This is a genomic window from Pseudomonas sp. GM55 (assembly GCF_000282395.1).
Taxonomy (GTDB): Bacteria; Pseudomonadota; Gammaproteobacteria; order Pseudomonadales; family Pseudomonadaceae; genus Aquipseudomonas; species Aquipseudomonas fluorescens_CC.
The window spans coordinates 1-57,389 of record NZ_AKJJ01000048.1 but is presented as its reverse complement, the minus strand read 5'-3'; the positions used below and the strand labels follow the sequence as shown (position 1 = coordinate 57,389).

The following is a 57,389-nucleotide window of genomic DNA, read 5'->3' as shown; positions in this document are numbered from 1 at the left end:
GCGCCAGCACAGTGTCCAGCGGCAACGAGTTGACCCAGCGATCGATGACGCCATAAATCTCGTCGCGTCGGGCATCGCGGCCATCGTTGCTGGCAAGCAGGGGGTCGTTGGCCAGGTCTTCCCGACCAATGATCAGCATGAAGCGTTTGAAAATCGCATCGCCATTGGCACCGATCTGCACGTGCTTGCCATCGGCGCTGGTGTGGATCGAGGACGGGGTGATGCCCGGCATGATATTGCCCGTGCGTTCGCGAATGAAACCGAACACATCGAACTCCGGAACCATGCTTTCCATCATCGCGAAGATGGCTTCATACAGCGCCACGTCCACCACTTGGCCCTGGCCGCCGTTGACCTCGCGATGACGCAGGGCCATCAGTGCGCCGATCACGCCCCAGAGCGCGGCAATCGAGTCGCCGATGGAAATGCCGGTGCGTACGGGTGGCCGGTCTTCGAAGCCGGTGATGTAGCGCAGGCCTCCCATGGATTCACCGACTGCGCCGAAGCCGGGCTGATCTTTCATCGGGCCGGTCTGGCCGAATCCCGACAGCCGCACCATGACCAGTTTCGGGTTCAAGGCGTGCAGGACATCCCAGCCCAGGCCGAGTTTTTCCAGGACGCCGGGACGAAAGTTCTCGATCAGAATGTCGGCTTCGCCCAGCAGCTGTTTCAGGATCGCCAGACCGTCGGGGTGCTTGAGATTGAGGGTCAGGGACTTTTTGTTGCGGGCCTGGACGAACCACCACAACGAAGTGCCTTCATACAACTTGCGCCATTTGCGCAATGGATCACCGCCGTCCGGGGATTCGATCTTGATCACATCGGCACCGAACTCAGCGCAGATGCGCGAAGCAAACGGGCCGGCAATCAAGGTGCCCAATTCGATGACTTTCAGACCGGTAAGCGGTTTGGCGGTGAGCGGCATGCGGGATCCTGTAGGGCTAGGGATGAGCGAATACAGCGTTTTTAACATAGCCGACTGTCAGACGCTTCAGGTTGATCACCTTCAATTCGTGGAATACCTTGCGCATCGGTTAGACTTGCCGCCTTTCCTCGTATCAAGAAGCCCGTTCATGGCCCAGCCGTCCACGACCTACAAGTTTGAACTGAACCTCACCGACCTCGACCGCAGCGTCTATGAAAACGTCAAGCAGACCATTGCCCGTCACCCTTCGGAAACCGAAGAGCGCATGACCGTACGCCTGTTGGCCTACGCCCTTTGGTACAACGAGCAGCTGTCGTTCGGCCGTGGTCTGTCGGAAGTGGATGAGCCTGCCTTGTGGGAAAAAAGCCTGGATGACCGCGTCCTGCACTGGATCGAAGTCGGCCAGCCGGATGCCGAGCGTCTGACCTGGTGCTCGCGCCGCACCGAGCGTACCAGTCTGTTGGCCTATGGCAGCTTGCGCGTGTGGGAAGGCAAAGTGGTACCGGCAGTGAAAAACCTGAAAAACGTCAACATCGCTGCCGTGCCTCAGGAAGTCCTGGAAACCCTGGCCAAAGACATGCCGCGCGTTATCAAGTGGGACGTGATGATCAGCGAAGGGACGATCTTCGTCACCGACGACCGTGGTCAGCACGAAGTCCAGTTGCAGTGGCTGGCCGGTGAGCGCGGCTGATTTTTTGCCGTTTTAGCGCGTCACCCGGTTTTATCCTACGTATAGAAGAGAAGTATCTTTCACCCCATGCGCATCGAACCTCGCCTGCTGCCCGACACCCTGCCATTCCTCGGTGATATTCCGCCACTGCTGACCCGTTTGTACGCAGCGCGGGGCGTGCAATCCGAGGCGGAACTGGACAAGAGCCTGGCGCGGTTGATTCCGTTCCAGCAGCTCAAGGGTATCGATGCCGCCGTGGATCTATTGGTGACGGCGCTCGAACAACGCCAGCGCATTCTGATCGTTGGCGACTTCGATGCCGACGGCGCGACGGCCAGCACTGTGGGCACGCTGGGTCTGCGTTTGCTGGGGGCGGCGCATGTCGATTATCTGGTGCCGAACCGTTTCGACTACGGCTACGGCCTGACACCGGAGATCGTCGCGGTCGCGCTTGAGCGCCAGCCCCATTTGCTGATCACCGTCGACAACGGCATCTCGAGCGTCGAAGGCGTGGCCGCGGCGCAAAAGGCCGGGCTCAAGGTGCTCGTCACCGACCACCATTTGCCCGGTGACGAGCTGCCGTTGGCCGACGCCATCGTCAATCCGAACCAGCCTGGTTGCGAGTTTCCGAGCAAGGCGCTGGCCGGTGTCGGGGTGATTTTCTACGTGCTGATGGCCCTGCGTGCGCGATTGCGTGAGCTGGGCTGGTACACCAGCAAGCCGCAGCCGAATATCGGCGAATTGCTCGACCTGGTGGCCTTGGGCAGCGTGGCCGACGTGGTGCCGCTGGATGCCAACAACCGGATTCTGGTGCATCAGGGCCTGGAGCGGATTCGCGCCGGACGTGCCCGACCGGGGATCAAGGCGATCCTCGAAGTGGCCAAGCGCGATCATGCACGCATCACCTCCACCGATCTGGGTTTCATTGTCGGCCCGCGCCTGAACGCCGCAGGGCGCCTGGATGACATGAGCCTGGGCATCGAGTGCCTGCTGACCGAAGACGCCGGTCTGGCCCGTGAGATGGCTGCTCAATTGGACGGCATGAACCAGGATCGCAAATCCATCGAGCAGGGCATGCAGCGCGAAGCGCTGGCGCAACTCAAGGATCTGCCGGTGGAGTCGATGCCGTTCGGCTTGTGCCTGTTCGATCCCGAGTGGCACCAGGGCGTCATCGGTATCCTCGCGTCACGAATGAAAGAGCGCTATTTCCGCCCGACCATCGCCTTTGCCGATGCCGGAGATGGCCTGCTCAAAGGCTCGGGGCGTTCGGTCCAGGGCTTTCACATTCGCGACGCCCTGAGCGTGGTGGCGGCGCAGCATCCGAATCTGATCACCAAGTACGGTGGCCACGCGATGGCGGCGGGCCTGACGCTGCCGGAAGCGAATTTCCCCTTGTTCGCCGAAGCCTTTGACGCTGAGGTGCGCCGGCAACTGCGCGAAGAAGACTTGACTGGCCGTCTGCTGTCGGACGGTACCCTGGCGGTGGAAGAGTTTCACCTGGAGCTGGCCCGTGCCCTGCGACATGCCGGCCCTTGGGGGCAACACTTCCCGGAGCCGTTGTTTCATGGGGTGTTCCAGTTGGTCGAGCAGCGTGTCGTTGGTGAGCGGCACCTTAAAGTCGTGCTGAAAAGTGAATGTGGTTCGGTGAAACTCGACGGCATTGCCTTCGGGATCGACCGCGACATCTGGCCGAATCCCACCATCAAGTGGGTGGAACTGGCCTACAAGCTCGACCTCAACGAGTTTCGAGGGAACGAGACGGTTCAACTGATGATTGCCCACATCGAACCGCGTTGACCCGACACCTGTAGGAGCGAGCTCGCTCGCGATGGACGACAGGACACCGCGGGGTATCAGGTCCCCAGCGCCATCGTTCACGTCCATCGCGAGCAAGCTCGCTCCTACAAGGGGCGACATCCCCCGATGTCGACTAGGCTCTAAGCACTGCTTGATTATCCTTGTGACGTCTTGTCGAATTTTTTGCCCGCGGGGGCGGGTGCTGTACCTTTTTCCTGTCACTCGTCGACTATTCAAACAGAACCTGGAGCCTGCCCACTGATACGAGAGGTGCCCCATGAGTCTGCTGCTTGAACCTTTTACCCTTCGTCAATTGACCCTGCCCAACCGCATCGCGGTATCGCCTATGTGCCAGTACTCCAGCGCCGATGGCCTGGCCAATGACTGGCATCTGGTCCACCTTGGCAGCCGCGCTATCGGCGGGGCCGGGCTGGTATTTACCGAAGCCACGGCGGTCACCGCCGATGGACGTATCACGGCTCAGGACCTCGGTCTGTGGAATGACGAGCAGATCGAACCCCTGCAACGCATCACCCGCTTCATCAACGCCCAGGGCGCCGTTGCCGGCATTCAGTTGGCCCATGCCGGGCGCAAGGCCAGCACCTATCGGCCGTGGCTCGGAAAGCATGGCAGCGTCAAACCCGATGATGGCGGCTGGACCCCGGTAGGGCCGTCACCGATTGCTTTCGACCCACAACACACTCAGCCCAAACAGCTCGACGACGGCGAAATCGCCGACATCATTCAGGCGTTTGTCGACGCGGCCAAACGCGCGCTGACGGCCGGCTTCAAGGTGGTCGAAGTGCACGCCGCCCATGGATACCTGTTGCATCAGTTCCTGTCGCCGTTGAGCAATCAGCGTCGCGACCAATATGGCGGTTCGTTCGAAAATCGCATTCGGCTGGTGCTGCAGGTCACCGAAGCGGTGCGTGCGGTGTGGCCTGAAGAATTGCCGGTGTTTGTCCGGGTCTCCGCCACCGACTGGGTGGAGGATGGCTGGAACCCCGATGAAACCGTGGAGCTCGCGCGTCGCCTCAAAGCTCTGGGGGTGGATCTGATCGACGTCTCGTCGGGCGGGACGGCGGTGAATGCCGAGATTCCCACAGGGCCGGGTTACCAGACCCGCTTCGCCGAGCGTGTGCGCAAGGAGTCGGGGATGTCGACCGGCACGGTTGGCATGATCACCGAGCCGGCGCAGGCCGAGCACATCCTGCGCACCTGTCAGGCGGACATCATCTTCCTGGCCCGGGAGTTGTTGCGCGATCCGTACTGGGCGCTGCATGCCGATGACGATCTGGGCGGGCACAAGGCCGTGTGGCCGGCGCAGTATCAGCGGGCGACTCACCGTGAGCAGCCGATTCACGAATCGGATTTGCGTGACTGACATCCATCGATACGAAAAAGCCCCTGGATCGTGAGACCCAGGGGCTTTTGTTTATACCTGCGACCGATCAGGCCGCTTCGATCTTGCTGCGGTTCTGTTCGACCTGGTTCAGATAATCCTTGAGCCTTTCCTGTTCGGCCACCGTCGTGAACAAACCGAGCTTGCTGCGCCGCCAGAGGATGTCATGGGCGCTGGTGGCCCATTCTTCGCTGCACAGATAGTCGACTTCACGGGTGTAGAGACCACCGCCGAGGTGCTCGCCCAAATCGCTGAGGTCCTGTACGCCTTCAAGCATGCGCCAGGTACGGCTGCCGTAGGTGGTGGCCCAGCGGCGAGCGATCTCGGCCGGTACCCAGTCGAATTGGTCGCGGATACGCGAGCTCAAGGCTTGCGGGGTAGTCATGTCTTCACCGCCCGGCAGCGTGGCGTTAGCGGTCCAGCTTGGCTGGATGTGCTTGAAGTACGGTGCCAGTTGCGCCAGCGCCGACTCGGCCAGTTTGCGATAGGTAGTGAGCTTGCCGCCGAACACCGACAGCAACGGCGCTTCTTCGCCAGTGCCAGACAGCGCCAGGGTGTAGTCGCGGGTCACGGCCGACGGGTTGTCGGATTCGTCGTTGCACAATGGGCGCACGCCGGAATAGCTGTGCAGGATGTCGCCGCGGCTGATTTGCTTTTTGAAATGGGCATTGACTACGTTCAACAGGTAATCGGTTTCGCCATCGGTGATCGCAACGGCTGCCGGATCGCCGGTGTACTCGCGGTCGGTGGTGCCGATCAGGGTGAACTGATTCAGGTACGGAATGGTGAACACGATGCGTTGATCTTCGTTTTGCAGGATGTGTGCGTGTTCGCCCTCGTACAGTTTCGGCACGATCAGGTGGCTGCCCTGGATCAGGCGGATGCCGTAAGGCGACTCCATCTTCAGGTCATCGCGAATGAACTTGGCGACCCATGGCCCGGCCGCATTGACCAATGCCTTGGCGCGGATCGAAAACAGGCTGCCATCGGCGCGTTCCAGGTGCAGGTGCCACAGGCCCTTGGTGCGACGTGCGCTGACGCAGCGGGTCTGGGTGTGAACGTGGGCGCCTTTTTCCCGGGCGGCCATGGCGTTCAATACCACCAGACGCGCGTCGTCGACCCAGCAATCGGAATACTCGAAGCCTTTGGTGATCTCGCTTTTCAGCGCGCTGTCGGGGCCGAACTTCAGGCTTTTCGAACCTTCGAGTTGCTCGCGCTTGCCCAGGTTGTCATAGAGGAACAGACCGGCGCGGATCATCCACGCCGGGCGCAGGTGCGGGCGGTGTGGGAGTACGAAGCGCATTTGCTTGACGATGTGGGGAGCCTTGGCCAACAGCACTTCACGCTCGGCCAGGGCTTCACGCACCAGGCGGAATTCATAATGCTCGAGGTAGCGCAGGCCGCCGTGAATCAGCTTGCTGCTGGCCGACGAGGTATGGCTGGCCAGGTCATCCTTTTCACAAAGGAACACCGAGAGACCGCGGCCGGCGGCATCCGCTGCGATCCCCACGCCATTGATCCCGCCACCGATGACGGCGATATCGTAGACCTCGGCGAGAGGGGGCGTAGGCAAGGTGGAAGTGGGCATCGGCTCGGCCTCGGAATTCTTTGATGTGCTGTATTTGAATTCGAACATTAATGTTCATTTGCGAAAATACTAGCCCATAAAGACGCCCGCAGCCAGTCAGCTTCGATTGAAAATACTCATCGAAGGGCCGTTAAAGGAAAATTTACGAACATTGAATGTGCAGGAAGAGAGTATTGCTGGGTATTTATTGTAGGAGCCGGCTTGCTGGCGATGGCGTGCTCAAGGGCGCTGTAGGAGCCGGCTTGCCGGCGAAGGCGTTCGTGATATCGCCTTCGCCGGCAAGCCGGCTCCTACAGGTTGTTCAATCGCCTTCGGCGTTAAACAACCTCCAGGCGAACCTTGTGCTGGTTCAACAGCTGCGCCAGCGCCGGGGAGGGCTGCTGATCGGTGACCAGACAATCAACCAGGCTGATCGGCCCCAGGCGGATCATGGCGTTGCGCCCGAACTTGCTGGAGTCGGCCGCAAGGATCACTTGCCGGGCATTGGCGATGATCGCCTGGGATACCCGCACTTCCTGGTAGTCGAAATCCAGCAGGCTGCCATCCTCATCGATGCCGCTGATGCCCACCAGGGCGAAATCGACCTTGAACTGGTTGATGAAGTCGACACTGGCCTGACCCACCACTCCACCGTCACGCCGTACATTGCCACCTGTCAGCAGCACGTCGAAATCGTCCTTGGCGCTGAGCATCGACGCCACATGCAGGTTATTGGTGATGATCTTCAGGTGACTGTGGTTGAGCAGTGCCCGGGCGATGGATTCGGTGGTCGTGCCGATGTTGATGAACAACGAGGCATGATCGGGAATCTGCGCGGCGATGGCTTCGCCGATACGCTGTTTTTCATCGCGCATCTGATCGGCGCGCATGGCGTAGGCGGTGTTTTCGACACTTGAGTCGTAAGCCGCGCCGCCGTGGTAGCGGCGCAACAAATTGGCTTCCGCGAGCTGATTGATGTCGCGGCGGATGGTCTGCGGGGTAACTACGAACAGCGTGGCCATTTCCTCGATGCTGACATAGCCGCGTTCGCGAACCAGTTCGAGGATTTGTTGCTGACGGGGAGGCAGATTCATGGGGCGTCCTTTGGGCTGCCGTGCAAAATTTGCCCATGATGCCGCAGGAATCCACTCCCGACCAGTTACATGCAGTTACCAGCCTGTGTCTTGGCTTATTCGGCGCCTTCGTGCGGCTCCCAGTCACGGGTACGGCTGACGGCTTTTTTCCAGCCAGCGTAGAGTTTTTCCTTCGCCGTTTCATCCAGCGTCGGCTCGAACTGGCGCTCGATTACCGCCTTGCCACGCAACTCTTCCAGGCTGCCCCAGAAGCCACAGGCCAGGCCTGCCAGGTAAGCGGCGCCGAGTGCCGTGGTCTCGCGCATTTGCGGGCGCTCGACCTGCGTGCCGAGGATGTCGGCCTGGAACTGCATGAGGAAATTGTTCGCTACTGCGCCACCGTCCACGCGCAGGGCCTTGAGGCGTTCGCCGGAGTCCTGTTGCATGGCGTCGAGCACGTCGCGGGTCTGGTAGGCAATCGATTCCAGCGCGGCACGAATGATGTGGTCCACGCGCACGCCGCGGGTCAGGCCGAACAATGCGCCACGGGCATACGGGTCCCAATACGGAGCCCCCAGACCCGTGAAGGCGGGCACCAGGTACACGCCGTTGCTGTCTTTGACCTTGTTGGCGAAGTATTCAGTGTCGTGGGCGTCGTTGATGATCTTCAGCTCGTCCCGCAGCCATTGCACGGTGGAGCCGCCGTTGAATACTGCGCCTTCCAGCGCATAGGCCACTTCGCCACGCGGGCCGCAAGCGATGGTGGTCAGCATGCCGTGTCGGGATTTCACCGCTTTGTCGCCGGTGTTCATCAGCAGGAAGCAGCCGGTGCCGTAGGTGTTTTTCGCCTGACCTGGCTCGACGCACATCTGGCCGAACAGAGCGGCTTGCTGGTCGCCGGCAATACCGCCGATGGCAATGCCGCTTTTGGTGTGACCATAAATTTCCGACGAGGATTTCACTTCCGGCAGCATTTCGCGCGGGATATCCAGCACTTCCAGCATCTTCGCATCCCACTCCAGGGTGTGGATGTTGAAAAGCATGGTGCGCGAGGCGTTGGTGTAGTCGGTGACGTGGACCTTGCCGCCGGTAAATTTCCAGATCAGCCAGCTGTCGACGGTGCCGAACAGCAGCTCGCCGTTGCGCGCGCGTTCGCGGCTGCCTTCGACGTTGTCGAGAATCCACTTGAGCTTGGTGCCGGAGAAATACGGGTCGGTGACCAGGCCGGTGGTTTCACTGATGTATTGCTCGTGACCGTCGCGTTTGAGTTGCTGGCAGATCTCGGTGCTGCGTCGGCACTGCCAGACGATTGCGTTGTAGATCGGACGGCCGGTGTTCTTGTCCCACACCACGGTGGTTTCGCGCTGGTTGGTGATGCCGATGGCTGCGACCTGATCGTGGTGCAGGCCGGCTTGTGCCAGGGCCTCGACCATCACGGCGCTTTGGGTGGCGAAGATCTCCATCGGGTCATGTTCGACCCAACCGGCTTGCGGGTAATGCTGTGCGAACTCCCGTTGGGCGGTGCACACCACGTTCGCGTCGCGGTCGAAAATGATCGCGCGGGAGCTGGTCGTACCCTGATCGAGGGCAATGATGTAGTTCTTATTCTGTGTGTCGGTCATGTCGATTGCCTTGGACGAAAAAAGGGAGTGAGGTCTGGCGCGTGATCAAAGGGCAGGGGCACGCGCCAACGGTATCAAGAAGTTCTCGGTTTGCCGTCGATGGCAGGTACTGCTTCCTTTGTAGCAGGTGTGGCGTTTGGCAGATGGCGGGCAATCAACCCGCGATAGGCCGCGGCGCCGAGGCAGGCACCGACAATCGGTGCGAAAACCGGAATCAGGAAGTACGGAATGTCGCGTCCGCCAGTGAAGGAAATTTCACCCCAGCCGGCGAAGAAAGTCATCAGTTTAGGGCCGAAGTCTCGTGCAGGGTTCATGGCAAAACCGGTCAGCGGTCCCATCGAGCTGCCGATCACCGCAATCAGCAGGCCGATCAGCAGCGGTGCCAGCGGACCTTTGGGCAGCCCGTTGTTGTCGTCAGTCAGGGACATGATCACGCCCATCAGGATGGCTGTAATGATCACCTCGACCAGAAATGCCTGGGCGGTGGTCAGTACAGGGTTCGGGAAGGTGGAGAACACGGAGGCCAGTTCAAGGCTGGCTTGAGTGCCGCGAACCATGTGCTGCGTTTGTTCGAATTCGAAGAATAGATTGCTGTAGAGCGTGTAAACCAACAGTGCTCCACAGAAGGCCCCCGCCACTTGGGCGAGTACGTAGAAAGGCAGTTTACGCTTTTCGAAGTCCGCAAAAATGCTCAGGGCAATGCTGACGGCAGGGTTCAGGTGAGCTCCGGAAACCCCGGCGGTAAGGTAGATCGCCATGCTGACGCCGACGCCCCAGATAATGCTGATTTCCCACAAGCCAAAACTGGCACCCGCGACTTTGAGCGCGGCAACACAACCTGTACCAAAAAAGATCAGCAGCGCTGTACCCAGAAACTCGGCCATGCATTGGCTCGAGAGCGACGGTTGTTGTAAAGCAGTTGTCATGGAAACCTCAATTTTTTTTGTTGTCTGGCGCTTTTTTCCATCATGGTCGGAGCGCGGTTTTCGCCGAGGCAGGATCCCCATCCTGGTCGCGGTTTACTGCTGGGTGCTGCGGTAGGACATTTTGTGCAGTTTCAGAAACGAAAAAATATAGACAAGAAACACTACTGTCAAAGGTCGAAAGTGAACCGTCGGTCATAAATAAACTATTCGTCGCATGAATGAACAAGTCATTGGGCAATGGGATGGCCAGGCGATGGCGTTATGGATGCACCGCCGTAGAGCCTTTTAACGATCAATGTCCTAGAATCCTGCGCAGTATTTTTCTTCTGCCGCCCAGTCTGGAGCTGTCATGACCCCCGCATTGGATTTGTTGAAAAAGGTTCGGGCCGAACATCGCGTACACAGTTACGAACATGACCCGAAGGCTGCCTCCTACGGGCTGGAAGCAGCGGAAAAACTCGGGCTCGATCCGGCGCAGGTATTCAAGACCCTGCTGGCGGCCAGCGAAAAAGGCGAATTGCTGGTGGCCGTGGTGCCGGTTGTCGGCAGCCTGGACTTGAAAGGGCTGGCCCACGCCGCAGGGGTGAAAAAGGTTGAAATGGCCGATCCGGCGGCAGCGCAGCGCTCCACTGGCTACCTGTTGGGCGGGATCAGTCCGCTGGGGCAGAAAAAGCGTTTGCGTACATTCATTGATAATTCAGCCCGGCCCTTCGCCAGCATTTTTGTCAGTGCGGGTCGGCGTGGACTGGAAGTCGAACTGGCACCGGCCGTGCTGGCCGAACACACCCAGGCGAAGTTTGCCGATATCGGCCGTGCGTGAGCGTTGACCTGCGCGCAGCGCTGTATGGTGAAAATCGGCCAGCTCTGTCACTGGTACCGGTTCGGCAGGCGCTGCATGCTCAGCGCTCTGACAAAGGGAGAAGGTTATGCAACTGGAGTTCCATCAGGTCGACGCGTTCAGCCATCAGCCATTCAGCGGCAACCCGGCGATGGTCTATCGGCTCGATACCTGGCTTGCCGATGAATTGATGCAAAAAATTGCCGCCGAACACAACCTCGCCGAAACGGCGTTTGTCGTGCGCGAAGGGCAAGGTTGGCACATCCGCTGGTTTACACCGACCACCGAGGTGCCATTGTGCGGTCATGCGACGCTGGCTAGCGCCCATGTGTTGTTTGAGATCTACAAGGAACCCGTCGAACGACTGGACTTTATCTGCAAATCCGGCCCGTTGAGCGTAACGCGTGAAGGTGGTCGCCTGTGGCTGGATTTCCCGTCGATCATCCCCTCGGAAATCGGCGTGACCCTGGATGTCGAGCGTGCACTCGGCGTTGAGGCTGTCGATGTGCTGGGTTCCAATGAGTTGTTTGTGGTGCTGGAGTCCGAGCAAGCGGTGCTCGACTGCAAGCCGGACATGGTGGCCCTGGCGAAACTGCCATGGCTGGGCGCCATCGTGACGGCACGAGGCAACCAACACGATTTCGTGTCCCGTTATTTCGCACCGGCGATCGGCATCAACGAAGATCCGGTAACCGGATCGACCCATTGCAGCCTGATTCCGTACTGGTCGCAGCGTTTGGGCAAGTCGAGCCTGACGGCCTGTCAGCGTTCGACGCGAGGAGGGGAGTTGTTCTGCCGGCTGGAAGGTGATCGGGTGAAGATCGGCGGGAATGCAACGCTCGTGGCGAGCGGAACACTGATGCTGGGATAACTCAAATCCATTGTAGGAGCGAGCCTGCTCGCGATGGACGACAACGATAACGCGTGCAACCGGAATGAACGCGTTATCCAAACGTTTTTCGTCGGAACGCCGCCCGGAGCAAGCTCGCTCCTACAGGTTTTTTTGTGTGTCAGTTAGCAGTGCTGTAGCGCCGGACACCTGATTCAACAGCTGGAATCTGAGCCGCCGTGCTGCCTGACGCCTGGAACAGCACCAGGTGTTCAGCCGCGACACGAATACCCACATCCGCCCCGACCTGACAATCGACATGGCTCGGGAAGATCGATTCCAGTTGTGCGCCTGTCGGCAGCTGCAAGCGATACAGGGTTGAGGCACCGAGGAAGGTCTTGCCGGCGATTCGCGCCTTCAGCGGGCTGTCCGGTGCATGGACGATATCGTCCGGGCGCAGCAGCACGTCCACAGCACCGCCTACAGGCCAGGTGTAGGCCCGGTTGCCGCGCAACTCACCCAGCTCGGTCTGCACCGATTCGGGGCTGCTCAACTGACCGCGAATGAAATAGCCCTGGCCGATGAAGCTGGCCACGAAGGGCGTCAGTGGTTCGTGGTAGAGGTTGTAGGGCGTATCCCACTGTTCCAGCCGACCTTCCTTGAACACGCCAACGTGGTCGCTGACCGCGAAGGCTTCTTCCTGGTCGTGTGTCACCAGAATCGCGCTGGTGCCACGGGCCTTGAGGATGTCACGTACTTCATGGCTGAGCTTGCGGCGCAACTCGCCATCGAGGTTGGAGAACGGCTCGTCGAGCAACAGCAGTTGCGGTTCCGGCGCCAGTGCGCGGGCCAGGGCGACACGTTGCTGCTGCCCACCGGAAAGTTCGTGGGGGAAGCGCTTGCCGAGGTTTTTCAGGTTGACCAGCTCCAGCAGCTCTTCGGTAACGCGATCCTTTTGCGGGTGCTTGCGAATGCCGAAGGCGATGTTGTCGGCCACGCTCAAATGCGGGAACAGCGCGTAGTCCTGGAACACCATGCCGATACGACGTTTCTCCGGGGCGAGGGTGAAACCGGCGCTGGAGATGGTCTCGCCAGCCAGCTGGATTTCGCCTTCGTGTACCGGTTCGAAACCGGCAATCGCCCGCAGTGTGGTGGTTTTGCCACAGCCGGAAGAGCCCAGCAGGCAACCGATGTCGCCGGCGTTCAAATGCAGGTTGAGGTTCTGCACCACTCGCTGGTCCTGGTAGCCGCAGGCGAGGTTGCGCAGATTAAGCAGTAATGGCTGGCTCATGCGTGGTGGTACGAAGGCGGAACGAGGAATTCGAGCAAGGCTTTTTGCGCGTGCAGACGGTTTTCGGCTTGATCCCAGGCCACCGAGCGCGGGTCGTCGAGCAGGTCGACGCTGATTTCCTCGCCACGGTGCGCCGGCAGGCAGTGCATGAACAGCACGTCGTCAGCGGCCAGATCGAGCAGGGCACGGTTGACCTGGTATGGTGCGAACAGCTTCAGGCGTTTGGCGGTTTCCTCTTCCTGGCCCATGGAGGTCCAGACGTCGGTACTCACCAGGTGTGCGCCACGCACGGCATCTTTCGGGTCGCGAACGATGGTGACCCGATCGCCGGCCTTGGCCACGAATTCAGGATTGGGTTCATAGCCTTCCGGACAGGCAACGCGCAACTGGAAGTCGAACTGGATGGCCGCTTCTATATAGCTGTTGCACATGTTGTTGCCGTCGCCGATCCAGGCCACGGTCTTGCCCTGGATGGAGCCGCGGTGTTCGAGGTAAGTCTGCATGTCCGCCAGCAACTGGCACGGATGCAGGTCATCGGACAGGCCGTTGATTACCGGTACACGGGAGTTGGCAGCGAACTCGGTCAGGTTGCTGTGGGCAAAGGTACGGATCATCACCGCGTCGAGCATGCTCGACATGACGATGGCGCAGTCGCCGATCGGCTCGCCACGGCCCAGTTGGGTGTCACGTGGCGACAGGAAGATCGCCTGGCCGCCGAGCTGGATCATGCCGGCCTCGAAGGAGATCCGGGTACGGGTCGAGGATTTCTCGAAAATCATCCCCAGGACGCGGTTTTTCAGAGGCTCGAACAGTACGCCGCGGTTACGCAGGTCCTTGAGCTCAACGCCTCGACGGATCACGCTGACCAGCTCTTCGGGCGTGCAATCCATCAGGGAGAGAAAGTGCCTTGCGCTCATCATTGACTACCTTTTTGCTACAAACCGCAGATGCTCAAAGCCTTGTTTGACGGAACAACGGGCGAGACCTGCGGCGTAAGCCGCACGGGGCGACGAAATAGGGGAAGGCGCGATCTTATAATTAAATGTCGCGTCTTACCAATAGGGCTACAGTTTTTAGGGGGGTTCAGAGGTGCTACGGGTTCACCGAGGTAGCGCTTTTGAAGCCTGTTTCCTGATAGCAGCGGCTCATTTGTACACCGGCCTCTCTGGGCTTGGCAATCAGGCGGGGCGGCAATGGTGTGCTGACAGTCGGTTTCTGACCTGTCATTCCTGGTCTTGGGTAGCGTGTCGCCAGCCTGAAATATTTGCTAATGCAAAGTGCCGGGTTATAGATAAATCTCGAGCGACGCAGGAAGCTTCCCGATGGAATCGAAAGAACAGTTGTTAATGGAACTACTGGGTCTCACGGCGCGCTCGCTGACTCACCTCACCGCTTCGATGACGACCAAAATGAACTGGGGCGGTCATCGGCTGGCCTGATAACCTTCGATTCACAAGATGAACGTCGCTGGCGTGGTGGCAGGTCTGGCGCCATAGTTTTGTTTCCGCGGCCATCGTTGCCCGCCCATGACAAGACAGAGACTGGCCATGACCAAGACTCTCCATCACCGTGCGTGCCATTTGTGTGAAGCCATCTGTGGCCTGACCATCGAAACCACGGAGGTCGAACGTGGTAACGTCCAGATCACGTCGATCAAGGGCGACCCTCAGGACAGGTTCAGCCGTGGGCACATCTGCCCCAAGGCCGTGGCGCTGCAAGACATTCAGAACGATCCGGATCGCCTGCATCAGCCCATGCAGCGGGTGGGCAATGAGTGGCAACCCATCGGGTGGGAAGCGGCATTCGATCTGGTTGCCGAACGCCTCGCCGCCATTCAGGCGCACCATGGGCAAAACGCGGTAGCGGTCTACCAAGGCAACCCCAGCGTGCACAATTACGGGCTGATGACCCACAGCAATTACTTCCTTGGCCTGCTGAAAACCCGCAACCGGTTTTCCGCGACGTCGGTCGATCAATTACCCCATCACCTGACCAGTCATTTGATGTACGGCCATGGTTTGCTGCTGCCAATCCCGGACATCGATCACACCGATTTCATGTTGATCCTGGGCGGCAACCCGCTGGCTTCGAACGGCAGCATCATGACCGTGCCGGATGTGGAAAAACGTTTGAAGGCGATACAGGCCCGGGGGGGTAAAGTGGTGGTGGTCGACCCGCGCCGTAGTGAAACGGCGGCCATTGCCGATCAGCATCTGTTCGTGCGCCCGGGCGGTGATGCAGCGCTGTTGTTCGGGCTGCTCAACACCTTGTTCGCTGAAGGTCTGACCTGTGACAGCCATCTGCCGGTAGACGGTCTGGAGGAGGTGCGGGAGGCCGTCGCGCCGTTCACCGCCGAGGCCATGAGTCCGTTGTGCGCCGTACCCGCCGAACAGATCCGCCAATTGGCGCGGGACTTCGCCGCGGCACCGAGTGCAGTCTGCTATGGCCGCATGGGCGTCTCGACCCAGGCTTTCGGTACGCTGTGCCACTGGGTGGTGCAGTTGATCAACCTGGTCACCGGCAACCTCGATCGCGTGGGTGGTGCCTTGTGCACCGAGCCGGCGGTGGATCTGGTGGCGACGACGTCGGGCGGGCATTTCAATCTGTGGCAGAGCCGGGTTTCCGGGCGCCCGGAGTACGCCGGAGAGTTACCGGTGTCGGCGCTGGCCGAAGAGATGCTCACCGAAGGGGAAGGGCAAGTCCGCGCGTTGATCACGGTGGCAGGCAATCCGGTGCTGTCCACGCCCAATGGCCGAAAGCTCGAGCAAGCGCTGGACGGGCTGGAGTTCATGGTCAGTATCGACCTGTACATCAATGAAACCACGCGTTATGCCGACCTGATCCTGCCGTCCACCTCGGCGCTGGAAAACGACCATTACGACACCACATTCAACCTGTTCGCGGTGCGCAACGTCAGTCGCTTCAACCGCGCCATCCTGGCCAAACCCGAAGGTGCCTTGCACGATTGGGAGATCTTCGTCGGGCTGGCCAAGGCATTTGCCGCCAGGACCGGCAAGGAGTTGAAGCCCACCATCGCTCCGGCGCAAATGATCGATCGCGGTCTGCGCATGGGGCTGTACGGCGACACTTCAGAGCACAAGCTGTCGCTGGCGACTTTGTTCGATCATCCCCATGGCGTTGATCTGGGAGCGCTCAAGCCTAACCTGGCGCCACGCCTGAAGACGGCCAATCAACGCATCCAGGCAGCGCCTGCGGTGATTCTCGCCGACCTGGCGCGCTTCGCAGCCTTGCAGGCGCCGGCTGCCGACGAGTTATTGATGATTGGACGCCGGCATGTCCGCAGCAACAACTCATGGATGCATAACTATCACCGGTTGGTGAAGGGCAAGCCTCGTCACCAGTTGCTGATGCATCCGGACGACCTGGCAAGCCGCGGGCTCAGTGACGGGCAACGTGTGCGGGTCAGTTCGCGGGTGGGCGTGATTGAAGTCGAAGTACTTGGCAGTCTGGACATGATGAAAGGCGTGGTCAGCCTGCCTCACGGCTGGGGTCATGCGCGGCCGGGCGTGCAAATGTCGATTGCCAGCAGTCAGCCGGGCTCCAGCGCCAACGACCTGACCGATGAATGCCAGATTGATGAACTGTCGGGAAATGCCGCGCTCAATGGCGTGCCGGTGACCGTGGCCGCCGCATGAATCATACTGACGGAGAGACCGAGCAGGGCGCTCGGCTTTCCGTTACAATGCGCCACCGTGCCGACCCATGAGTCGGAAAGTTCAGCCGAGGTGCTCCATGGATATCATCGAAACGATTAAAGAGCAGATTGCCAACAACACCATTCTGCTTTACATGAAAGGCTCGCCGAATGCCCCGCAGTGCGGCTTCTCCGCGAAAGCTGCACAGGCCGTGATGGCGTGTGGTGAAAAGTTTGCGTACGTGGACATCCTGCAGAACCCGGAAATCCGCGCCAACCTGCCAAAATACGCCAACTGGCCAACCTTCCCGCAGCTGTGGGTTGCCGGTGAGCTGGTCGGCGGTAGTGACATCATGACCGAAATGTCGGCTGATGGTTCGTTGCAGGCGCTGATCAAGGAAGCCGCCGCCAAGGCCGCTGCCAAGACTGAAGCCTGACTGACATCTCCTGTAGGAGCGAGCTCGCTCGCGATGGGCTCAAGAGCACCGCGGGGAACCAGACTCCCCGCGTTATCGTTGACCACCATCGCGAACAGGTTCGCTCCTACAGGAGCAGATATAAAAAAGCCCCGCCTCTTCAAAAGAGAGCGGGGCTTTTTATTGCGTAGAACTTACTCGTCTTCGCCCATCTGCGATTGCAGGTAATTCTCGATCCCGATCTTGTCGATCAGGCCCAGCTGGGTTTCCAGCCAGTCGATATGTTCTTCTTCGGACTCGAGGATATCTTCAAGCAGCTCACGGCTACCGAAGTCGCCAACTGTTTCGCAATGAGCGATAGCCACTTTGAGATCCGCGTGACCGGTGCGTTCGATACGCAGGTCGCACTCAAGCATTTCCTTGGTGTGTTCGCCGATGTGCAGCTTGCCGAGGTCCTGGACGTTCGGCAGGCCTTCAAGGAACAGAATGCGCTTGATCAGCTTGTCCGCGTGTTTCATCTCGTCGATGGATTCGTGGTACTCGTGTTTGCCGAGCTTGTTCAGGCCCCAATCTTCATACATGCGCGCATGCAGGAAATATTGATTGATCGCGACCAGCTCATTGGCAAGGATCTTGTTGAGATGCTGGATGACTGTAACGTCGCCTTTCATGATGGGGTCCTGCCCTGTATTAGCTGTCAATAGAGCAGAGTTTGAGCCGCGTATTTAATAGTGTCAAACCTAAGTTGTTGAAACTTAAATGAAAATTAATCGGAATAAGAATGTTTGTGTTCCGCGTCTAGAGCATAACTAGTTGATTTAGAGACATAAAAAAACCGGACATATGTCCGGTTCTTTGAAATTCGATATTTAAGCGGTTGTAAATTCTGCTGGATATGGAATTGCAGCCTGGGCTGTTTGCAGTTTTGTCAGGGTCTCGCGGACCACTTCCTTGGCCAGGCAGGCACATTTGCCGCATTGACTGGCAACGCCTGTGGCCACGCGGACTTCCTTGTAGCTGCAGCATCCTTCATAGATCGCATCGCGGATTTGACCGTCGGTGACGCCAGTGCAGAGGCAAACATACATAAGGAAGGACCGTCGCTGATTGTGACTCAATTGCGATGGATCTTAATGTTAACGAGAATGATTGTCAAAGTGGTTTCAGAGCACTTTCCGTCATAAATGGGTATGGCTGACGAACGGTCTGCCTGGCAAGTCTGGGGATACAAAACCGTTGAGGATTTCATCGTACAGGGAAAAAACAGCTAAGCCAGCTCAAACACGCGGTGTATGATGGCCGGTCTTTTGCGACCGGGGATCGTGTCACAGGGCTGTCGCCTCAGGGTGGCAGGCTGATGCGAACCCTGTTTCTCACGCTATTACACCAGGAGATATCCAATGAGCGTACTCGTAGGCAAACAAGCCCCTGACTTCACCGTACCGGCCGTACTCGGCAATGGCGAGATCGTTGACAGCTTCACCCTGTCTTCGGCGATCAAAGGCAAATACGGCCTGGTGTTCTTCTACCCACTGGACTTCACCTTCGTTTGCCCGTCCGAGCTGATCGCTCTGGACAACCGCATGTCCGAGTTCAAGGCACGCAACGTTGAAGTGGTCGCCGTGTCGATCGACTCGCATTTCACCCACAATGCCTGGCGCAACACCCCGGTCAACAATGGTGGTATCGGCGAAGTTCGTTACACCATGGCTGCCGACATCAAGCAGGAAATCATGAAGGCCTACGACGTTCAGTCCGCTGACGGCGTTGCTTTCCGTGGTGCGTTCCTGATCGACGACAAAGGCGTTGTCCGTTCGCAGATCATCAACGACCTGCCGCTGGGTCGTAACATGGAAGAGCTGCTGCGTCTGGTTGACGCTCTGCAATTCCACGAAGAGCACGGCGAAGTCTGCCCTGCCAACTGGAAGAAAGGCGACAAAGGCATGAACGCTTCGCCAGAAGGCGTTGCGGCTTACCTGACCGAGCACGCTGCCGCTCTGTAAGGCGTTCCAGGCATAAAAAAACCGGCCTTCGAGGCCGGTTTTTTTATGCGCGGGATAAACCTGGAACTCTGTACCTCTGTAGGAGCGAGCTCGCTCGCGATGGATTCAAGAGCACCACGGGGAACCAGGCAGCCCGCGTTATCGTTGACCACCATCGCGAGCCAGCTCGCTCCTACAGGTGTATCAGGGACCGCAATCAGTCGTTGAAGTCTTCCCAGCCACCCATTTGTTTCCAGCGATTGACGATGCCGCAGAACAGCTCTGCCGTCTTTTCGGTGTCATAGCGTGCCGAGTGAGCCTCACGACCGTCGAAGTCGATGTCGGCTGCCTGGCACGCCTTGGCCAGTACGGTCTGGCCATACGCGAGGCCTGCGAGCGTGGCGGTATCGAAACTGGAGAACGGATGGAACGGATTGCGCTTCATCTCCAGGCGCGCAACCGCCGCATTCAGGAAGCCCAGGTCGAAGCTGCTGTTATGCCCGACCAGGATCGCCCGTTTGCAGCCATTGGCCTTGAGGGCCTTGCGCACACCGCGGAAGATATCGTTCAGGGCTGACTCTTCACTCACGGCCATGCGCAGCGGGTGATCGAGCTTGATCCCGGTGAACTCCAGGGCCGCGGCTTCGATGTTCGCGCCTTCGAACGGCTCGACTCGGAAGAAGTAGGTGTGATCCGGGTAGACAAACCCCTTTTCATCCATGGCGATGGTGGTCGCGGCGATTTCCAGCAGGGCGTCGGTGGCCGAGTTGAAGCCACCGGTTTCTACGTCGACGACAACCGGCAGGTAACCGCGAAACCGCGCGGCCATTGGATGACGGGAACCGCCTCCGCCACCATTGCCTTCCAGTTCGTCATCGAAATGGTCTTCACTCACGCGTGTTCCTCCAGCAGGCGCCAGCGCAGTTTTTCACCGGCGCGCAGCGGGATAACGGTCAGCTCGCCAAACGGCAGGCTGGCAGGGGCGGTCCATTCTTCGCGGACCAGGGTAATGCGATCGGTGTTGGCCGGTAGACCATAGAACCGGGGGCCATTGAGGCTGGCGAAGGCCTCGAGCTTGTCCAGCGCATTACGCTGTTCGAAGGCTTCGGCGTACATCTCGATAGCAGCAAAGGCGGTGTAGCAACCGGCGCAGCCGCAGGCCGCTTCCTTGGCATGCTGGGCGTGGGGCGCCGAGTCGGTGCCGAGGAAGAACTTCTCGCTGCCGCTGGTGGCGGCGTCGAGCAGGGCTTCCTGGTGGATATTGCGCTTGAGGATCGGCAGGCAATAGAAGTGCGGCCGAATCCCGCCCACCAGCATGTGGTTGCGGTTGTACAACAGGTGGTGAGCGGTGATGGTCGCGCCCACGTTGGCCGAAGCCGAGTTGACGAACTGCACGGCGTCCGTGGTGGTGATGTGTTCGAAGACCACCTTGAGGGTCGGGAAACGCTCGACCACACGGCGCATGTGCTCATCGATGAAGAATTTTTCGCGGTCGAATACGTCGACATCGCCACGGGTGACTTCACCGTGAATCAGCAACGGCATCCCGACTTCGGCCATGGCCTCGAGTGCAGGGAAAATCTTGTCGATGCTGGTCACACCGGAGTCCGAGTTGGTGGTCGCGCCGGCCGGGTACAGCTTGGCGGCGTACACGAATCCGCTGGCCTTGGCCTCGCGGATTTCTTCAGGCTGGGTGCGGTCGGTCAGGTACAGGACCATCAGCGGCTCGAACGGGCTGCCGGCCGGGCGGGCAGCGAGAATCCGCTGGCGATAGCCGTCGGCTTCGGCCGTGTTACGCACCGGTGGAACCAGGTTGGGCATGATGATGGCGCGGCCAAAGGTGCGCGCGACATCCGCAACAGTATTGGTCAACACGGCACCATCGCGAAGATGAATGTGCCAGTCGTCGGGACGCAGCAGGGTCAGGCGGTCGGACATGAGGGGATTCCAGGCGGGTCAAACTCAGGGGAATGCTACCGGAAAAGACTCTTGCAGGCACTCGCTATCAAGTTTTACGGGAAGCTTCCGATATCCAACAGGTATGCCGTAAACATGCGTGTGTCGGTCTTTTTGTTGTAGAAGCCAGTGGAGCCTCCCGTGCGCCAGCGTTATTTAGCCTTGCTCAGTGTGTTTGCCAGCCTTCCCGCGATGGCGCTCACTTTCCAGACCCGTCTGGAGAGCATTGAGTGGACGGTTGAAGGTGACAAGTTCGAATGCCGCCTGGCTCAGCCGATAACCGACTTCGGTTCGGGCGAGTTCGTGCGTCGTGCCGGCGAGCAGGCGACTTTTCGTCTGAAAACCTACAACCCGATGATCGGCGGCGGTTCGGCGACCTTGCTGGCCGCTGCAGCACCGTGGCAACCGGGGCGTGACGATATCAATCTGGGTACAGTGAGAGTTGGCAGCGGCAATGTGTTGTTCAACAGTTCACAGGTTCAGGCCGGACGCCTGATCAGCGGATTGATGGACGGTCGCAGCCCGGTGGTTCGCCATTCCTCGGGGGATGGCCGGGTGTCGGAAGTGCGCTTGCTGCCGGTCAGGTTCACCAAGGCGTTTGCCGATTACCAAAGCTGCGTGGCCAAACTGTTGCCGCAGAACTTCGAGCAGGTGAAGCAATCCGAAGTCGGCTTCCCCGGCGGCGGAATCGAGCTCGACAGCGCCGCGAAGGCCAGGCTACAGGTCATGCTGGAGTACATGAAGGCCGATCCGACGGTCAATCATATCGAGCTCGACGGGCACTCCGACAACAGCGGCAACCGTCTGACCAACCGCGACCTTTCGCGGCGCCGGGCCCTGGCGGTGATGGAGTTCTTCAAGGCCAACGGCATCCAGGAGTCGCAAATCACCCTGCGTTTCCATGGCGAACGTTATCCACTGGCGCCCAATACCAGCAACGCCAACCGTGCGAAGAACCGACGGGTAGCGGTACGCCTGGAACGTGGAGCGCCTGCGGAACAAGTCGCCCCGCAAGCGACGAAAGCGGCCACTTCGGCAACTTCCTGACACAGCGGTTATCGTCGCCCTCTCGACATTATCTGTCGCTTCGTCGTCATAAGCTGTCGCGCCACTGTAAATTATTCTGCATGAGCGGTAGACTTCCCGGCTTTCCGTAGAACCCCGTGGAGTGATGGCATGGCGGACGTAAACAAGGTCGTTCTGGCGTATTCCGGCGGCCTGGACACTTCGGTGATCCTCAAGTGGCTGCAGGATACTTATAACTGTGAAGTGGTGACCTTCACCGCTGACCTGGGTCAGGGCGAAGAGGTCGAACCTGCGCGCGCCAAGGCTCAGGCCATGGGCGTCAAAGAGATCTACATCGACGATTTGCGCGAAGAGTTCGTGCGCGATTTCGTTTTCCCGATGTTCCGCGCCAACACCGTTTACGAAGGCGAGTACCTGCTGGGTACTTCCATCGCTCGTCCGCTGATCGCCAAGCGCCTGATCGAAATCGCCAACGAAACCGGCGCTGACGCCATTTCCCATGGTGCCACCGGCAAAGGCAACGACCAGGTTCGGTTCGAACTTGGTGCCTATGCCTTGAAGCCAGGTGTGAAAGTGATTGCTCCCTGGCGCGAATGGGACCTGCTGTCCCGTGAAAAGCTGATGGATTACGCCGCTAAGCACGCGATCCCGATCGAGCGCCACGGCAAGAAGAAATCCCCGTACTCCATGGATGCCAACCTGCTGCACATCTCCTATGAAGGCGGCGTGCTGGAAGACACCTGGACCGAGCACGAAGAAGACATGTGGCGCTGGACCGTTTCCCCGGAAAACGCTCCAGACAAGCCGCAGTACCTGGAACTGACCTACCGCAACGGCGACATCGTCGCACTGGACGGCGTCGAAATGACTCCGGCCACCGTGCTGGCGACCCTGAACCGTATCGGTGGCGAACACGGTATCGGCCGTCTCGACATCGTCGAGAACCGCTACGTGGGCATGAAGTCCCGTGGCTGCTACGAAACTCCAGGCGGCACCATCATGCTGCGTGCCCACCGTGCGATCGAATCGATCACCCTGGACCGCGAAGTGGCTCACCTCAAGGACGAGCTGATGCCCAAGTACGCCAGCCTGATCTACACCGGTTACTGGTGGAGCCCTGAGCGTCTGATGCTGCAGCAGATGATCGATGCATCCCAGGTCAACGTGAACGGCGTTGTGCGCCTGAAGCTGTACAAGGGCAATGTGATCGTCACAGGCCGCAAGTCCGACGACTCGCTGTTCGACGCCAACATCGCTACCTTCGAAGAAGATGGCGGCGCGTACAACCAGGCGGATGCAGCGGGCTTCATCAAGCTCAATGCCCTGCGCATGCGCATTGCGGCGAACAAAGGCCGGAAGCTGTTCTGAGACCTTTGACATCGTGATGGGAGCCTGACCTCGTCCATGACGAGGTCAGGCACCTGAAAATGGGGGTGACGCCAGTTACTGCGTTGTCAGGTGTTTTTGTTGCCGCTGACGATATCCTGTTTTTTTCCTTCCAATGGTCTGTCTTGTTCTACGCGTTGTTGTTTGCCGGTTGTCCGGCTTGATCAATGACCGTCAACCTTTGCGAGTCCAGGTTGTAGGCAACATAAAAGGCGGCACAGCCTTTCCTGGTCTGCCTTGAATATTTAAGCGCACTGGCCTTCAGCAAAGTCTCCGAAACGGCACAAGTGACAAACAGAATCACGTCAGCCGTCTTTTCCCGTGGCCTCTGGATGGTTTCCAGCAGCGCTGAAAATTCGATCTCCTTGCTCATCCAGCGTGCATCAACGATGTACAGGTCCTTTATAGGCTCCGGTAACTGAATCCGATGCTGAATCAAGACGGTGGATTGCAGGGCAATCTCCGTTGGCGGGTCCTGTGCACCGCAGGGCGTCCGGGTTGACTGCTGCTCATTCGTTGATGTTTCCAGAGCGTGATTCTCAAGCGACTTCCCGGACGCTTTTTTTTCCGAGCGCCCAGCATCATCCATGGCCTTCATGAAATGTTTTCCCTTTTCAAAGTCGGATGGCGCATACAGTGATCGGTAGTTGAAGTTGAGTGTCGCGAAAAAAAGCAGAAGTAAATAAAACGGAAAGCTGATCAGAAACCAGACATAGAGTTCTCGTTCTTCTTGGTCAAGAAAGGGTAGAGAGACGGCGGCAGAAGTTTCAGAGAGTGCTGCGAATATCGCAATAATTGTCATTGGATTGGTAATTCGTTTTTTATCATGTTCTGTATTCATGCTGTTTTGTCTTTTCTCGAGTGGTTTGTGAGGTTGGTTTAATGTAGTGATTGCTTCAGTATTTTTCATTGTTTTTTTGCTTTGATAAGTGCGTTTGCTTTCTGTTGTGTTGTTCTTCGGTTTTTTTGAATATTGGAAGTGTATTAGTGAATGCTCAAGAAAATTTATTTGCTGTAAGAGTAATTGCATTCTTGGTGTGTGATATTTCTGGTGTGAATGCTGAGTGCGAAAATATCAGTTACGTTTTAACGGGGGGGCGGATTATGTTTATCAACGCGCGGCCGTTCAGGTGGGTTCTCGGAAAACCTTGGTCGTGAATCGATAGAGGCGACTGCTGGAAAGTGCGACACACTGACGTCGATACAGTTTTCAGTTCATTCCGTTCGAGGGTTTTTTGTAGGATAAATCCGTGTTGTTTGTAGGGGATGTCTCTTGGTGTGGGTGGCTTGAAGGAGCGACATGCCTTGGGTGAAACGACTAGGCTATTGTGCTGGCTCTGAAAATTCGAACAGCGAAAATTGGACTTGCCCATGAATAAAGTGCTGATCGTGGATGATCACCCCGTCATTCGTCTTGCGGTACGTATGCTAATGGAGCGTCATGGCTACGAAGTTATTGCAGAAACCGATAATGGTGTAGATGCACTGCAACTGGCCCGTGAACTTATGCCGGATATTGTGATTCTGGATATCGGGATTCCGAAGCTGGACGGGTTGGAAGTCATCGCGCGTTTGTCTTCGACCTCCATGCTAATGAAAATTCTGATTTTGACTTCCCAGGCGCCGGGGCATTTTTCCATGCGTTGCATGCAATCCGGTGCGGCCGGTTATGTCTGCAAACAACAAGACCTGACGGAGTTGCTCAGTGCAATAAAGGCTGTGTTGTCAGGCTACAGTTACTTTCCCAATCAAGCCTTGCATACCGTGCGTTGCAGTTTGGGGAACGCCAGTGAGGCCGATATGGTTGATCGATTGTCGGGGCGGGAAATGATGGTCCTGCAACAGTTGGCCAGAGGAAAGACCAATAAAGAGATTGCCGATGGAATGTTTCTAAGTAATAAAACGGTCAGTACTTACAAGACCCGTCTGTTGCTGAAGCTGAATGCGAGGTCTCTAGTCGATTTGATCGAGCTGGCACAACGCAATGGTCTGGTGTAATGACGTAACTGTGCGCTCAGGGGCAGGCTACCGGAGTAGGGCACTTAGAAAAAAGCCTCCGTTTCGGGAGGCTTTCAGGTGTCATAAGTCAAAATCGTAATCGGCCAATTGCTTTTGCAGTCGGCGCTCCTCCAGCAGATTGTCGATGGTGCGGCGCTTGCTCAGATTAGTTTTCGCTACTTCAACCACCGGCTCGGCGTCATCGGTTTCGGCGGTGGTGAAGTCATCTTCTACGTCCAATTGCTCTTTGCCAGTACTCATTTAATTACTCCAGGCTAAGAAGGCCTTTGGGGCTCCTTATATCGACAATCTCCCGGCGGGTAAAAAAGATTTTTTCAATCGGTAATTAGCTAATCCCAATAGCGCCTCAATCGTCGGAGGTTTTGTGCTTGTATTCGCACAAGTCCTCGATCCGGCAGCTTCCGCACCGGGGCTTGCGGGCGAGGCAAACATAGCGGCCGTGAAGGATCAGCCAGTGATGGGAGTCGAGCAGGTACTCTTTGGGCACGAATTTCATCAGCTTTTTCTCGACTTCCACCACATTTTTGCCGGGAGCAATGCCAGTCCGGTTGCTGACCCTGAAAATATGCGTGTCGACGGCCATGGTCAGCTGACGGAATGCGGTATTGAGTACCACGTTGGCGGTTTTACGGCCGACGCCGGGCAGCGCTTCCAGCGCTTCGCGGGTTTGCGGCACTTCACCGGCATGGCGCTCGACCAGCAAGCGGCAGGTTTCGATCACGTTTTTCGCCTTGCTGTTGTACAGACCGATGGTCTTGATGTACTCCGACAGTCCCTCGACACCCAGGGCATGGATCGCTGCCGGGGTATTGGCGACCGGGAACAGCCTGGCTGTGGCCTTGTTGACGCCGACATCGGTCGACTGTGCCGAGAGAATCACGGCAATCAGCAGTTCGAACGGTGAGGAATAGGCCAGCTCGGTCTTTGGTTCCGGGTTGTCCTCGTGCAGTCTGCGGAATATTTCCAGACGTTTTGCGGCATTCATGGGCGGTGCGTTTCCTCGAAGGCAATCAATGTATGGATGTGGGGCGCCAGGCCTGCCAGGCAGCGATCAGCAGTCCGAGCAGAATGAATCCGCCAGGGACCGATGTCGCCAGGCGCAGACCGCCATCGGCCAGCAGCACCCAGCCTTGCCAGTCATTTTGCGTTGCGCCGGACAGCCACGATAGATGGCTTCCAAGTGTTCCGTTGCCGATGAGTTCGCGCAGCAAGGCCAGCCCGATCATTAGCGCGACAAACAGTCCATCGAGTCGCAGGCGTTGGTGCCAGCCGTTCTGAAAGAACCCGGCGTGTTCCAGTACGACGCATTGCAAGGCGATCAAGGCGCCATAAAACCCCAGATGTTGCTGCCATTGTAGCGACCAGGCTTGTGCCGTGAGGTCCGCGCAACTGGCGAGCGTGGCCGCCAACAGAATACTGGCCGGCAAGCGGGCCGCCGGGATAAGTCGGGATCGCAGGGCACCCATGGCCAGGCTGAACAACCGGGTTACCACCATGAACATCAGACACAGGCCAAGTGCGGCCATCAGCGAGTGAGTGGCGCCGATCAGTGGCGTCATCATCAAGGCGTTGCGCAGAGTCGATGAGTTATCCATGGGCAGGTTTTCCGAGCAGTTGCTGTCGATGTTCATCGAAGTAGCGCAAGGCATCGTGGACAGCATTGATCACTGCTCTTGAGGTGATGGTCGCACCTGCGATCTGATCGAACTGCCCCTGATCCTTTTTCAGCGCCCAGCCGCTGTCACCGGGTTCTGTTCGAGATTTGCCGGAAAAAATCTGCAGCCAGGTGTTGGGCCAGTCGGCGATCCGTGCTCCCAGTCCTGGTGTTTCCGACTGCTTGAGGGTTTTGACGCCCAGCAACCTGCCATTGGCGTCGATAGCGATCAGCAGGTCGATGGCTCCGGCGTAGCCAAGGGTTTGACTGCGCAGTAACACCGCGACGGGCTGATCGGCCCGGGTCGCCAGATAACCACCCAGCAAGGTGCTGTTGGTCAGGATGGTTGTTTCGAACTTGATGGGGTGTTCGAGTGGCTGATTGTCGTAGCTGTCTGACGGGATCAGGTCGAGCAGGTTACGGCTGTCGATCAGGCGCTGTTCGGCTGCAATGCGCGGCGCGCTGCCGAGCTGCACGACGTACGTCACGCCAAAGCCCAGCCCGCCCAAAAGCACCACAAGCGCAATGCTTGAAGCCCGGCTCATGGCGCCTCCGGCTGCTGTCTGGCCGCCACGAACCGCTCCAGCGCCGGCACGCACAGGTTCATCAACAGCACGGCGAATGCGATGCCGTCCGGATAGCCGCCCCAGGTACGAATCAGATAAGTCAGAAGCCCGACGCCAGCGCCGAACAGCAGCCGTGCGCCAGGGCTTCTGGCGCCGGACACCGGTTCGGTGATGATGAAGAACGCCCCCAGCATGGTCGCGCCGGTCAGCAGATGAAACAGCGGTGAGCCATGGGAGTCCGAGCCCGACCCGTTCCAGCACAGCAGGCTGATGATGAACAGGCTGGCGAGCATGCCGACGGGGGCGTGCCAGCTGATTACCCTTCGTTGCAGAAGAAACAGGCCACCTGCCACAAAAGCCAGGTTCAGCCATTCCACCCCCCGGCCGCCAAAGTGGCCGAATGCCGGGTTGCCGGCAAACAGTTCATCCATGGTCAGGCTTTTGTTGATCCGCAGACTGTCCAGTGCCGTGGCCTGCACCCACGCATCCGGCGCATGGCCGACTCCGAACACTTGCTGCAAGCCACTCAGCAGGTCCATCCCGTGGGACGATGGCCAATGGGTCATTGGTTGGGGAAAGGTCACCAGCACCAGGGCAAAACCGAGCATCGCCGGGTTGAAGGGATTCGAGCCGACGCCGCCATACAAGTGCTTGCCAAACACCATCGCAAAAGCGGCAGCACTGAGGGTCAGCCACCATGGGCAGTAAGGCGGCAACGCCAGAGCCAGCAATGCGGCACTGACCAATGCGCTACCGTCACTCAGGGTTGGCCTCAGCGGTCGCTTGCGCCATAACACGACAGCGGCCTCAACGGCCAACGCAGCAGTGGCCGCCAGAGCCAGGTTGATCAACACGCCCCAGCCGTATAGCCAGAACGCCGCCAGCATCCCCGGTAGCGTGGCCAGCAGCACCAGTTTCATCGCCTGTTGCAGGCGATCATCCACGGCTTCAAGGGCTGGCATGGGCGTCCACCTGGCGTTCGGCTTCGCCGAGTGCGCGCTCCAGGGCTTCGATTTGTTCCGCCGGTGCTTCGTTGGCCTGAGCCTTCTTGAGTTCGGCACGGCGCATGGCCAACTGGATCTTGGCCCGTTTCAGATCGGCATCTTTTGATGACACGGCGGCGACCGTCGGCGCAGGGGGCGGTGGGGTGGCGCTTTCCAGTTGCGCCAGGTTTTGTTCGGCCGCTTCGAACTGCTGTTGCAAGACGATCAACTGCGCTTGCTGTTCGAAGGTCGGTGGATGTCCGAAGGCTTTCAGCGATTTGTGCAGCTGCGCCCGACTCATCGCCACATCGATTTTCGCCTTTTTCAGTGCGGCATCGGCATTGGCGGCTTTCTGTGCGCGAACACGCTCGAGGGCGGCCTGCACCGGGTCGACTGCCGCTTCGGCAGGTTGTGCGGCCCGCTGTCGGGCCTGCCGCTCGGCGATTTTCTGTTGCTCCTCACGCTGCAGGCGGGCATTGCGTTGTTCGAAGCGGCTTCGTGCGTGGTCGCGCTTGAGGGTGCGGGCCTGCCTTGCCTGCGGTGTAAGGGCCAGGCCCCCGACAACAGGCAGTACCGTGTTCGGTGGCAGTGGGCGCATTTCGATGCAGTCCACCGGGCACGGCGCCACGCAGAGGTCGCAACCGGTGCACTCATCGATGATCACCGTGTGCATCAGTTTGGCCGCGCCGACGATGGCATCGACCGGGCAGGCCTGAATGCACTTGGTGCAACCGATACACTCGGCTTCGCGGATATAGGCGATCTGCGCAGGTGCCGAGCCGCGAGTGATGTCCAGTTCCAGCACCGGCACCTTCAGCAATTCGGCCAGGGCCGCGATGGTTTCGTTGCCGCCGGGCGGACACTTGTTGATCGCCTCACCGCTGGCGATGCCTTCGGCGTACGGTTTGCACCCGGGGTGGCCGCACTTGCCGCATTGGGTTTGCGGCAAGAGTGCGTCGATGCGTTGAATCAGACTCATGTTTTGATCAGTCCGCTGAATCCGAGAAAGGCCACTGCGATCAGGCCGGCACCAATCAGGTCGATCGGCAAGCCGCGAAAGGGCAGGGGAACATCGTTGTCGGCCGTGCGTTCACGCAAATCAGTGAACAGGCTCAACACCAGCCAGAAGCCCAGCCCTGCACCGAGGCTCAGGGCTGTGGCGTGAAAAAAGCCCTTGTCCTCCTGAGCATTGAGCAAGGCCACGCCGAGCACGCCGGCATTGCCCAGCAGCAATGGCCATAGGCCTTCGAACGACAGCGTCGAAAACACCCGTGCCAGCAGTTTCAGCAACGGGCCGATCAGCAGTACGCTCAAAGGCAGAAATACAAACAGGCGCAGCGTCGTCAATTGCAGCGGCACCAGCAGCCAGTGATAGAGCGTGTATCCGAGCATGCCCGCGACCAGCATCAGGCATGTCGTCGCAATACCCAAGGCATGGACCTGACGGCGCTGGCCAGCCAACAGCGGATCGACGGCCAGCGGCCAGTGCAACACGAGGTTGTTGATCAGGGCGGCGCTGATAAGCGTAAGCAGGATCTCGGTCATTGTTCGTGCCGGCAAGAACGGTAGTTTTTGCAGGAGATGGTCTAAAAAGCTTAGGCATTATCCGGCAAGGCGGGAGGGTGGGCCAGACATGAAAATCCCACAGGCGCGCCAGGCACGACTGTGGGATCGATTTGCCGCAGACCTTACTTGATGCGCTGACCTGGCTTGGCGCCGCTGTCAGGGCTCAGCAGGTAGATTTCTTCACCGCCAGGACCGGCCGCCATCACCATGCCTTCGGAGATACCGAACTTCATTTTCCGTGGCTTGAGGTTGGCGATCATCATGGTCAGACGACCATTGAGCTTGGACGGGTCCGGGTAGGCGCTCTTGATCCCGGAAAACACGTTGCGTTGCTCGTCACCGATGTCCAGGGTCAGGCGCAGCAGCTTGTCGGCGCCTTCCACGTGTTCAGCCTTGACGATCAGCGCGACGCGCAAATCGACTGCCGCGAAGGTGTCGAACTCGATTTCCGGCGACAACGGATCCTTGGCCAGTTCGCCATTGCCGGCAGGTGCGGCTTCGCCGGTATCGGTCTGGCTGGCGGTCAGGTCTTCTTTCGAAGCGTCAGTCATGGCTTGCACCTTGACCGGGTCGATACGGGTCATCAGTGGTTTGAACTCGTTCAACTGATGGTTGCCGAGCAAGGTCGCATGGTCGTTCCAGGTCAGTGGCGCGACGTTCAGAAACGCCTCGGCGTCGGCAGCCAGCAGCGGCAGGACAGGCTTGAGGAAGATCACCAACTGGCGGAACAGGTTGACGCCAGTGGCGCAGATAGCCTGGACTTCATCCTGCTTGCCTTCCTGTTTGTTCAACGACCACGGCGCCTTGTCGGCGATCCAGGCGTTGGCGCGGTCGGCCAGGCCCATGATCTCGCGCATGGCGCGGGCGAAGTCGCGGGCCTCATAGGCGTCGGCAATGCCCGGCGCGGCGACCAGGAATGCTTCGGTCAACTCGGGCGCGGCGTTGGTGTCGACCATCACGCCGGCATTGCCTTTGTGAATGAACCCGGCGCAACGGCTGGCAATGTTGACGACCTTGCCCACCAGGTCGGAGTTGACCTTCTGCACGAAGTCTTCAAGGTTCAGGTCGAGGTCATCGACGCCACGGCCCAGCTTGGAGGCGTAGTAGTAGCGCAGGTATTCCGGCGACAGGTGATCCAGGTAAGTGCGGGCCTTGATGAAGGTGCCGCGGGACTTGGACATCTTCTGGCCATTGACGGTCAGGTAGCCGTGCACGTTGATCCCGGTCGGTTTGCGGTAGCCGGCGCCTTCGAGCATGGCTGGCCAGAACAGGGCGTGGAAATTGACGATGTCCTTGCCGATGAAGTGGTACAGCTCGGCGGTGGAGTCCTTGCCCCAAAACGCGTCGAAGTCCAGCTCCGGCGTACGGTTGCACAGGTTCTTGAAGCTCGCCATGTAGCCGATCGGCGCATCCAGCCACACGTAGAAGTACTTGCCCGGCTCATCGGGAATCTCGAAACCGAAATACGGCGCATCGCGGGAGATGTCCCACTGTTGCAGGCCGGCGTCCAGCCATTCGGCGATCTTGTTGGCCACGGCATCCTGCAAGGTGCCGCTGCGGGTCCAGGTCTGCAGCATGGCCTGGAAATCCGGCAGCTTGAAGAAGAAATGCTGGGAATCCTTGAGCACCGGGGTAGCGCCGGAGATCGCCGACTTCGGATCCTTCAGGTCAGTTGGCGCATAAGTCGCGCCGCATTTTTCGCAGTTGTCGCCGTACTGGTCTTCGGTGCCGCATTTCGGGCAGGTGCCCTTGATGAAGCGGTCGGCCAGGAACATTTTCTTTTCCGGGTCGAAATACTGGGTGATCGAGCGCTGCGCAATGTGCCCGGCGTCACGCAGCTTCAGGTAGATCTGGCTCGACAGCTCACGGTTTTCTTCGGCGTGAGTGGAGTGGAAGTTGTCGAAGTCCACCAGGAACTCGGCAAAGTCGGCGCTGTGTTCAGCCTGGACGTTGGCGATCAGTTGTTCCGGGGTGATGCCTTCCTTTTCCGCGCGCAGCATGATGGCCGAACCGTGGGCGTCGTCGGCGCAGACATAGATGCATTGATTGCCGCGGTGCTTCTGGAAGCGCACCCACATATCGGTCTGGATGTATTCCAGCATATGGCCAAGGTGAATCGAACCATTGGCATAGGGCAGGGCGCTGGTGACGAGGATCTTGCGTGGCTCGGACATGGGGCTCGGCTACTTGATGAAACGGAGGTCGGCCACTATAAAGCGCCGGCGCATATTTTTCACCCTGTGAGCCTGTTTCATTGGATGAGTAACGGGTCGATGCAAACTTTTGAGCATCCCGTCGAACGCTCAGAACAGGTACGATAGCCTTCATCTTTTCCAGTCCTGTTTTCGGAGTTGCCCATGAGCGCCGTCAATCGCGCAGCGGTGGAAGCCGTCCTTCGCCAATACACCGACCCTTACCTGAACCAGGACCCGGTCAGCGCCGGGTGCGTGCGCAACATCGAGATCCAGGGCGACCGCGTCAGCGTTCAGCTCGAATTGGGTTACGCCGCCGGCCTGTTCAAGAGTGGCTGGGCGCAGATGCTGGAAATGGCCATCCAGGGGCTGGATGGCGTGGCAAGTGCCCGTGTCGAGATCACCAGTGTGATTGCCGCACACAAGGCCCAGGCACAGGTTCCGGGGCTGGCCAATGTCAAGAACGTGGTGGCCGTGGCGTCCGGCAAGGGTGGGGTGGGCAAATCCACCACGGCGGCCAACCTGGCCTTGGCCCTGGCCCGTGAAGGCGCCAAGGTCGGGATTCTCGATGCGGACATCTACGGCCCGAGCCAGGGCATCATGTTCGGCATACCGGAGCGCACCCGTCCCGAGGTCAAGGATCAGAAATGGTTCGTCCCGCTCAAGTCCCATGGCGTGGAAGTGATGTCCATGGCTTTCCTTACCGATGACAACACGCCGATGGTCTGGCGTGGCCCGATGGTCTCCGGCGCCTTGCTGCAATTGGTGACCCAGACGGCGTGGGGCGATCTGGACTACCTGGTCATCGACATGCCGCCAGGCACCGGTGACATCCAGCTGACCCTGGCGCAGAAAGTGCCAGTGGCCGGTGCGGTCATCGTTACCACCCCGCAGGACCTGGCATTGCTGGACGCACGCAAGGGCGTGGAAATGTTCCGCAAGGTCAACATTCCGGTGCTGGGCGTGGTGGAAAACATGGCTGTGCATATCTGCTCCAATTGCGGACATGCCGAGCATCTGTTTGGTGAGGGCGGTGGCGTGAAGCTGGCCAACCAGTATGGCGTCGAGTTGCTGGCCTCGTTGCCGCTGTCGATGGTCATCCGCGAACAGGCCGATGGCGGCAAGCCAACGGTGATCGCCGAGCCTGACAGCCAGATCGCCATGGTCTATCAGGAACTGGCCCGCCATGTCGGCGCGCGGATCGTGTTGCAGGAAGCGTTGACGCCGGCGATGCCTAACATCAGCATCAGCGACGACTAATAAGCTGAAATGCTGTCCCCTGTAGGAGCTCGCTCGCGATGGTGTGTCAGGCACATTGGTGTAACTGACCCACCATCGCGAGCAAGCTCGCTCCTATCAACAGTCGTTTTGTGGGGGGCTTAGATCCGCAACCCGCCATCCATCTCCAGAATCCGACCGGTGTAGTAGTCGTTCTCGAAGATGTACGCCGCCGAGTGGGCGATCTCTTCCGGCTTGCCCATGCGCTTGAGCGGGATTCCGGCGGTCATTTTTTCCAGCGCTTCCGGCTTCATGCCCAGGGTCATTTCGGTTTCGATGAAGCCCGGTGCAATGCCGGCCACACGAATGCCGTAGCGCGCCAGCTCCTTGGCCCAAGTCACTGTCGCGGCGGCGACACCGGCCTTGGCGGCGGAGTAGTTGGTCTGACCGACGTTGCCGGCGCGGGAAATCGACGAGATATTGATGATCGCGCCGACGTTTTTCAGCTCGACCATCTTCGCCGCGACTTCACGGGTGCAGAGGAACACGCCGGTCAGGTTGACGTCGATGACCGCCTGCCACTGGGCCAGGCTCATTTTGGTCATTTCGCCATCCTTGACCTTGAGCAACAGGCCGTCACGCAGGATCCCTGCATTGTTGATCAAGCCATGGATCGCGCCGAAGTCTTCAGCGACCTGGGCAACCATGTGGGTCACTTGCTCTTCGTTGGCCACGTTGCACAGGTAGGCGCGGGCCTCGACACCCTGAGCCTTGCAGGCCGCGACCGCGGCGTCGAGTTTTTCCTGGTTCAGGTCCACCAGCGCAAGTTTCGCGCCCTTGGCGGCGAAATACTCGGCCATGGAACGACCTAGACCCTGGCAACCGCCAGTGATAATGATTACTTTGTCAGTGAGTTGCATTCGCATGCCCCCGGTAGCAGGTCTGAGTGGTTTCCTTGTAGAGAGCCTCTCGATCTGCGCCTGACGTGGCCCGGCTGCACATGAGAACTGCCCCGATGGCGTGCTGGGACTTTTACCAGCAGCTCGTCCGTTTTTCTGACGGATTCTATTTAAGGAGTCATAAATTGAGCGTAGAAGCGGCTAAGCATGCACGAGAATTGCTTCTCAAGGAATACCGTGGAGTGCTCTCGACACACTCTAAATCGATGCCCGGTTTTCCGTTCGGCTCCGTGGTTCCGTACTGCCTGGACGAGCTGGGCCGGCCGCTGATCCTGATCAGCCGCATCGCCCAGCACACCCACAACTTGCAGAAAGACCCGAAATGCTCGCTGTTCGTGGGCGAGCGTGGCGCTGAGGATGTCCAGGCCGTTGGTCGATTGACCTATCTGGCCGAAGCGCAGCAGCTCGAAGACGAAGCCGCCATCGAAGCCGCCTCCGAACGTTACTACCGCTACTTCCCGGAATCGCAGGGTTATCACAAGGCCCACGATTTCGACTTCTGGGTGCTCAAGCCTGTACGCCACCGTTACATCGGCGGCTTTGGCGCGATTCATTGGGTCAATGACCTGACTCTGGCCAACCCTTTCGCCGGCAAGGCTGAACTGAGCATGGTCGAGCACATGAACGCCGATCACGCCAAGGCCATCGCCCATTACGTCGAGCTGGCCGGGCTGCCGACAAACGTGCCGGCGCAAATGGCCGGTATCGATACCGAAGGCATGCACTTGCGCATCGGTCAAAGTCTGTACTGGTTGCCGTTTCAAGCGCCTTGTAATACACCGAAACAAGTCCGGGAGGCCTTGGTTTCTCTGGCTCACGCCGAACATTGGCCGAAAAATGAAGTGGCCGACGCTTGAATTCACGAAACGGCGACGTCATCTAAGGTGAACTGGCAAGGCATTCTTGCGTTGAGGAACCATTTGATGCGCCCTTTTTTGTTGCTCTTTCTGCTGTTCCCGGTGTTGGAGCTGTTCGTATTCGTCAAGGTGGCAGGGTCCATCGGGTTTTTCCCGGCCTTGCTGCTGATCATTCTCGGCTCGATGTTCGGTGTGTTCGTGCTGCGCATCGCCGGCCTGGCGACGGCCTTGCGTGCCCGTGAAAGCCTGAGCCGCGGCGAGTTGCCGGCCCAGACCATGCTCGAAGGCCTGATGCTGGCATTGGCCGGTGGCCTGTTGATTCTTCCGGGTTTCATCAGTGATGTGATCGGCCTGCTCATGCTGCTGCCGTTCAGTCGCCGCCTGCTGGCCGGTAAAATGCGCCAGCGCGCCGAAGAGCAGGCGATGCGTCAGCGAGCGTTCGCCGACGACCTGCAAGCCCGCGGCGGTCCAGCCCCCCGCGAGCCGCTGGGGCGTGAGCCGACCGTGATCGAAGGCGAGTTCGAACACCGTGATATCAAGTAATGGCACTCCAAACACGGCACCTTCGGGTGCCGTGTTCGTTTGCAGGGCATCGACCTGAAAAATTTTCGATCCCCGCCCTTGTAATAAGCTTATGCGCCCTTATGTAACGGTCACCGCAAGGTTTCTGGCGAACACGCCAGACAGACTTCCGCGGTTCGCTTGACGAGCCGCACCCGGCACCGCCGGACTTTGTTAAACCCGCCGGGACTACACCGGCCGATGAAAACCACAATTAGGAGAGATCGACAATGAAGCTTCGTCCTCTGCATGACCGCGTCGTCATCCGTCGCAGCGAAGAAGAAAAGAAAACCGCTGGCGGTATCGTCCTGCCAGGTTCGGCTGCTGAAAAAGCCAACAGCGGCGAAATCCTCGCTGTAGGCACCGGCCGCGTACTGGAAAACGGTGAAGTGCGTGCACTGTCCGTGAAAGTGGGCGACAAGGTTGTGTTCGGTCCTTACTCCGGCAGCAACACTGTGAAAGTCGACGGCGAAGACCTGCTGGTAATGAGCGAGAACGAAATCCTCGCTGTTATCGAAGGCTGATTACCCGCTCATTTTCCCGCTACTTCAAAGTATTTAAGGAATATCGATCATGGCTGCTAAAGAAGTTAAATTCGGCGATTCCGCCCGCAAGAAAATGCTCACCGGTGTCAACGTCCTGGCTGACGCAGTAAAAGCGACCCTGGGCCCGAAAGGCCGTAACGTGATCATCGAGAAGAGCTTCGGCGCTCCGACCATCACCAAGGACGGCGTTTCCGTCGCCAAAGAAATCGAACTGGAAGACCGTTTCGAAAACATGGGCGCGCAGCTGGTCAAAGACGTTGCCTCCCGTGCCAACGATGACGCAGGCGACGGCACCACCACCGCTACCGTTTTGGCTCAGTCGATCGTCAACGAAGGCCTGAAAGCCGTCGCTGCCGGCATGAACCCGATGGACCTCAAGCGCGGCATCGACAAGGCGACCATCGCCATCGTCAAAGAGCTGAAAAACCTGTCCAAGCCATGCGCTGACACCAAGGCTATCGCTCAGGTTGGCACCATCTCGGCCAACTCCGACAACTCCATCGGCGACATCATTGCCGAAGCCATGGAAAAAGTCGGTAAAGAAGGCGTGATCACCGTTGAAGAAGGCTCGGGCCTGGAAAACGAACTGTCGGTTGTTGAAGGCATGCAGTTCGACCGTGGTTACCTGTCCCCGTACTTCGTCAACAAGCCAGAGACCATGGTCGCTGAGCTGGACGGCCCGCTGATCCTGCTGGTCGACAAGAAGATCTCGAACATCCGCGAAATGCTGCCAGTGCTGGAAGCCGTTGCCAAAGCCGGCCGTCCACTGCTGATCGTGGCCGAAGACGTTGAAGGCGAAGCCCTGGCGACTCTGGTTGTGAACAACATGCGTGGCATCGTTAAAGTCGCAGCCGTCAAGGCTCCAGGCTTCGGCGACCGTCGCAAGGCCATGCTGCAGGACATCGCCGTTCTGACCGGCGGTACCGTTATCTCCGAAGAGATCGGCCTGAGCCTGGAAAGCGCAACCCTGGAAAACCTGGGCAGCGCCAAGCGCGTGACCCTGTCCAAGGAAAACACCATCATCGTTGACGGTGCTGGCGTACACGGCGACATCGAAGCACGCATCACTCAGATCCGTGCCCAGGTTGCCGAAACTTCCTCGGACTACGACCGTGAAAAACTGCAAGAGCGTCTGGCCAAGCTGTCCGGCGGCGTTGCGGTGATCAAGGTTGGCGCTGGTTCCGAAGTTGAAATGAAAGAGAAGAAAGCCCGCGTTGAAGACGCCCTGCACGCTACCCGTGCAGCCGTTGAAGAAGGCGTGGTGCCTGGCGGTGGCGTGGCCCTGATCCGTGCTCTGGAAGCACTGACCGAACTGAAAGGCGACAACGCCGATCAGGACGTGGGTATCGCTGTTCTGCGTCGCGCTGTTGAAGCGCCGCTGCGCCAGATCGTTGCCAACTCCGGCGACGAGCCAAGCGTTGTGGTCGACAAGGTCAAGAACGGCAAAGGCAGCTTCGGCTTCAACGCTGCGACCGGCGAATACGGCGACATGATCGAAATGGGCATCCTGGACCCAACCAAGGTTACCCGTTCGGCTCTGCAGGCTGCAGCCTCGATCGGCGGTCTGATCCTGACCACCGAAGCAGCGGTAGCTGACGCACCGAAGAAAGAAGGTGCAGCTGGCGGCGGTATGCCAGACATGGGCGGTATGGGTGGCATGGGCGGCATGATGTAAGCCAGCCTTACCCCTGTACGAAAAAACCCCGTCTGCGAAAGCAGGCGGGGTTTTTTATTGCCCGGAATCCGAAGGTCACATCGCTCCCACATTTGAACTTGTGGTTCAGGCGCTGACAGGTACTGCTTTTGCCTCGCGCTCAGCCTTCAAAGCGGGTCGATACATAACGTAGTAATACGACCCCAGGCAAATCAGCCAGCAGAACACCGCCGTCCACACGTTGTGCGAGAAGAAGTGCGCGCCCTGCATCATCCGCCCGATGGAGAACACCGAGCCGAGGGCGAAGGCGAAGACAAGTGCTGCGCGAGCCATGCGCGGGCGACGGTCACGCAGTACGAAAAACAGGGCAAACAGGGTGAAACCGGTGGCCGCATGGCCGCCGGGCCAGCAACGTCCCGGTTTTTCGGTGTGCGGGCGAGGGCTCAACAGTTCGCTGTAGGTCTCGTGACCGCCGAATTGCTCAAGGCTCCAAGGGCATTGCACCGCGGTCACCGCTTTCATGGGCGTGACAAAGGAAGTCGCCAGGCCCAGGGACAGCACCAGGCAACCCAGTTCACGCTTGAACGGTTTGAGCCCGGTCATGAAAAACGAAGCGATGTAGCCGAGGATGGCGAACACCGAAAATGCGATGACTACCTGCTTGGCGCGGGTATGCAGGATGTTTTCCAGGAAGTAACTGTGCCGTCCGATGAAGTCACCCGCGACCGGGTCGTAGAACAGCTTGGCAAGGTCCATGTCCAGTGAGGTCAGTTCGAGCAACACCAGAACGATCGCCGCAACGGCGGGAACCCCCAGGCACACCCGGAAATTGAGCGGGCGAGGGGCAGGACGGACAGCAGTTGATGACATGGTGGATCCTGAACAAAGGAAAAGGCCCCGGGGCATCAGCCCGGGGCGATTCGGTTAACGTTCGCCGACTTGACCGGCACCCTCCTTGGGCGCCTTCCAGCCAAGCAGCTGTTGCTTGAAGCCATAACTGGCCGTTTGGTAATAGGTGATTGCGCGGGTAATCAGCGGGTCATCGGCGGTTGACCGGGACTCGCGACTTTCGGTCAGCGCTTCATCGTGACGACGCAAGCCCTGGCGTGGGCTCAAGATCGCCAGGTCCTTGCCGTCGAACAACCCCAGGTGCTGGTAGTTACCGACCACCACACGTGGCGGCAGCGGGTTGTCCTGCAACAGGTTACGGCCAAAGAACGTCGATTCATAATCCAGATTGAGCAAGCCCAGCAACGTCGGCGCCAGATCGATCTGGCTGGCCAATTGTGCAGTTTCCCGAGCTTCGATCAACTTGGGCGCATAGATGAACAGCGGAATCTGATAGTTGGCGATGGGCAAGTCTTCCTTACCGGCGCTGCCTGCGGTGTGGTCGGCGACAAAGACGAAGATTGTATTGTCAAACCAGGGTTTTTGACGCGCCTGATCAAGGAACTGACCAATGGCGTAGTCGGTGTATTTCACCGCACCGTCACGGCCGTTGCCGGACTTGATGTCGATCCGGTTGTCCGGATAGGTGTAAGGGCGATGGTTGGACGTCGTCATCAGTTGCAGCAGGAATGGCTGCTGCCTGGCATGGTCGGCATCGGCCAGCTTCAGTGTCTGATTGTAGAGATCCTCGTCAGCCATGCCCCAGGCATTCTTGAAGTGAATCTCCGACTCCTCGACGCTGCTCTGGTCTACAACGCGATAGCCATTGCCGCTGAAGAACGCATTCATGTTGTCGAAGTAACCGCGCCCGCCATAGACAAACACACTGTCGTAGCCCACGGCATTGAGTTGCTGGCCAAGGCTGGCAAAGCCGCTTTCACGACCGACGCGCTTGACGATCGAGCGACCGGGCGTTGGCGGAATCGCCAGGGTGATGGCTTCCAGGCCGCGGTCGGTGCGGGTGCCGGTGGCGTAGAAATTATTGAAATACAGGCTCTGCTTGCGCAAGGCATCCAGGTTGGGCGTCAGGTTACGGGTGTCACCGTTGCTGCCCATGTACTTGGCGCTGAAGCTTTCAATGGTAACCAGCACGATATTGGGCTTGCGCGGTACGCCCGGGTTATCGATCTGCCGGCGAATGTCCTGTGGGTCCTCACCCACGAAGCGGGCATTGGGTTCTGCCAGTTCGGCGCGAATCTGTTGGGCAACCACGGCCGACGGCAGTGTGCTGTAGAACTGCGGGTAGTCCAGTTCGTTGTTGCGGAATGCCGCGAAGAATTGATACGGGCCATTGCTCGCCAGTTCGTTCTGGTAGGCGTTGCCGCCCTGGGCGCGCGGGGCGTCCTGGCTGAGCAGTTGCATGCTCAGGCCGGCGACGATCAACAAACCGAACGCATTCAGAAAACGGCCACGCAGCGGCGGCAACGGCGCATCAAGTGCGGCGTTGAAGGATTTGCGCAATGCAAGACTCAGGGCTACGGCCAGCACGGCGAGGATGCTCAGCAGCGTGCCGATCGGGTATGACTCAAGCAGGTTGTTCAGTACTTCGTCGGAATACACCAGATAATCGACGGCGATGAAGTTGAAGCGTACGCCGAACTCATCCCAGAACAGCCATTCGGCCACTGACGTAAACAACATCGCGAACAGACTGACCGTCAGCAGCCCCTGAAGGAACCAGCGATGGCCACGAGTGCGCCACAGGGCCGCCGGGCACAGCAACAGGTAGAGGCCCATGGGCAGTGCTGCGTAGGCAATGAAACCCAGGTCGTAGAGCAGGCCGATACCGAAGACTGACAAAAAACCGCTACCGGCCTCATTCAGATGAGTGAGAAGCAGGACTGTTCGAGTCAGAAAAAAAATCACCAGCCAGGAGCCGGTCACCAGCAGCAAAAAACGCATGGGGGCCGTCTTCAAATAGTCCATTTTTTGTATTCCTTATTATCAAACGCGTGTGAGTCTCGGCTGACCGCTGTAGTCAGCGCGTGAATCGATAGTGAAAAACTTGTTAATCATACCTTTTGGTTGATCGAATTGATTCACCCCTGGCCTTCCCCTAGCCGTGGGCCACACTTGGCCTTAAGCTGCGCGGGCCATGACGGCCGTTACTGTGGACGGAGAGATACCCATGCGAATTCTATTGGTTGAAGACAACCGCGATATCCTGGCCAACCTGGCCGATTACCTGGGGCTCAAAGGCTATACCGTGGATTGCGCGCAGGATGGTCTGTCTGGCCTGCATCTGGCGGCCACCGAGCACTACGATTTGATCGTGCTCGATATCATGTTGCCCGGCATCGATGGCTACACCCTGTGCAAGCGCCTGCGCGAAGATGCCCGCCGCGAAACGCCGGTGATCATGCTCACGGCCCGTGATCAACTGGATGACCGTCTGCAAGGCTTCAAGTCCGGTGCCGATGATTACCTGATCAAGCCGTTTGCCCTGTCTGAATTGGCGGCCCGTATCGAAGCGGTCATGCGCCGGACCCAGGGCGGCGGGCGCCGGACCTTGCAGGTCGGCGACCTGAGCTATGACCTCGACACCCTGGAAGTCACCCGCGAAGGCCGGTTGCTGAAACTCAACCCGGTCGGCCTGAAGTTGCTGGCCGTGTTGATGCAGAAAAGCCCGCATGTGCTGCGCCGTGAAATTCTTGAAGAGGCGTTGTGGGGGGACGACTGCCCGGACAGCGACAGCCTGCGCAGCCACGTCCACCAACTGCGTCAGGTGATCGACAAACCGTTCGCCAAGCCATTGCTGCAAACCGTTCACGGTGTGGGGTATCGCTTGGCCGAGGGCCGTGATGGAGTTTAAGCAGAGCCTTTCTCAACGCATCATCATTGCCTTTGCGCTGATGAGCGCACTGGTGGCCGGTGCCTTTGCCATGGGCATCGTGGCGACCGTGCACCTGGTGGAGGAAAAACTGATTTCGGCGGGGCTGGGCGGCGATTTGCAGCGTCTGTTGCTGATGGACAATGTCGCGGACTGGAGCCATCGACCCGAACCGGACCAATTGTTCTACTTCAGCGGCGGACGGGGTGATTTCAGCTTGCCCAAGGATCTGCGGCACCTGGAGCCAGGGTTCCACGAAGTGTTCCGTGAAAACCTGTCGTACCACGCCATGGTCGAAATCGTCGACGGCCGACGTTACGTGCTGTTGCAGGACCAGAGCGACTTCGAAGAGCGTGAGCGGGTGCTGTTTGCCGTGGCGCTGGTGGGGTTCGTATTGAGCCTGGCGCTGGCGGTGTTTCTCGGCTGGGTCCTGGCCCGCAAGGTCATGGCGCCGGTGGTGCGGCTGGCCCGCCAGGTACGCCATCGCGATCAACTGCTCGGTTTGGCCCCCCCTTTGGCTCCGGATTATGCCGCCGACGAAGTCGGCGAGCTGGCCGTGGCCTTCGACGCCACCCTAGGGCGCTTGCGTCAGGCCCTGACCCGCGAGCGGTTGTTCACCAGCGATGTCAGCCACGAACTGCGTACGCCCTTGATGATATTGGCCAGTTCCTGCGAGTTGTTGCTGGAAAACCCTGGTATCGATCAGCGCGGTCGCGCCCAGGTCGAACGCATTGCCCGGGCATGTGAAGAAATGCGTGAGCTGGTGCAAACCTTCCTGATGCTGGCCCGTGCCCAGCGTGAAGATGCCAGCATGTCGCCACAGCAGACCCTGGGGCAGGTGGCCGAGGGCCTGCTCGGTCTGTGGCGCGAGCCCATTGAAAGCAAAGGGTTGAAGCTCATCTTCGAACCGGGCAACCCCGAGGCCAAGGGCTACAATGCGACCTTCTTGCACGCGGTGATGGGTAACTTGCTGCGCAACGCCTTGCATTACACCGAACAGGGCTTCATCCGCCTGACCCTGACGGGCACCGGCTTTCTGGTCGAAGACAGTGGCGTGGGCATTCCCGAGGAAAAACGCGAGGCAATGTTCGAGCCGTTCGTCCGGGGCAACGAAAAGCGCGGGGAAGGATTGGGCCTGGGGCTTTCACTGGTGCAACGGATCTGTGAAAACCAGGGCTGGAGCGTCAGCCTGACAACCGTGGAGCCTAGTGGCTGCCGTTTTCAGGTGGAGTTGTCCTGAACCTGATCTGTTGAGTCAGGCGTCCGGCAAACCCCTATCAATTCTGTAAAAGCCTGTAATACTTCCAGGTTTCCCGTAACGAAACTTTCACAAGTGGATCACCTGTCACCGACACCGCGAAACCTAAGGTAGTTGCTATCAGAAGTTCAGGAGACCAGGTGATGGACGGCCCGATCAAACTCGATTTTTCCGAAAAGTACGACGATCAACACGCGCAACGCTATTTGCGCAAACACCAGGAGGGTCTCGGTCGTCGACTGTCCCATTGGCGTGAAGAACAACTGGCGCGCAAGGCGCTGGCCCGGGTTGGCGAGCCCGGCCTGGTCCTCGACTTGCCGTGCGGTGCAGGGCGTTTCTGGCCCTTGCTGGCGGAAAAAACCAACCGCGTGATCATTGGCGCCGATAACTCGGAGTCCATGCTGAAGGTCGCAACCCAGGCGCAACCCGCCGAAGTGGTGAAACGGGTACGGCCCTTGCACACTTCTGCATTCGACATCGCCTTGCCGGACAACGCCGTCGACAGCATTTTTTGCATGCGCTTGCTCCACCACATCGGTGAAGCCGAGCATCGCATGGCTATTTTGCGCGAATTCGAGCGAGTTTCCCGTGACAGCGTGATCCTTTCGCTGTGGGTCGATGGCAACTTCAAGGCCTGGAAACGCAAGCGTTCGGAGAAAACCCGTGGGCAGGCAGGTTACCAAAACCGCTTTGTGTTACCGGCCGCTACCGTAGAAAAGGAATTTAAGCAGGCGGGTTTCCGCATCCAGGAACAACTGGACTTTTTGCCGCTCTATGCGATGTGGCGAGTTTACGTATTACGCAAGAGGTAACAGGATGGCAGTGCAGTATGCAGCAGAAACGGAAGTCGCTCCCCAGGATCGCTTCGATTACTTTTGGAATCAGCGCGGTGAATGGGTAGAAGAACCTAACGTCCGTCGCGGCGGGGAAAGCGGCGTTCAACGCGTGATGGGCAGTGATGGTCAACTGCTCTACGTCAAGCGTCAGACCGGGCATATCCATCGTAGCTGGCAGCACCCTTTCGGGCGGCCGACAGTACTGCGTGAGAGTGCTGCGCTCAACGGTGTGGCCGCGCTTGGCGTACGGGTTCCGCATATCGTTTTCTGCGGCGCGCAGCGTGATCCAGTGCACAAATGGCGTGCCTTGCTGGTCACCAGGTCGCTGGACGGCTTCGAGGAAATCGATCGCTGGTACGCCGGTGGCGGTCGCGAGCGTCATGGTGAAGCCATACATGACCGCGTGCTCAAGGACCTGGCTGAAAACCTGGCGCGCATGCACAAGGGCCGCTGGCAGCACGGTTGCCTTTACGACAAGCACGTATTCGTTCGCGTGACCGGTGAGGGCGAGACGGCCAAGGTCGAAGTGGCCCTGATCGATCTGGAGAAATCCCGACAGCGTTTGACCGCTCATCGCGCAGCGGCCCATGACATGAAGCAGTTGCGTCGCCACTCGTCGTTCAGCGAAGCAGACTGGAAAAAGCTCGTCTACTTTTATGAGACGGCGTTTGGCAGCGCTATCAAGGATTTATAGCGATGAAACTCGAAATTGCACGAGGTTTGTTTCTGGTAGGAGCCTTGGCAGTTGCATCGATCGCGATGGCAGCCTGGGAGCAACCACGCCCCCAGGTTCTCAGCTCGATAAACGCAGAAGAACATTGTCCGTTGCCGCGGGTTGTGAAGGCATCCGTGGCTACTCGACCCGATCATGATTTGTTGCTGTTCATGTTCGGACTTTCTCAGGGATTGAGGCCGCAGAATTGAACCGATTGAAGCCCAAATAAAAGGCCTCGCTGATGCGAGGCCTTTTATTTGGGCTTCACGTATTCCCGGGAAACTGTAGGAGCGGCCGGTCGACGCTCGATTGCTGGCGATGGCCTCAAGTGCGCCGCGTTTATCCAGTTCACACGCGTTATCGTTAACGACCATCGCCAGCAAGCCGGCTCCTACAGGGTTCAGGCTTTATCCGGTTTGGCCAGCAACGTATAGATGCAGGGCAACACAAACAGGGTGAACAGTGTGCCGATCGACATGCCCGTTGCGATGACCGTGCCGATGTCGAACCGGCTGACCGCGCCAGCACCGGTGGCGATGATCAATGGCACCATACCGAATACCATCGCTGCGGTGGTCATCAAGACCGGACGCAGGCGGATGGCCGCCGCTTCCTCCACTGCTTCGCGTGCCGTCAGGCCCTTGTCCTTGCGTAGCTGGTTGGCGAACTCGACGATCAGAATGCCGTGCTTGCTGATCAGCCCGATCAACGTCACCAGCCCGACCTGGGTGTAGATGTTCATGCTCGACCACCCCAGGAACAGCGGAATCAATGCACCGCAGATGGACAGTGGCACGGTGACCAGGATAACCAGCGGGTCGCGGAAGCTTTCGAACTGGGCCGCCAGTACCAGGAAAATGACTGCCAATGCCAGGGCAAAGGTGACCCACAGGGCACTGCCTTCCTGAACGTACTGCCTCGATGCGCCGGCGTAGTCGAAGGCAAAACCGGCAGGTGCCTCTTCCCGGGCGATCTGGCGCACGAGGTCGACGGCTTCCCCCATGCTCACCAGCGGCACTCCGGACAGGATGGCCGAGTTGAGTTGCTGGAATTGGTTCAGCTGTCGCGGTCGAGCACGGTCGGTGACGGTGATCAGGGTCGACAGCGCCAACAGTTCGCCCTTGGCGTTTTTCACGTAGTAATTGTTCAGCCAGTCCGGGTTGTCGCGGAATGGCTGTTCGACCTGGGCAATGACTTTGTAGCTGCGACCTTCAACGGTGAAACGGTTGATCTCGGCTTCACCCAGCAGGGTTGCCAGGGTTCCCCCCAGATCCTGCATGGAAACCCCCATCTGCGCGGCTTTGGCGCGGTCGATATCCACCACCACTTCCGGCTTGTCGAAAGCCAGGTCAACGTGGACAAACGCAAACTTGCCGGATTCCTTCGCCCGTTTTTTTACCCGGTCGGCCACCTGCAGCAGCAACTCGTAATCATTGGCGGAGTTGATGACGAACTGGAACGGCACGCCTTCGCCGGTGCCCGGCAGAGATGGCAGGTTGAAGCCGAAAATCTGCAACCCCGGGATCTTTTCCAGTTTGGCCTGCACCTGGGGCAGGATCGACATTTGCGTGCGGCTGCGCTCGTTCCACGGCTTGAGCAGGAAACCGCCGATGCCCGATTGCACGCCGTTGAAACCATTGATCTGGAACGACGAGTAATACTCGGGAAACGCCTTGAAGATCGAGACGAACTCGTCGGTGTAGATGTTCAGGTAGTTGAGGTTGGTCGGTTGCGGGGCGTTGGCGATCATGAAAATGATGCCCTGGTCCTCATCCGGCGCCAGTTCCGATTTGGTGAATTTGAGAAGGACCGGAATCAGGCACAACACGATCACGGCGAACACCAGCACCACCGGCCGGGTGTTGAGGGTGCCGTGAAGTATGCTCTGGTAGCGGCGCTTGAGGCTTTCGAAAATTAGGTCCAGGCGATGGGCCAGGCCACTGGGGTTCTCATCGTGGCGCAGCAGAAACGCACACATCATCGGCGACAGGGTCAGGGCGACGATACCGGAAATCACCACCGCGCCGGCCAGGGTCAGGGCGAACTCCTTGAACAGCGCCCCGGTCAGGCCGGTGAGGAAGCCGATCGGCGCATACACCGCTGCCAGGGTGATGGTCATCGAAACCACCGGCATGGCGATTTCCCGGGCGCCTTCAATGGCGGCTTCGAGCGGTGTCTTGCCTTCCTCGATGTGGCGGTGAATGTTTTCCACCACGACGATGGCGTCATCCACTACCAGACCGATGGCCAATACCATCGCCAGCAGGGTGAGCAGGTTGATCGAGTACCCCATCATCTGCATGAAGAACATGACGCCGATCATCGACAGCGGGATGGTCACCACCGGGATCACCACCGAACGCAGGGCGCCGAGGAACAGGAACACCACCACGATCACGATCAGCACCGCTTCGAACAGGGTTTTCACCACTTCGTCGATCGAGGCCTGGATGAACAGGGTGGCGTCGTAGGCGATTTCACCCTTGAGGTTCGGCGGTAGCTGGGCCTCGAGGTCCGGCATGATCTTGCGTACTTCCTTGATCACTTCCAGCGGGTTGGCGCCGGGCGTCGCCTTGATGCCGATGTACACCGAAGGGGTGCCACCGAACGAGCTGATGGTGTCGTAGTTTTCCGCGCCCATTTCCACGCGCGCCACATCCCGCAGCAGCACACGGCTGTCGCCATCGACTTTGAGCGGAATTGCCCCGAAGGCTTCGGCGGACTTGAGCTCGGTATTGGCGTTGATGCTGGTGACCACATATTCGCCTTTCACCTCGCCGGCAGCCGAGAGGAAGTTGTACTGGCGCACCGCATTGGTCACATCGCTGGCACTCAAGCCGAAACCCGCGAGCTTCGCCGGGTCCAGCCACAGGCGCATGGCAAACACCTGGTTGCCGAGGATCTCGGCTTCGGCCATGCCGGGCAAGGTCGCCAGTTTCGGCTGGATCACCCGTGACAGGTAATCGGTAATCTGCGGATTGTTCAATTCCTTGCTGAAGAAACTCATGTACATCAGCACTGACGCATCGGCAGATTGCTTGCTCAGCACCGGGTCTTCAGCGTCCTGGGGCAGCTGGCTCTTGACCTCGTTGGCCTTGGCCAGCAGTTCGGTAAACAGACGGTCGCTGTTGGAGCCGACGCGCGCGTAGATCGAGATTACCGAAAAGTTCTGGCGACTCACCGAGGTCATGTAGTCGATGCCCTCGGCGCTCGCCAGGCTTTGCTGCATCGGTTGAGTGATATAGCCCTGGATGGTCTCGGCGTTGGCCCCGGGGTAGGCGGTGGTCACCGTGATCAGGGCGTTTTCCATTTGCGGGTACTGGCGCAGCGGCAGCTTGCCCCAGGCCTGGAAGCCCAGCAGCACAATCAGCAGGCTGACTACGGTTGCGAGAACCGGGCGGCGGATGAACGGATCGGTAAAAGCCATTTGGATTCCTTGATCAGTCCGCGCGTGGCGGGCTGCTCTGCTCAGCCAGGGTCTTGTCGTCGCTGATGGCAATGCGTGCGCCGTTGTCCAGTTTGAGCTGGCCGGCGGTCACCACTTTATCGCCGCTCTGCACGCCTTTGGTGATCATCACTTGCCCGTCGCGGCGCTCGCCGGTTTCGACAAAACGCCGTTCGGCGATCAGCACCGGCTGGCCCTTGTCATCCTTTTGCAGGCTGCCATCTTCGGCCTTCTTTGGTACAGCCACGTACACCGAGTTGCCGTAGAGCGTATAGGTAATCGCGCTTTCCGGTACCACGATGCGCGGTTGCGGGTCGGGCAGGAGCACCTGGAGGCTGGCGAACATGCCTGGCATCAACTTGCCATCGGGGTTGGCCAGGGTGGCGCGGACCTGCACGTTACGGGTGCTGTTCTCGACTTTGGGGTTGATTGCACTGATGGTGCCGGGGTACTCCTGGGTCGGATACGCCGCAACAATGACCTGCACTGGCTGGCCGAGAGCAATCTTCGGCACCGACTGCTCGGGCACAAAAAAGTCGACATACAGGCTACTGAGGTCTTGCAGGGTGGCGATCATGGTGCCGGTGGCCACATAGTCGCCGACGTCCACCTGACGAATGCCGATGGTGCCGCTGAACGGCGCGACGATGCTTTTTTTGCTGAGCGCAGCCCTGAGCTGATTGACCGTGGCCCTGCTCTTTTTCAGGACCGCCGAGAGTCGGTCGAACTCGCCTTTGGAAATGGCCTGGCTGCCGACCAGTTGGCTACCGCGACCGTAATCAAGCTGTGCCAGCCCGAGGTCGGCCAGAGCAGTTTCCAGCAGGGCACTTTCAACAGCGCTGTCGAGACGCAGGAGTGGTTGACCGGCCTTGACCTTTTGCCCTGACTCGAACTGCAAATCGATGACGGTACCATCGGTCTCCAGGCTCAGGTCCACGCCTTGCAATGCCTTGAGCGTGCCAACGGTAGGCAGGCGGGCTTGCCATGGGCGCTCGGCGGCGGTGGCCACGGCAACGCTGATGGCCGGTCTGGGTGCAGAGTAGCCTTGAACCATCGTGTAGATCGAGAAGGCTTTGTACGCGGCCAGGACCAGCACAATCAGTAGAACAACACCCAACATGATCAGCATGCGGCGACGCAGCATATTCCAGTTCCTTGGAGGAAATCAGGTGAGACAGCGGGGCACATTACCGGGAGTGTAGAGGGTAATCCGACTGCCGTTTTTACAGGTTGTGAGGTATTAGAGGGGGGAAAGCCTGAAAAGATTCGCCGCCTTGGGCCGCGCCTGCCGGGTGTCCGTCATCCCGATACAAGCGCAGCCCAAGGCGGCGATTTTCTCAATGATTCAGGCCATCAGATGCAGATGGTTGTCCCAGAGCCCTGCGGGTAGCTCCAGCGGTTTTGCAACAAGAGTTGTCTGGCGGCAATCGTAGTAGCGGCAGCGCCCCTGACCCGAGGTCACGACAAAACCATCGGCCACGGCACCGACCCCGGCGCAATCGGGCAGTGGGGCATCCAGGCGTACTTCACCGCTGTCCAGGTCCCAGATGAAAAAACGGTTGCCCCGCGGTGCCGTCAACGCCACCAGGCGCAAGTCGCTGTGTATCGCGACACTGGCGGTGTAGTGCCCCATGGCCTGCAACTGGTGCTCGGGCACCGGGAACGCGACGAAAGGCTGACCGGGACGCTTGATCGCCAACAGCTCCGACGACTCGTGGGCCGCGCCCATGAACTGCTGGCTGGCGACGATGGTGCCGTCACTGGCGATGGCGAGATGGCGCACGCTGTTCATCTGCTGGGCGAGGGTTTCCTTGCTCAGCAGGGTACCGTCACGCTGCATCAGGACCAGGCTTGGTTCCATGGCGTTGAGGTTCATCTCCACCCGGCTTTCAGCCTCGGTGCGAATCCCGCCGTTGGCCACTACCAGGGTTTCGCCGTCGGGCATCCACGACACCTGGTGCGGCCCGAGGCCGTGGGTGGAAATTTCACCGCTGTGCACCAGCCGTTCGCCTTCGAATTTATACACGCCGAGCAGGCCACGCCCCGGATCGCTGGTATCGTTTTCGGTGGCGTACAGCCAATCGCCGCTGTGGTGAATGACCGCGTGTCCGTAGAAGTGCCGGTTCGGCTGTGACACCAGGGTTTGCAGGAGCGCACCGTCGCGCAGGTCGATCAGGTAGCTCTCGGTACCCGGACGGCGGGCGACAAACAGCGCAATCGGCTGTGTCGGGTGGTTGATGATGTCGTGGCAACGCTGGCTGACCCGGGTGGCGAACACCTGTGTGCCGTCCAGTCGATAACCGACCGCGTAATGCTGGCCATCGGTATCGTCCCGTGCCGAAAGCAACAACGGACTCCTGTCCCTTTGCTTGAACAGCTTCCAGCCGCCCAGCGTCACCGCACCCAGCAACAAACTGCCCAAGGTCAGAGCCTGGCGTCGCAGCATGGAACTCGCCCTCATCAGTCGCCGTCGTTGGCGTTGAAGCCCAGTTGGATGCCCAGCGCCTTGGCCAGATCAGCTTCGTGCAGGCGATGGACGACGTTGAGGCTTTCGTACAGGTCGTTGAGTTGTTGACGGCCGGCGTCGTCACCGAGCATTTCAGTCAGCGAGCGCTGGTTGCTGGCGAACAGTTTCAGCGAGGCGGCATAGGCCGCATCGATCTTGTCGGCCAAGGGTTTCTGCTCGCTCGGTAACAGGCTGCGCAGGCCTTTGTTATCAACACCTTCCCAGACGGTTTTGGCGGCCGCGAGGCTGGCTTCCAGGCTGGTCAGGGAAGCCTGGCTACGCCATGCATCGGCCTGGAACGGTTGTGGTACGCCCTTGCTCTGGCGACCCATCGGCGTGCCGAGTTTTTTCTTCAGGGTGTCGATGGCCGTGACTTGCACGCGCAACAGATCGGCGATCGCTTCATGGGAGTCCGCGTAGCGCTGGTTCGGGAATTTGCTCATTTGCGCGAGCATGCCGTCGGTGTTGTTCCAAGTTTGCAGAATCTCTTCGGCCAATTGCTTCTGGCGTTCGCCAATCGCGACCAATAGCGGGCAGTACCTGGCTTTCTGTTCAGCGTTGGCGACGTCAGGCTTGCTGTCGAACAGAATGTATTCGTAGGCGGAGAGGCCCTGTACCACAACGCTGGACTTGGCCAGTGCGGTGGCATCGATCTGCGGCTGGGTGGTGACCAGTTGCTCGACCTGACGGCCGACCAGGTTTTTCTTGTCTGGCCAGAACTGCACTTGCCACGAACGGTTGCCTTCGGCCAACGGCCCGATCAGCAACGGTTGCAGTTCGGCCCAGGCTTTTTGCGCGTGCAGGAAATCGGCACGGGCGGTTTCCAGGGTTTCCTTGCCTTCGCAGTAGGCGAGGGCACTGACCGCCAATTGACGGTCGGCTTCAACCCAGCGGGTGTAGGTCGGCAGGATCACCGATTTGGCGATGGCCGCCGACGTGACCGCTTGCGGGTCCTGGGGCGAACAGGCGCCCAAGGCGAGTGCGGCAAGGCTGGTGAACAACAGTTTGGGACGGAACATGTCGGGCTCCCGCGAGTGAATGCGTATTAAAGGGAATTCAGGAACGCCAGCAACGCGGTGCGCTGCTCGGCATTGAAAGACAAAACCTGTTGCTGCGCCGCAGTCGCTTCGCCGCCATGCCAGAGCACGGCTTCGAGCAGATTGCGGGCGCGGCCGTCGTGCAGGAACTGGGTGTGGCCGCTGACCGCCTGTGTCAGGCCGATGCCCCACAACGGCGGGGTGCGCCATTCGCGGCCGCTGGCCTGGAATTCGCTACGGTTGTCGGCCAGGCCGTCGCCCATGTCATGCAGCAGCAGATCGCTGTACGGGCGAATCACTTGATTGGCCAGTTCAGGTTCGGCGGCGTTGGCGGCGGTGGTGTATTTCGGTGTGTGGCAGGACTGGCAACCGGCCTGATAGAACAGGGTCTTGCCGGCCAGCACTTCAGGGGCGTTGACGTCACGACGGGCCGGGACGGCGAGGTTACGGCTGTAGAACAGCACCAGGCGCAGGATGTTATCGCTGACTTCCGGCTCGCCATTCGGGCCATTGCCATTGGGTGCCTGTTTGCAGGCAGTTTGCGCGTCCGTGCAGTCATCAAAGGGTCTCAGGCTGGTCGTGAGGCCCATGTCACCGGAAAACGCGTGAACATTTTGTTGATTGAGGTTCGGTTGTCCGGCTTTCCAGCCAAATCGTCCCAAAACGGTCTTTTGCCGGACATCGTCCCAGACCCGGTTCGGTCGTCCGCTGATGCCGTTGTTCGCCTTGGCCTGTGCCTCGGCGTTGGCCAGGATCGCCTCGTCAGGGATCGCTTCAAGCAGGCCCAGACCAATCATCGGCGGCGCTACACGGGCCGAGAAACGGGTGTCGGGGTGCATCGGGCCGTAGCCCAGTTGGGTGATGTCCAGGCTTGGCTTGCGCAGCTCGACTTCGGTACCGTCCTTGAAGCGAACCGGCACGGCGGTGTAATCGACCCGCACTTTGCCTTCGGGGGCCACACCGGGTACCGCCATGTCCTGGAACTGACCGCCGTAGACGGGCTCCGGCACCACGCCGAGCTGTTCGATGACCTTGGCATACGCCGGGGCGTCGGGAATCGACAGGCGTACCAGCATCGACACGGCGTTCACATCGCCCGGGGTCGGCGGATGGCCGCGGCCGTCCTTGATGTGGCAGCCCTGGCAGGCGTTGGTGTTGAACAGTGGGCCGAGGCCATCGCGAGCGGTCGTCGTCGACGGGGCGATCACCCAAGGGCTGCGGAAGAAACTGTTGCCGACGCTGAAATCCACACGCCGTGACGGCGGCAGATTCGCCGAGGGCATCGAAAACGCGTTCTGATCGCTCTTGCGCACCGTCGCACTACCGCCGGAGCGGGCTTCACCGGGTTCAGCCTGGGTGAATTTCGGGGCGTCATCGCAGGCACTCAGGCCCAATGCCAGAAACAGTGCGGACAAGCGAAGAGGCAGCGGGGGCATCAGACATCCTGCAAGACGAGCAAAACAAGGGCGCAAAGTCTAACAGGGGATGGGAATTTGAATAAGAGGAATTATCGTTTGCTTGATGTGGGGCAGGGTTTTTCACCGGAGACCGAGGCGCTGCGATCGCTGGCAAGCCAGCTCCTACAGGGATCGGGGGGTTTGCGAACATCACCGAACCTGTGGGAGCTGGCTTGCCAGCGATGGGGCCACCAGCATCACCACAAAAGGCAGGCACAAAAAAGGCGACCCGAAGGTCGCCTTTTTCATTCAGCCAGCGTTGATCAGAATTCGTGATCAGCGTTGTCCGGGTTCAGGTCGTTGATGCCCAGTTTGCCAGCGGCGGCTTCGATCGAACCGGTCTGCTTGACCAGCGACGCGATGGCGTCACGGACGATCTGGTTGCCCGCGGTGTTGCCGGCAGCGATCAACTGGTCGTAGTGCTCACCCTTGTTGGCGTGATCAACCATCAGCTGGATCTTGGCTTCGGTGGCGGCCAGGTCGGCTTTCAGCGCGGTGTCGGCAGCCGGGTCGGCCTTGGCCACCAGGGACGACAGGCTGGCGCCAGTCATTTTGGTACCGTCGACACGGGTGTATTCACCCAGGTACACGTTACGAATGCCCTTGGCATCGTAGAAGTGCGAGTTGTGAGTGTTGTCGCTGAAGCAGTCCTGTTCGTCTTCCGGGGAGTTGGCTTCCAGGGAAACCTTCATGCGCTCGCCCGCCAGTTCGCCCAGGGACAGGCTGCCCATGCCGAACAGCATTTTGCGCAGGCCGGATTCAGCCGGTTCCGCTTCCAGGGTGGCGCGGTAGTTGTCGGCCACGTTCGGCTTCCAGTTACCGACCATTTCTTCCAGGTCGCTGACCAGCAGTTGAGTCACGGACTTCAGGTAGGCACGACGACGGTCGTTGTGGCCGCCGGTAGCGCCTTTGCCTTCCAGGTAGTCCGAGGCCGGACGGTTGCCGGCGCCAGGGCCGGTGCCGTTCAGGTCCTGGCCCCAGAGCAGGAATTCGATGGCGTGGTAGCCGGTGGCGACGTTGGCCTCGGAACCGCCCAGCTCGTTCAGACTGGCGAGTTTTTCCGGAGTGATGTCTTTGACATCGACCTTGTCTTCGCCGATCTGCACTTCAGTGTTGGCGATGATGTTGGCGGTGGCACCCGGGTTGCCCAGGGCGTGTTCGTAGGATTTGTCGACGTAGTCGATCAGGCCTTCGTCCAGTGGCCAGGAGTTCAACTGACCTTCCCAGTCGTCAATGATGGTGTTACCAAAGCGGAACACTTCGCTCTGCAGGTAAGGCACGCGAGCGGCAACCCAGGCAGCCTTGGCAGCTTTCAGGGTGTCGGCGTTCGGCTTGGCGAGGAAGGCGTCGACGGCGGTTTGCAAGGTCTTCGCAGTGGATTCGGCATCGCTGTAAACGGCGAAAACCATGTCGGCGTAGTGAGCGACAACGGCTTTGCCGGCGGCTTCGTCGACTTTACCGGCAGCGGCTGGAGCAGCCGGGGCAGCCGCAGTGCTGGCAGCTGGCACAGGCGCGGCAGCTTTTTCTTTGTCTTTACCTTCGCCGCAACCGGCGAGGGAAATAGCGATGGCCAACAGACTGGCGGTAGCCAGAGGCATACGAATCATGGCGAACATCCTGCTTCGATAGAGGGTGGAGTCGTGTTATGCACACGCAAAACTGCGACATAATGCAAATCTTTCGCATTATGTGTAAAGGGTTGTACCTGGAAATATTTCTTATTCACAGAACGCGGCTCGCAGCCCTCTCTGTAGGAGCGAGCCTGCTCGCGATGATCTTGAGAGCAACGCGCCCATCCAGAATGAACGCGTTATCGTTCACGTTCATCGCGAGCAAGCTCGCTCCTACAGACGGGGCGGGGTTTTTTACAAGATAGCGGCGTTGCTGCGCTGGGCCTGCTTCAGGTACAGACCCAGTTCCCGCGCCGACAACGGCTTGCTGTAGAGATAGCCCTGACCTTCGTGGCAGCCTTCGGAAATGATGTAGGCCTCTTGTTCGGCGGTTTCCACGCCTTCGGCAATCACCTGCATGCCCAGGCTCTTGCCCAGCTGGATGATGGCGCGAACGATGGTCGCATCATCGTCGTCATCGAGCAGGTCCTGAACGAAGCTCTTGTCGATCTTGATCTTGTCCAACGGCAGGCTTTTCAGATAGCTCAAGGATGAATAGCCGGTTCCGAAGTCATCGATGGCGATCAGCGCGCCGGAGCGACGCAGGCTGAGCAGGTGCTGGGCCGCCGTGCTGATGTCTTCCATCAGGCCGGTTTCGGTGACTTCCAGCTCCAGGCTGCGCGGCGGCAGGCGGTACATCTGAAGCAGGTTGTTGACCACCCGGGGCAGTTCGGCGTGGTGCAATTGAACCGTGGACAGGTTGACCGCCATGCGCAGGTCACTGAAGCCCTGGTCATGCCACTCGCGTAGTTGTTTGCAGGCCTGGTCCAGCACCCATTCGCCGATGGCAATGATGGTGCCGTTCTGTTCGGCCAGCGGGATGAACAGGTCTGGCGGCACCATGCCGTGCTCGGGGTGTTGCCAGCGAATCAGGGCTTCGACGCCCACCACGCGGTTGTCGCGATAGCTGATCTGCGGCTGGTAGACGAGGTAGAACTGATTGCGGATCAGCGCATCGCGCAGGTCTTTTTCCAGTTCGCGGCGGCGGCGCATTTCGGTGTCGACGCTGGCGATATAGAACTGATAGCGGTTGCGCGAACGGGTCTTGGCCAGCGTCATGGTCTGCTCGGCCTTTTGCAGCAACTTCTCGGTGCTGTTGCCGTCCTCGGGGAACAGGGTGATGCCGATGGTGGCGCGCAGGCGGATCTCCTGATGATCAAGGGCGAACGCCGCTTCCAGATCATCGAGAATGCTTTGCGCCAGCTCGGCGGCTTCGTAGGGTTGCTCGATATCGGCCTGGACCAGGGCGAACTGGTCGCCACCGAGGCGGGCGAGGGCTCCCAGGCGACCGCTATGACCGCGCAGGCGATCGGCCAGGGCCAGCAGCAACTGGTCGCCGGTCTGGTAGCTGAACTGTTCGTTGATGCCCTTGAAGTCGTCGAGGCCGACACACAACACCGCGACCCGGCGCTGTAGTCTGCCGGCGTCGATGAGGATCTTGTCCAGTTGCTGCTGCAGTTGCTGGCGGTTCGGCAGCCCCGTCAGGAAATCGTATTGGGACATGCGCAACAGGCTGTTTTCCGCTTCGTGGCGCAGATGGGTGTTGCGTTCGATGGATTCGAGCAACTGGTTGGCGGTGTTGATCCAGATGCCCAGTTCGTTTTTCTCGTGACCCTTGAGCAGCGGAATCTTGTGTTCGCTGGGACGATCCGGATTGATTTCCGTGAGGTGCTCGATGATTCGTGACAGCGGCTTGGTCAGCAGCCAGTGATAGACCAGATACAACACCAGCCCCATGGCGAGCGCGCGCAGCACGCCGGAGATGAAGATGATCACCGAGCTGATAATGAACCCCTGACCATAGGTGGCGGTATCGAGGGTGATGCTCAGGTCGCCGTAATACTCGCTGTAAGGCCCGCGACCGACCAGTTGGGTGGTGAAGGTGCGTTCCTTGCCAAGAATCAGGTCGGTCAGCCAGCGACTGTGGGAGTACTGCAACTCGCGGGTTTTTTGCGCGAGCATGGCTTCGTTGGGATGGCCGATGGAAGCCTGGCGCACGGCGGCGTCCTGAAACAGGCCTTCGATCACTTGCATGCCCATTTCCCGGTCCAGGCTGTAGACGGCCTGGGTCGAGGGGTCGCGAAACATATCGAGGATACGCTCGGCATCGCTGGCGACGGCCTGGCGTGTTTTATAGGCATCGAACACGATCTGCGCGCAGCTCAAGACCACGCCGACGATCAATGCCGACAGGAGTACGACCCGGAGCAACTTCACCGACAAGCTGTTCTTGAGTTCCAGCTTCAAAGGGTTATTCCTTGTTCCGTGCGGGTAGCATCAAGTTGCCATGAGTATTGGCAATCCCGTGATGGCAGTCAAAGGGACAATCATCCTTGAGGGATTTTGCCTGCAGCTTGGCCGATTTGCAGTTGTCTTGACGAGTTAGCCTGTTAGCACTGTGTCGGTTGTCGAGTCCTTCAACTTGAGGGGGGGGTGGAGATATTTTCCTTTTGTTTGATGTTAGTCGGCAGTGGCGGTGGAGCAAGGGGCTGGAGGCTGGTTTCATCTTGGGAAATTGGCTTCGTGCGGGTTTGGGTGGGGTACATATCCGT

General features: G+C 59.2%; 51 protein-coding genes (1 of these 51 running past the window's edge). 21 read left to right on the top strand and 30 right to left on the bottom strand.

From position 1 onward, the window contains the following. Positions 1-925, bottom strand: partial view of a CaiB/BaiF CoA transferase family protein gene (locus PMI31_RS13305; protein ID WP_008018558.1) — the 5' portion only. Its footprint begins 275 nt before the window's first position; the window shows 925 of its 1,200 coding nt (coding positions 1-925); it begins with the start codon at positions 923-925; its stop codon lies beyond the left edge, outside the window. 148 nt (positions 926-1,073) lie between these two features. On the opposite strand from PMI31_RS13305, the gene PMI31_RS13300 reads away from it, so the two are divergent. The 3 genes from PMI31_RS13300 to PMI31_RS13290 all read left to right on the top strand — a co-directional run bounded on the left by PMI31_RS13300 (position 1,074) and on the right by PMI31_RS13290 (position 4,776). Further along, positions 1,074-1,616 carry a YaeQ family protein gene (locus PMI31_RS13300; RefSeq protein ID WP_007998514.1) on the top strand — a complete coding sequence of 181 codons (543 nt, stop codon included), beginning with the start codon at positions 1,074-1,076 and terminating at the stop codon, positions 1,614-1,616. Between the two features lie 66 nt (positions 1,617-1,682). After that, positions 1,683-3,392, top strand: coding sequence for a single-stranded-DNA-specific exonuclease RecJ (gene recJ / locus PMI31_RS13295; RefSeq protein ID WP_008018557.1), 1,710 nt, complete (start codon positions 1,683-1,685; stop codon positions 3,390-3,392). Positions 3,393-3,669: 277 nt separating this feature from the next. Beyond that, positions 3,670-4,776, top strand: coding sequence for an NADH:flavin oxidoreductase/NADH oxidase (locus tag PMI31_RS13290; protein WP_008018556.1), 1,107 nt, complete (start codon positions 3,670-3,672; stop codon positions 4,774-4,776). 67 nt (positions 4,777-4,843) lie between these two features. Here the strand turns inward: PMI31_RS13290 and glpD are convergent, their stop codons facing one another. The 4 genes from glpD to PMI31_RS13270 all read right to left on the bottom strand — a co-directional run bounded on the left by glpD (position 4,844) and on the right by PMI31_RS13270 (position 9,982). Continuing rightward, positions 4,844-6,382 (bottom strand): glycerol-3-phosphate dehydrogenase, encoded by a 1,539-nt coding sequence (glpD, locus tag PMI31_RS13285; protein WP_008018555.1) that lies wholly within the window; start codon positions 6,380-6,382, stop codon positions 4,844-4,846. 317 nt (positions 6,383-6,699) lie between these two features. Next, positions 6,700-7,455 carry a DeoR/GlpR family transcriptional regulator gene (locus PMI31_RS13280; protein ID WP_007971301.1) on the bottom strand — a complete coding sequence of 252 codons (756 nt, stop codon included), beginning with the start codon at positions 7,453-7,455 and terminating at the stop codon, positions 6,700-6,702. A gap of 95 nt (positions 7,456-7,550) precedes the next feature. Beyond that, the gene (gene glpK / locus PMI31_RS13275) at positions 7,551-9,056 is read right to left on the bottom strand and encodes a glycerol kinase GlpK (RefSeq protein WP_008018554.1); all 1,506 of its coding nucleotides are present in this window, start codon (positions 9,054-9,056) and stop codon (positions 7,551-7,553) included. A gap of 74 nt (positions 9,057-9,130) precedes the next feature. Then, positions 9,131-9,982, bottom strand: coding sequence for an MIP/aquaporin family protein (locus tag PMI31_RS13270; protein WP_008018553.1), 852 nt, complete (start codon positions 9,980-9,982; stop codon positions 9,131-9,133). A gap of 349 nt (positions 9,983-10,331) precedes the next feature. On the opposite strand from PMI31_RS13270, the gene ybaK reads away from it, so the two are divergent. Further along, the gene (gene ybaK / locus PMI31_RS13265; RefSeq protein ID WP_008018552.1) at positions 10,332-10,802 is read left to right on the top strand and encodes a Cys-tRNA(Pro) deacylase; all 471 of its coding nucleotides are present in this window, start codon (positions 10,332-10,334) and stop codon (positions 10,800-10,802) included. A 106-nt stretch (positions 10,803-10,908) separates the two neighbouring features. Further along, positions 10,909-11,691 carry a PhzF family phenazine biosynthesis protein gene (locus PMI31_RS13260; RefSeq protein WP_008018550.1) on the top strand — a complete coding sequence of 261 codons (783 nt, stop codon included), beginning with the start codon at positions 10,909-10,911 and terminating at the stop codon, positions 11,689-11,691. A gap of 139 nt (positions 11,692-11,830) precedes the next feature. Here the strand turns inward: PMI31_RS13260 and PMI31_RS13255 are convergent, their stop codons facing one another. Beyond that, positions 11,831-12,940 (bottom strand): ABC transporter ATP-binding protein, encoded by a 1,110-nt coding sequence (locus tag PMI31_RS13255; RefSeq protein ID WP_008018549.1) that lies wholly within the window; start codon positions 12,938-12,940, stop codon positions 11,831-11,833. Beyond that, entirely contained in the window at positions 12,937-13,857 is a 921-nt protein-coding gene (argF, locus tag PMI31_RS13250; RefSeq protein WP_043302368.1) for an ornithine carbamoyltransferase, read from the bottom strand. The genes PMI31_RS13255 and argF overlap by 4 nt, the downstream gene beginning before the upstream one ends. A gap of 630 nt (positions 13,858-14,487) precedes the next feature. Here argF and PMI31_RS13245 point away from each other — a divergent pair. Then, positions 14,488-16,596 (top strand): molybdopterin oxidoreductase family protein, encoded by a 2,109-nt coding sequence (locus tag PMI31_RS13245; protein WP_008018546.1) that lies wholly within the window; start codon positions 14,488-14,490, stop codon positions 16,594-16,596. A gap of 97 nt (positions 16,597-16,693) precedes the next feature. Beyond that, complete coding sequence (grxD, locus tag PMI31_RS13240; RefSeq protein WP_008018545.1) at positions 16,694-17,032, top strand: Grx4 family monothiol glutaredoxin; 339 nt, start codon at positions 16,694-16,696, stop codon at positions 17,030-17,032. A 173-nt stretch (positions 17,033-17,205) separates the two neighbouring features. Here grxD and bfr read toward each other — a convergent pair whose 3' ends face one another. Continuing rightward, positions 17,206-17,682 carry a bacterioferritin gene (gene bfr / locus PMI31_RS13235; RefSeq protein ID WP_008018544.1) on the bottom strand — a complete coding sequence of 159 codons (477 nt, stop codon included), beginning with the start codon at positions 17,680-17,682 and terminating at the stop codon, positions 17,206-17,208. 198 nt (positions 17,683-17,880) lie between these two features. Beyond that, a complete protein-coding gene (locus tag PMI31_RS13230) occupies positions 17,881-18,099 on the bottom strand; it encodes a bacterioferritin-associated ferredoxin (RefSeq protein ID WP_043302367.1) in 219 nt (72 codons plus the stop codon). A gap of 312 nt (positions 18,100-18,411) precedes the next feature. Here PMI31_RS13230 and PMI31_RS13225 point away from each other — a divergent pair, with 312 nt between their 5' ends. Next, the gene (locus PMI31_RS13225) at positions 18,412-19,014 is read left to right on the top strand and encodes a peroxiredoxin (RefSeq protein WP_007971324.1); all 603 of its coding nucleotides are present in this window, start codon (positions 18,412-18,414) and stop codon (positions 19,012-19,014) included. A gap of 196 nt (positions 19,015-19,210) precedes the next feature. On the opposite strand, the gene rnt is transcribed toward PMI31_RS13225, so the two are convergent. Both rnt and pyrC read right to left on the bottom strand, forming a co-directional pair. Then, on the bottom strand, positions 19,211-19,888 hold the full coding sequence (gene rnt / locus PMI31_RS13220) for a ribonuclease T (RefSeq protein ID WP_008018543.1): 678 nt from the start codon (positions 19,886-19,888) through the stop codon (positions 19,211-19,213). Then, positions 19,885-20,931 (bottom strand): dihydroorotase, encoded by a 1,047-nt coding sequence (pyrC, locus tag PMI31_RS13215; RefSeq protein ID WP_008018542.1) that lies wholly within the window; start codon positions 20,929-20,931, stop codon positions 19,885-19,887. Before pyrC ends, rnt begins: the two co-directional genes overlap by 4 nt. Positions 20,932-21,090: 159 nt before the next feature. On the opposite strand from pyrC, the gene PMI31_RS13210 reads away from it, so the two are divergent. Together PMI31_RS13210 and PMI31_RS13205 are read left to right on the top strand one after the other, a co-directional pair. Then, on the top strand, positions 21,091-21,996 hold the full coding sequence (locus PMI31_RS13210) for a flagellar protein MotY (protein WP_008018540.1): 906 nt from the start codon (positions 21,091-21,093) through the stop codon (positions 21,994-21,996). 129 nt (positions 21,997-22,125) lie between these two features. Beyond that, on the top strand, positions 22,126-23,343 hold the full coding sequence (locus PMI31_RS13205) for an argininosuccinate synthase (RefSeq protein ID WP_007972320.1): 1,218 nt from the start codon (positions 22,126-22,128) through the stop codon (positions 23,341-23,343). Between the two features lie 148 nt (positions 23,344-23,491). On the opposite strand, the gene PMI31_RS13200 is transcribed toward PMI31_RS13205, so the two are convergent. Continuing rightward, entirely contained in the window at positions 23,492-24,202 is a 711-nt protein-coding gene (locus PMI31_RS13200) for a hypothetical protein (RefSeq protein ID WP_043302365.1), read from the bottom strand. Positions 24,203-24,732: 530 nt separating this feature from the next. Here PMI31_RS13200 and PMI31_RS13195 point away from each other — a divergent pair. Next, positions 24,733-25,359 carry a response regulator transcription factor gene (locus PMI31_RS13195; RefSeq protein WP_008018538.1) on the top strand — a complete coding sequence of 209 codons (627 nt, stop codon included), beginning with the start codon at positions 24,733-24,735 and terminating at the stop codon, positions 25,357-25,359. Between the two features lie 81 nt (positions 25,360-25,440). On the opposite strand, the gene PMI31_RS13190 is transcribed toward PMI31_RS13195, so the two are convergent. The 8 genes from PMI31_RS13190 to metG all read right to left on the bottom strand — a co-directional run bounded on the left by PMI31_RS13190 (position 25,441) and on the right by metG (position 32,323). Further along, a complete protein-coding gene (locus PMI31_RS13190) occupies positions 25,441-25,620 on the bottom strand; it encodes a PA3496 family putative envelope integrity protein (protein ID WP_007972325.1) in 180 nt (59 codons plus the stop codon). A 106-nt stretch (positions 25,621-25,726) separates the two neighbouring features. Continuing rightward, positions 25,727-26,365 carry an endonuclease III gene (gene nth / locus PMI31_RS13185; RefSeq protein ID WP_008018537.1) on the bottom strand — a complete coding sequence of 213 codons (639 nt, stop codon included), beginning with the start codon at positions 26,363-26,365 and terminating at the stop codon, positions 25,727-25,729. Between the two features lie 25 nt (positions 26,366-26,390). Continuing rightward, positions 26,391-26,975, bottom strand: coding sequence for an Rnf-Nqr domain containing protein (locus PMI31_RS13180; protein ID WP_008018536.1), 585 nt, complete (start codon positions 26,973-26,975; stop codon positions 26,391-26,393). Continuing rightward, complete coding sequence (locus tag PMI31_RS13175) at positions 26,968-27,579, bottom strand: RnfABCDGE type electron transport complex subunit G (RefSeq protein ID WP_008018535.1); 612 nt, start codon at positions 27,577-27,579, stop codon at positions 26,968-26,970. Before PMI31_RS13175 ends, PMI31_RS13180 begins: the two co-directional genes overlap by 8 nt. After that, complete coding sequence (locus PMI31_RS13170; RefSeq protein WP_008018533.1) at positions 27,576-28,562, bottom strand: RnfABCDGE type electron transport complex subunit D; 987 nt, start codon at positions 28,560-28,562, stop codon at positions 27,576-27,578. Before PMI31_RS13170 ends, PMI31_RS13175 begins: the two co-directional genes overlap by 4 nt. After that, complete coding sequence (gene rsxB, locus PMI31_RS13165) at positions 28,549-29,562, bottom strand: electron transport complex subunit RsxB (RefSeq protein ID WP_008018532.1); 1,014 nt, start codon at positions 29,560-29,562, stop codon at positions 28,549-28,551. The genes PMI31_RS13170 and rsxB overlap by 14 nt, the downstream gene beginning before the upstream one ends. Next, positions 29,559-30,128, bottom strand: coding sequence for an electron transport complex protein RnfA (locus PMI31_RS13160; protein WP_008018531.1), 570 nt, complete (start codon positions 30,126-30,128; stop codon positions 29,559-29,561). The genes rsxB and PMI31_RS13160 overlap by 4 nt, the downstream gene beginning before the upstream one ends. A 143-nt stretch (positions 30,129-30,271) precedes the next feature. Then, positions 30,272-32,323 (bottom strand): methionine--tRNA ligase, encoded by a 2,052-nt coding sequence (gene metG, locus PMI31_RS13155; RefSeq protein WP_008018530.1) that lies wholly within the window; start codon positions 32,321-32,323, stop codon positions 30,272-30,274. A 183-nt stretch (positions 32,324-32,506) separates the two neighbouring features. On the opposite strand from metG, the gene apbC reads away from it, so the two are divergent. Continuing rightward, complete coding sequence (gene apbC, locus PMI31_RS13150; RefSeq protein WP_008018529.1) at positions 32,507-33,601, top strand: iron-sulfur cluster carrier protein ApbC; 1,095 nt, start codon at positions 32,507-32,509, stop codon at positions 33,599-33,601. A 119-nt stretch (positions 33,602-33,720) separates the two neighbouring features. On the opposite strand, the gene PMI31_RS13145 is transcribed toward apbC, so the two are convergent. Then, complete coding sequence (locus PMI31_RS13145) at positions 33,721-34,479, bottom strand: SDR family oxidoreductase (RefSeq protein WP_043302364.1); 759 nt, start codon at positions 34,477-34,479, stop codon at positions 33,721-33,723. A 164-nt stretch (positions 34,480-34,643) separates the two neighbouring features. On the opposite strand from PMI31_RS13145, the gene PMI31_RS13140 reads away from it, so the two are divergent. From PMI31_RS13140 to groL, 4 genes are all read left to right on the top strand, one after another. Further along, the gene (locus PMI31_RS13140) at positions 34,644-35,375 is read left to right on the top strand and encodes a HugZ family pyridoxamine 5'-phosphate oxidase (RefSeq protein WP_043302363.1); all 732 of its coding nucleotides are present in this window, start codon (positions 34,644-34,646) and stop codon (positions 35,373-35,375) included. A gap of 66 nt (positions 35,376-35,441) precedes the next feature. Then, the gene (locus PMI31_RS13135; protein WP_008018525.1) at positions 35,442-35,918 is read left to right on the top strand and encodes an FxsA family protein; all 477 of its coding nucleotides are present in this window, start codon (positions 35,442-35,444) and stop codon (positions 35,916-35,918) included. Between the two features lie 248 nt (positions 35,919-36,166). Beyond that, positions 36,167-36,460 carry a co-chaperone GroES gene (locus tag PMI31_RS13130; RefSeq protein ID WP_007985847.1) on the top strand — a complete coding sequence of 98 codons (294 nt, stop codon included), beginning with the start codon at positions 36,167-36,169 and terminating at the stop codon, positions 36,458-36,460. 49 nt (positions 36,461-36,509) lie between these two features. Continuing rightward, positions 36,510-38,156 carry a chaperonin GroEL gene (gene groL / locus PMI31_RS13125; protein WP_008018524.1) on the top strand — a complete coding sequence of 549 codons (1,647 nt, stop codon included), beginning with the start codon at positions 36,510-36,512 and terminating at the stop codon, positions 38,154-38,156. Positions 38,157-38,261: 105 nt separating this feature from the next. On the opposite strand, the gene PMI31_RS13120 is transcribed toward groL, so the two are convergent. Then, complete coding sequence (locus PMI31_RS13120) at positions 38,262-39,005, bottom strand: phosphatase PAP2 family protein (protein WP_008018523.1); 744 nt, start codon at positions 39,003-39,005, stop codon at positions 38,262-38,264. 54 nt (positions 39,006-39,059) lie between these two features. Then, a complete protein-coding gene (locus tag PMI31_RS13115; protein ID WP_008018522.1) occupies positions 39,060-41,009 on the bottom strand; it encodes an LTA synthase family protein in 1,950 nt (649 codons plus the stop codon). Between the two features lie 202 nt (positions 41,010-41,211). Here PMI31_RS13115 and colR point away from each other — a divergent pair, with 202 nt between their 5' ends. The 5 genes from colR to PMI31_RS13090 all read left to right on the top strand — a co-directional run bounded on the left by colR (position 41,212) and on the right by PMI31_RS13090 (position 44,931). Continuing rightward, positions 41,212-41,895 (top strand): two-component system response regulator ColR, encoded by a 684-nt coding sequence (colR, locus tag PMI31_RS13110; protein WP_007985839.1) that lies wholly within the window; start codon positions 41,212-41,214, stop codon positions 41,893-41,895. Then, positions 41,885-43,153, top strand: a complete 1,269-nt coding sequence (locus PMI31_RS13105; protein ID WP_008018520.1) for a sensor histidine kinase — start codon at positions 41,885-41,887, stop codon at positions 43,151-43,153. The genes colR and PMI31_RS13105 overlap by 11 nt, the downstream gene beginning before the upstream one ends. A gap of 161 nt (positions 43,154-43,314) precedes the next feature. Further along, the gene (locus PMI31_RS13100; protein WP_008018519.1) at positions 43,315-43,983 is read left to right on the top strand and encodes a class I SAM-dependent methyltransferase; all 669 of its coding nucleotides are present in this window, start codon (positions 43,315-43,317) and stop codon (positions 43,981-43,983) included. A 4-nt stretch (positions 43,984-43,987) separates the two neighbouring features. Beyond that, entirely contained in the window at positions 43,988-44,701 is a 714-nt protein-coding gene (locus PMI31_RS13095) for a lipopolysaccharide kinase InaA family protein (protein WP_008018518.1), read from the top strand. A gap of 2 nt (positions 44,702-44,703) precedes the next feature. Then, complete coding sequence (locus PMI31_RS13090) at positions 44,704-44,931, top strand: hypothetical protein (RefSeq protein ID WP_043302361.1); 228 nt, start codon at positions 44,704-44,706, stop codon at positions 44,929-44,931. A gap of 191 nt (positions 44,932-45,122) precedes the next feature. Here the strand turns inward: PMI31_RS13090 and PMI31_RS13085 are convergent, their stop codons facing one another. From PMI31_RS13085 to PMI31_RS13050, 7 genes are all read right to left on the bottom strand, one after another. Beyond that, on the bottom strand, positions 45,123-48,149 hold the full coding sequence (locus PMI31_RS13085) for a multidrug efflux RND transporter permease subunit (protein ID WP_008018517.1): 3,027 nt from the start codon (positions 48,147-48,149) through the stop codon (positions 45,123-45,125). A gap of 13 nt (positions 48,150-48,162) precedes the next feature. Further along, the gene (locus PMI31_RS13080) at positions 48,163-49,311 is read right to left on the bottom strand and encodes an efflux RND transporter periplasmic adaptor subunit (RefSeq protein ID WP_008018516.1); all 1,149 of its coding nucleotides are present in this window, start codon (positions 49,309-49,311) and stop codon (positions 48,163-48,165) included. A 201-nt stretch (positions 49,312-49,512) separates the two neighbouring features. Then, positions 49,513-50,613 carry a DUF1513 domain-containing protein gene (locus PMI31_RS13075; protein ID WP_008018515.1) on the bottom strand — a complete coding sequence of 367 codons (1,101 nt, stop codon included), beginning with the start codon at positions 50,611-50,613 and terminating at the stop codon, positions 49,513-49,515. Between the two features lie 14 nt (positions 50,614-50,627). Then, entirely contained in the window at positions 50,628-51,692 is a 1,065-nt protein-coding gene (locus PMI31_RS13070) for an imelysin family protein (protein ID WP_008018513.1), read from the bottom strand. Positions 51,693-51,718: 26 nt separating this feature from the next. Then, positions 51,719-53,146, bottom strand: coding sequence for a di-heme oxidoreductase family protein (locus PMI31_RS13065; protein WP_008018511.1), 1,428 nt, complete (start codon positions 53,144-53,146; stop codon positions 51,719-51,721). A 284-nt stretch (positions 53,147-53,430) separates the two neighbouring features. Further along, positions 53,431-54,774 (bottom strand): imelysin family protein, encoded by a 1,344-nt coding sequence (locus PMI31_RS13060; protein ID WP_008018510.1) that lies wholly within the window; start codon positions 54,772-54,774, stop codon positions 53,431-53,433. Positions 54,775-55,032: 258 nt separating this feature from the next. Continuing rightward, the gene (locus tag PMI31_RS13050) at positions 55,033-57,084 is read right to left on the bottom strand and encodes a putative bifunctional diguanylate cyclase/phosphodiesterase (RefSeq protein ID WP_008018507.1); all 2,052 of its coding nucleotides are present in this window, start codon (positions 57,082-57,084) and stop codon (positions 55,033-55,035) included. Between the last annotated feature and the right edge of the window lie 305 nt (positions 57,085-57,389).

Coding starts and splice junctions, on each gene's coding strand:
- PMI31_RS13180 (WP_008018536.1), bottom strand. CDS start 26,975: ATGGATAACTCATCGACTCTGCGCAACGCCTTGATGATGACGCCACTG.
- PMI31_RS13245 (WP_008018546.1), top strand. CDS start 14,488: ATGACCAAGACTCTCCATCACCGTGCGTGCCATTTGTGTGAAGCCATC.
- PMI31_RS13290 (WP_008018556.1), top strand. CDS start 3,670: ATGAGTCTGCTGCTTGAACCTTTTACCCTTCGTCAATTGACCCTGCCC.
- PMI31_RS13100 (WP_008018519.1), top strand. CDS start 43,315: ATGGACGGCCCGATCAAACTCGATTTTTCCGAAAAGTACGACGATCAA.
- PMI31_RS13300 (WP_007998514.1), top strand. CDS start 1,074: ATGGCCCAGCCGTCCACGACCTACAAGTTTGAACTGAACCTCACCGAC.
- glpK (WP_008018554.1), bottom strand. CDS start 9,056: ATGACCGACACACAGAATAAGAACTACATCATTGCCCTCGATCAGGGT.
- grxD (WP_008018545.1), top strand. CDS start 16,694: ATGGATATCATCGAAACGATTAAAGAGCAGATTGCCAACAACACCATT.
- metG (WP_008018530.1), bottom strand. CDS start 32,323: ATGTCCGAGCCACGCAAGATCCTCGTCACCAGCGCCCTGCCCTATGCC.
- PMI31_RS13095 (WP_008018518.1), top strand. CDS start 43,988: ATGGCAGTGCAGTATGCAGCAGAAACGGAAGTCGCTCCCCAGGATCGC.
- colR (WP_007985839.1), top strand. CDS start 41,212: ATGCGAATTCTATTGGTTGAAGACAACCGCGATATCCTGGCCAACCTG.
- PMI31_RS13115 (WP_008018522.1), bottom strand. CDS start 41,009: ATGGACTATTTGAAGACGGCCCCCATGCGTTTTTTGCTGCTGGTGACC.
- ybaK (WP_008018552.1), top strand. CDS start 10,332: ATGACCCCCGCATTGGATTTGTTGAAAAAGGTTCGGGCCGAACATCGC.
- PMI31_RS13230 (WP_043302367.1), bottom strand. CDS start 18,099: ATGTATGTTTGCCTCTGCACTGGCGTCACCGACGGTCAAATCCGCGAT.
- PMI31_RS13190 (WP_007972325.1), bottom strand. CDS start 25,620: ATGAGTACTGGCAAAGAGCAATTGGACGTAGAAGATGACTTCACCACC.
- glpD (WP_008018555.1), bottom strand. CDS start 6,382: ATGCCCACTTCCACCTTGCCTACGCCCCCTCTCGCCGAGGTCTACGAT.
- PMI31_RS13270 (WP_008018553.1), bottom strand. CDS start 9,982: ATGACAACTGCTTTACAACAACCGTCGCTCTCGAGCCAATGCATGGCC.
- PMI31_RS13195 (WP_008018538.1), top strand. CDS start 24,733: ATGAATAAAGTGCTGATCGTGGATGATCACCCCGTCATTCGTCTTGCG.
- nth (WP_008018537.1), bottom strand. CDS start 26,365: ATGAATGCCGCAAAACGTCTGGAAATATTCCGCAGACTGCACGAGGAC.
- PMI31_RS13225 (WP_007971324.1), top strand. CDS start 18,412: ATGAGCGTACTCGTAGGCAAACAAGCCCCTGACTTCACCGTACCGGCC.
- PMI31_RS13090 (WP_043302361.1), top strand. CDS start 44,704: ATGAAACTCGAAATTGCACGAGGTTTGTTTCTGGTAGGAGCCTTGGCA.
- PMI31_RS13085 (WP_008018517.1), bottom strand. CDS start 48,149: ATGGCTTTTACCGATCCGTTCATCCGCCGCCCGGTTCTCGCAACCGTA.
- PMI31_RS13255 (WP_008018549.1), bottom strand. CDS start 12,940: ATGAGCCAGCCATTACTGCTTAATCTGCGCAACCTCGCCTGCGGCTAC.
- PMI31_RS13070 (WP_008018513.1), bottom strand. CDS start 51,692: ATGTTCCGTCCCAAACTGTTGTTCACCAGCCTTGCCGCACTCGCCTTG.
- groL (WP_008018524.1), top strand. CDS start 36,510: ATGGCTGCTAAAGAAGTTAAATTCGGCGATTCCGCCCGCAAGAAAATG.
- PMI31_RS13120 (WP_008018523.1), bottom strand. CDS start 39,005: ATGTCATCAACTGCTGTCCGTCCTGCCCCTCGCCCGCTCAATTTCCGG.
- PMI31_RS13105 (WP_008018520.1), top strand. CDS start 41,885: ATGGAGTTTAAGCAGAGCCTTTCTCAACGCATCATCATTGCCTTTGCG.
- rsxB (WP_008018532.1), bottom strand. CDS start 29,562: ATGAGTCTGATTCAACGCATCGACGCACTCTTGCCGCAAACCCAATGC.
- PMI31_RS13170 (WP_008018533.1), bottom strand. CDS start 28,562: ATGCCAGCCCTTGAAGCCGTGGATGATCGCCTGCAACAGGCGATGAAA.
- PMI31_RS13130 (WP_007985847.1), top strand. CDS start 36,167: ATGAAGCTTCGTCCTCTGCATGACCGCGTCGTCATCCGTCGCAGCGAA.
- PMI31_RS13145 (WP_043302364.1), bottom strand. CDS start 34,479: ATGCAACTCACTGACAAAGTAATCATTATCACTGGCGGTTGCCAGGGT.
- pyrC (WP_008018542.1), bottom strand. CDS start 20,931: ATGTCCGACCGCCTGACCCTGCTGCGTCCCGACGACTGGCACATTCAT.
- PMI31_RS13160 (WP_008018531.1), bottom strand. CDS start 30,128: ATGACCGAGATCCTGCTTACGCTTATCAGCGCCGCCCTGATCAACAAC.
- PMI31_RS13065 (WP_008018511.1), bottom strand. CDS start 53,146: ATGCCCCCGCTGCCTCTTCGCTTGTCCGCACTGTTTCTGGCATTGGGC.
- PMI31_RS13060 (WP_008018510.1), bottom strand. CDS start 54,774: ATGATTCGTATGCCTCTGGCTACCGCCAGTCTGTTGGCCATCGCTATT.
- PMI31_RS13200 (WP_043302365.1), bottom strand. CDS start 24,202: ATGAATACAGAACATGATAAAAAACGAATTACCAATCCAATGACAATT.
- bfr (WP_008018544.1), bottom strand. CDS start 17,682: ATGAAAGGCGACGTTACAGTCATCCAGCATCTCAACAAGATCCTTGCC.
- PMI31_RS13075 (WP_008018515.1), bottom strand. CDS start 50,613: ATGCTGCGACGCCAGGCTCTGACCTTGGGCAGTTTGTTGCTGGGTGCG.
- argF (WP_043302368.1), bottom strand. CDS start 13,857: ATGAGCGCAAGGCACTTTCTCTCCCTGATGGATTGCACGCCCGAAGAG.
- apbC (WP_008018529.1), top strand. CDS start 32,507: ATGAGCGCCGTCAATCGCGCAGCGGTGGAAGCCGTCCTTCGCCAATAC.
- recJ (WP_008018557.1), top strand. CDS start 1,683: ATGCGCATCGAACCTCGCCTGCTGCCCGACACCCTGCCATTCCTCGGT.
- PMI31_RS13135 (WP_008018525.1), top strand. CDS start 35,442: ATGCGCCCTTTTTTGTTGCTCTTTCTGCTGTTCCCGGTGTTGGAGCTG.
- PMI31_RS13205 (WP_007972320.1), top strand. CDS start 22,126: ATGGCGGACGTAAACAAGGTCGTTCTGGCGTATTCCGGCGGCCTGGAC.
- PMI31_RS13175 (WP_008018535.1), bottom strand. CDS start 27,579: ATGAGCCGGGCTTCAAGCATTGCGCTTGTGGTGCTTTTGGGCGGGCTG.
- PMI31_RS13260 (WP_008018550.1), top strand. CDS start 10,909: ATGCAACTGGAGTTCCATCAGGTCGACGCGTTCAGCCATCAGCCATTC.
- PMI31_RS13280 (WP_007971301.1), bottom strand. CDS start 7,455: ATGAATCTGCCTCCCCGTCAGCAACAAATCCTCGAACTGGTTCGCGAA.
- PMI31_RS13080 (WP_008018516.1), bottom strand. CDS start 49,311: ATGCTGCGTCGCCGCATGCTGATCATGTTGGGTGTTGTTCTACTGATT.